The following is a 57671-nucleotide window of genomic DNA, read 5'->3' as shown; positions in this document are numbered from 1 at the left end:
CCTTTACGAGCACCCAGCAGAAGAACACCCGCTAACGCTGCTGAAGCACCAGCCATATGTACGATACCTGAACCAGCAAAGTCACTGAAGCCGGCTTCTGATAGGAAACCACCGCCCCAAGTCCAGTAACCTTCCATTGGGTAGATGAATGCTGTTAGCACGACAGAGAAGATAAGGAATGACCAAAGTTTCATTCGCTCAGCAACCGCGCCAGATACCACAGACATTGCTGTTGCAACGAAAACGACTTGGAAGAAGAAGTCTGATTCTAATGAGTGGTCTGCACCTTCACCTTGAGTACCAATCAGAGTACCAAATGACGGTAACCAGCCACCTTCGCCGTTATCGACATACATAATGTTGTAACCAACGACTAAGAAAGTCGTACAAGCAATCGCGTACAAACAAATGTTCTTAGTTAAAATTTCTGTGGTGTTCTTTGAACGAACTAGACCAGCTTCAAGCATTGCGAAGCCTGCAGCCATCCACATGACCAACGCACCTGAGATGAGGAAGAAAAAAGTGTCTAATGCGTAACGTAGTTCCGTTACTGTTGTTGTAAGTTCCATATTAAAGTCTCCAGTCCTTGTAATTCTTTAAAGTGCTTCAGCATCCATTTCACCAGTACGAATTCGTACGGCTTGGCTTAGGTCATACACAAAAATTTTGCCATCGCCGATTTTTCCGGTGTGCGCCGCTTGGCTAATCGCTTCAACAACTCGGTCAACATTTTCAGCTTGGGTTGCAATCTCTAGCTTTACCTTGGGTAGGAAGTCCACCTGGTACTCTGCACCACGATACAATTCAGTGTGCCCCTTCTGACGACCAAAGCCTTTCACTTCAGAAACCGTCATACCTTCAATACCCACATCAGAGAGCGCTTCGCGTACATCGTCTAATTTGAACGGCTTTACAATGGCATTTATTAATTTCATATTCTTTCCTTAAATTCTTCACTTAATCCGTTAATACTCTTATTACAATCCAAGTAGCGTGCCAGAAATTTAAGTTGTTGATTTTAAATAAAATAGAAACAATACCGTTTTGGAAACGAAAAAGGCCGCACCAATGTGGTGCGGCCTTTTCACTATCTTAATGCGTTGCACTGTCGTTGCTCTAGTTTTGGGCAACGAAACTTTCACGATGCAAAATCATTAGCAACTAGTAACCTAAAAAATCAATCCAACGTTCGATGAGCAACTCGAAATCGTCAATTCCGCAGCTTGCTTCGCTTTCACAATTATAGAAATCGAACTCACTGCCCTCTTCCATCTCTTGTTCGTGCCCTAGCACATTTTCTTGAATCGTTACGTCGTCTTCATTGATCGCTAGGCTGATCTCTTTGCCTAGTAGCGTCACTTCATTGCTCAGATCTTGTCGAGATTGCTCAATCAACGCCATCACATGATCCAGTTTCTGCTTATCTTTCCCGATCTCTTCTTGAAGCCAGCGGCCAACAATTTCATGACCCATGCTGCACTTTACATAGTACTCGCCCATTAAAGTGTTTCGTGTAAATTCAAATTCCATAAAGGCTCCGCGCACTAATGACAGATAGGGTAAAAAATGAGGCGAGAGTATATAGCGAAGTCATCAAGAGATCGAGTCGCTCGTAAACTAACATTCAGACATAAAAAAACGCCTACCGAAGTAGACGCTCTATCATTTGGGTTCCTCTAAATAGTTGGAGTTGCAGCTAGGCGACAAGTACGTTCATCCCTATGAGCATAGAAGCTCTATGTGATTAGGGTGAACGTACGCAGTCAACAACGCTGCAGCTACAAATATAACGAGGAACTAAGCTGGTTCTTGGAAGATAACCGTGTCTGCTTTTTCCGTGTACTGACCCATTTTATGGAAGTTCAGGTAACGGTATGTATCAGCAGCCGTTGCATTAATCTTCTCAGCGTACGCTAAGTACTCTTCTTTCGTTGGGATACGACCTAGAATCGCGCCAACAGCAGAAAGCTCAGCAGAAGCCAGATAAACGTTCGCGCCATTACCTAAACGGTTCGGGAAGTTACGAGTAGACGTAGACATAACCGTCGAAGCATCAGCAACACGAGCTTGGTTACCCATACATAATGAACAACCCGGAGTTTCAATACGAACCCCAGCACGACCGAAGATGCCGTAGTAGCCTTCTTCTGTCAGTTGGTCTTTATCCATCTTAGTTGGCGGAGCAACCCATAGGCGAGTATTTAAAGAGCCATTAAACTCTTCTAGCATCTTACCTGCAGCACGGAAGTGACCGATGTTGGTCATACAAGAACCGATGAACACTTCTTGAATCTCAGTGCCTTGAACGTCAGAAAGAAGACGAGCATCATCTGGATCGTTTGGTGCACATAGGATTGGTTGATCGATGTCAGCAAGATCAATCTCGATAACGTGTGCGTATTCCGCATCTGAATCAGCAGATAGCAACTCAGGGTTCACTAACCACTCTTCCATTGCGGTAATACGACGCTCAATCGTACGAACATCACCGTAACCTTCAGCGATCATCCACTTAAGCATGACGATATTCGAGTTCAGGTACTCATCGATAGACTCTTGAGATAGCTTAACCGTACAACCTGCCGCAGAACGCTCAGCTGATGCATCTGAAAGTTCAAATGCTTGCTCAACAGATAGGTGCTCAACACCTTCAATTTCTAGTACACGACCAGAGAACTCATTGATCTTTCCTGCTTTCTCTACCGTTAGTAAACCTTGCTTGATACCGTAAAGCGGAATTGCATGTACTAGGTCACGTAGTGTGATACCCGGTTGCATTTCGCCTTTAAAGCGAACCAAGATAGATTCAGGCATATCAAGAGGCATAACGCCTGTTGCCGCAGCAAATGCTACCAAACCAGAACCAGCAGGGAATGAAATACCTAGAGGGAAACGAGTATGCGAGTCACCACCTGTACCTACAGTATCAGGAAGAAGCATACGGTTTAACCATGAGTGGATAACACCATCACCCGGACGAAGTGAAACACCTGCACGGTTCATGATGAAATCAGGCAGTGTATGGTGAGTGTTTACATCAACTGGTTTCGGGTATGCTGATGTGTGACAGAAAGACTGCATCACAAGATCCGCAGAGAAGCCAAGACAAGCCAGATCTTTCAGCTCATCACGCGTCATAGGACCGGTAGTATCTTGAGAACCTACCGTTGTCATTTTAGGTTCGCAGTACTGACCCGCACGCACACCTTCAACGCCACACGCTTTACCTACCATCTTCTGAGCTAATGTGTAGCCTTTATCAGAAGCAGAAGGATCGATTGGTTTAGCAAACAGATCGGTTTCAGCTAGGCCTAGAGCATCACGAGCACGACCCGTTAGGCCACGACCAATGATCAGTGGAATACGGCCACCAGCACGCACTTCATCAAGAAGTACTTTGCTTAGCTCAAAGTTTGAAATCACAGAACCGTTCTTGTGAACAACACCTTCGTACGGGTAGATATCAATGACATCGCCCATGTTCATGTCTTGTACGTTCAGTTCAATGGGTAGTGCGCCTGAATCTTCCATTGTGTTGTAGAAGATTGGTGCAATTTTACCACCCAGACAAACACCGCCAGTACGCTTGTTTGGTACGAATGGGATATCTTCACCCATGAACCAAAGTACTGAGTTTGTTGCCGATTTACGTGAAGAACCTGTACCAACAACATCACCAACGTAAGCCAGTGGAATGCCGTCTTTTTGCATTTCTTCAATTTGATTGATTGGACCAACGCTACCCTGTTCATCAGGAGTAATGCCATCACGTTCCATCTTCAGCATCGCTTTCGCGTGCACTGGGATATCAGGACGTGACCATGCATCAGGCGCTGGTGATAAGTCATCAGTGTTAGTTTCACCGGTAACTTTAAATACTTTAACGGTGATCTTTTCCGCTACTTTGTTTTTCGCTGTAAACCATTCAGCATCAGCCCAAGATTGAAGTACTTGTTGTGCTGAAGCATTACCTGCTTTCGCTTTATCTTCTACATCGTAAAACGCATCGAACATCAGTAGAGTATGAGACAGGGCTTTAACTGCGATTGGAGCAAGCTCAGCATCGTCTAACAGAGACACTAGAGACTCGATGTTGTAACCACCTTGCATAGTACCAAGCAGTTGTGCAGCTTTTGCTTTGCTTACTAGTGGAGAAGCTACTTCACCTTTAGTGATAGCCGTAAGGAAGCCAGCTTTTACATAAGCAGCTTCATCTACACCCGGTGGAATGCGATTTTCTAGTAGGTCAAGAATGATTTCTTCTTCACCTTGAGGTGGATTCTTTAGAAGTTCAACTAGGCCAGCGACTTGCTCAGCATCTAGTGGTCTTGGGACAACTCCCTCGGCAGCACGTTCTTCGACGTGTTTACGGTAGGCTTCAAGCACGACTTTTTTCCTCTCATTGCGGTTCACTTCTTACCTTCATAATTATTAGTAAAATAAAGAAGCGAACATCCTTGGAAACTTGGCTCTCCATTGCCATTTTTGTCATTCAATTTGTATTGATGAGCGGCATCATAGAGGCCAAACTGTGGGCGGTAGAATAGCAAATTTAACGTTAAATTAAAATCTTATCATTTTGACCAACATAGCAAGTTAAGACGAAAGTCCCACTATTTTTGCCTATTTACGCAGTTAAACGGTGACTCTACGCATGATTATTTGTAGGAAGTACCGACAATCAGGTACACCGAATCAAAGTTATCTTCGGTTCGACCATAAGCTAATATGATCGGCCCGATGGGTGAGTCGACACCCGCAAAAACAGAGCCTGCAGTATACATTGGAGCTTCATCCAGTTTTAAGTCATTGTTCGACCAAACACCACCATGTTCAATAGAGGCGCCCACGTAGAACGGTGATTCAAAGAGGCCGAAGTCATTTTCAAACCACTTATAACGGTAGATCAAACTGGTGTAAGCTAAGTTCTGACCGATCAAACTATTTCTTGGAATACCGGATAGATTAAGGAACCCTCCTAGCTCTTTCGGATCAATCGGAAAGACTGAGTTTTTACTTTCTACGATGCCGTAATCAACCTTTGCGACTAAAGTGTGCTTTTCAATGCTTTGTGCTGCCATAAAATTGGCCGAAAGTTCAAAGACTGTATCACTCTCAGAAGAGAAATCTGAACCACCATTAGAGCTCTCATTCTCAAAATCGTCATGAGAGATAAGGTACTCTAAATCGACAAAATAACCTTCGGTAGGAAGACTGAAGTTATCCAAAGTATCCAATCTATAACTGGCAAAGGCACCAATACGTTTATAGCCACCACTTCCTAGTGAAGGTAATGATGCCACCTCAATACTGCCATCGGTATAACGTGCACCAAATTTCAGCTCTTGCCACAATGTCGGTTGATAGCCCAATGCAAATTCACTCAGATACTCTTGATAAGACATTGGTAAGTAGTCTTTGGTTGCATCCAGTGTAGGTTCTCCAATCTCGCCGATTCCTGCTGGCAGGTTTCGATTCTGGTTGCTGTAAGCAATAGACACAGATGTGAACAACTTTTGACTCGAAAAGAATGGTGAGAAGAGTTCCGCCTCAATGCGTTTGTCCGTTCCCATCTCGATATTAGTTCTTAGCTCTGCACCATGCTTATTAATATCGGTAAAGTTGGCAGAGACACCGAGCGAGTACTGGCTGGTTGTAGAGAAATCATCTTCAAGAAAGAATCGAAAATTGAGGTAGTTTGGACCCCAAAATTTTTCGTTCACATCGACCAGCAGTTGATCCTCACCATCAACATTTTCAAATTCATAAGTAACCAACTCGAACCGATCTAAGGCATAAAGATCTTTCACTTTAGATTCGATTTCACTGGTTTTAATAACCTGACCAGAATCGAGGTTTAAACGATTTTCGATCAACTTATCTGAATAGTGGGTGTTGTTGTTAATAACAACTCTATCAACGACAGTCTGGTCACCATGTTTTAGCTGCTTTCGAGCTTGCTGTTTCTGATCGATATACTTTTGATAGTCTGCGTTAGAGAGCGCCAACTTAGAAAGCTGATCCGTATACTGCCTTGTTGCTTCGTATCCAGCATGATAAGCCGTCGGCATTTTATCGAACTCGGTGGTCTCCATTTGCCCAACATCAGGACGTAGGAAAAAATCATCGTCTGTTAACGTCGCGGCTTGCTCTTGAGTGCTGCGTTGAACAAGGTAATTAGAGAGTTGGTCTGCTGCGGCTAAAAAGTTAGTGAAGTCTTCTTTGCTTTTGTAGTTAGTACTGATATCAATCGCAATAACTATGTCAGCCCCCATCGCTCTAGCAACATCAACAGGCATGTTATTGGTGACACCACCATCGACCAACATTCGCCCATCAACTTCATAAGGAGGAAGTGCTCCAGGTACTGACATACTCGCCATCATCGCATCAACAAGGTGACCATGATCGATGACGACTTCTTCAAGGTCGATAATATCGGTTGCGACAGAGCGATATGGAATAGCGAGGCTGTCGAAAGAATCGAGGGGAGATAAATTACCAGTGGTCTCGCGCAGAATACGCAACATATTCTGACCTTGAACCACACCTTTTCTGGCTTTGATTTCGCCCCAACCTAAACCGAGATCGGTATTCAGTTGATAACGGTCTTCATATTCTTTGTCTCGCACACGGCGATCACTACGGTTAACGCGATCGCGATAACCACGATTCCAATCAACCGTATAAATAAAGCTCTCGATCTCATCAGCGCTCATCCCTGTCGCATAAAGACCACCAACGTATGCGCCCATGCTGGTACCGGTAATGTAATCAACCGGAATTTGCATCTCTTCTAGGGCTTTAAGCACACCGATGTGAGCCGCACCTTTTGCCCCACCACCAGCAAGAACGACAGCAACGGTTGGCCTTTTATGAGCTTGTTTAAGTTCAACATGTTCTGATGAATCAACCTGTGCTGCAGTAGCGGCAAACAGTTGAAAACTGATCACAGTACCGACAATACCCAAGCTACTCACTAACCAACGATAAATCATTATCTAAACTATCCTTGTCATTCTTTTCTGTTATGACTTTACCACTGAAAAAGCTTCTTTAGCCACTGTTTTGGTTGACTTTCACAGCCCTTTTTAATGCTGCCACTTTCATCCCAGACCGGCAATTTGACTGTACCACCACAGTCAAACTCTAACGCCCCTTCAGAAGTTCGAGTAAAGCTCGCGGTCGCAATTCCTGTTGGCCAAGGCAGTAATAGTTGTTCAGGCATTCTTTGCTTCAGATAATCAGCATAGACACGCAACGCACCGCTAGAACCGGTTAGTTTAGTCGGTTTATTATCATCTCGGCCTAACCAAATCGTCGTGACTTCACGACCATCAACACCCACGAACCAACTGTCACGGCTGTCATTACTGGTACCCGTTTTACCGGCTAATCCCGCCCATGCAAACTGACCTTGTAGGAAACGCCCCGTACCTTCCGATACGCCACGTTTCATTGCATAGGTTGTTAGCCAAGCGGCTTGCTGGTCAACGCTTTGTGATGCACGAGGGATCGACTGATACAGAACCTCGCCATCGTTATCAACCACAGAGCGAAGTGCAGACAAAGGTGCGATACGGCCAGAGTTGGTGATAGTTTGATACATCTGCGCGACTTGGAATGGAGTCAGTGAGAACGACCCCAAAAACATCGACGGTACTGGGCGAATTTCATTTTTATCAACCCCCAGTTTTCCAATCGTATCCGAGACACTATCAATGCCTAATTGCATGCCTAAACGAACAGTAGGTACGTTGTAAGACTTAGAAAGCGCCACATACAAAGGCACATCGCCACGGAACTTACGATCGAAGTTTCTCGGGCTCCACACGCTACCTTTACTGCCTTTCAAGCTCAGTGGCGTGTCTTTCAATGTTGTCGCCAACGTGTACTTCTGAGGCTGCTCTAGTGCGGTTAAGTAAATTGCAGGCTTGACCAAAGAACCAATTGGGCGACTCGCGTTCAAGGCACGGTTAAAGCCATCGTAGCCAGTACGCTTACCACCGACCATCGCCCGGATTTCACCGGTATTTCTATCCACGGCAATAGCTGCTGCTTCCAGCTTGTTACCTGCGGTTTTCGATAAATCAGGCACCTTACGAGCAATCGACTTCTCTAACTTGTCTTGAGATACCGGATCCAGAGAGGTAAAGACTCGAATCCCTTTTTTCGCCTCAAATCGATCGCCGACATACTTCTTAAGCTCAATGTTTACTTGTTGGAAATAAGCGGGCTGACGGCTAGCAATGCGTGGGTTGTCTTGAATATCCAAATCACGACTCGCCGCCTCTTCGTATTGTCGCGGAGTTAAGATGTCTTGTTGCATCAATAAGCGAAGAACCAAATCGCGTCGAGTCTTAGCACGCTCAGGATAACGAACCGGATTGTAATACGACGGTCCTTTCACCATACCCACCAGCAGTGCTAGCTGATCGATACGGAGCTCTTGAATTGGCTGACCGAAGTACAAGCGAGACGCTAAGCCGAAGCCATGAATCGCTTGTCCACCATTTTGCCCAAGGTAAACCTCGTTTAAGTAAGCCTCTAGGATTCGGTCTTTGCTGTAACGATGGTCCAAAATAAGTGCAATGTAGGCTTCACGAACCTTACGCCACAATGTACGTTCACTGGACAAGAACAGGTTTTTTGCCAACTGTTGTGTCAGCGTACTACCACCTTGTACCGTTCGCCCAGCTTTGACGTTAACGACCATTGCACGAGCGATGGCCAGTGGCGACACTCCATCGTGTTGATAGAAATTTCGGTCTTCGGTTGCTAATAAGGCATCAACCATCACTTCTGGGAATTGATTACGTTTTAAGAACAGGCGCTGCTCATCGTTACTTTTCTCAAGCATGCCAAGCATTTTCGGTTCAACACGCAGATAACCCATGTCGCCTTTCTTCTCTAGCGACTGAATACGAGTTAACTCGTTACCGTTGAAATGCAGCATCACATGACGATCCGCTTCCGGTCCATCGACAAACTCGAACGGACGACGAATCATTTCAATCTTGGTTGAAGAAGAGGAGTATTCGCCCGGGTGACGAGGCGCGTTCACCTTACGATAATTAAGTACATCGAGCTCATTCTTAACCTGAACTAAACTCACCGGAGTTCCCGGAGACAGGTCTAGCACTCGCGCATAAACCACGGTTGGCAAATCAAACAGCTGACCTTCAAAGCGTTGCTTAACCACAGAATCGAGATAAATACCGACGAACAACAGTAATGCCGCAAGCGCTAAGCCTGCTTTCCAAGAAATGCCCCATAAGATCTTCAACCAACCTCTTTTGCCAGATTTCTTAGCCTTAGATTTGGTCTTTTTCGCAGCCGCTCTAGGTTTTCTTGGCTTGGCTTTGGTCGCTGGTGACTTCTTTGCTGGCGCTTTTTTAGGTGGTGCCTTTTTGGGCGTTAACATTTTGGTCATCATCGATTCAACTGTCGTTTGGTTTTAGTGGTTGCTACATGGTTAGCAGGGTCATCCGGCCAAGGATGTTTTGGGTAACGGCCTTTCATCTCTTTTTGTACTTCTTTGTACGCGCCAGCCCAAAAGCCGGCTAAATCTTGAGTAATTTGTAGTGGTCGCTGTGCTGGAGAAAGGAGCTCAAGCACTACTTTTTTACGCCCTTGCGCGATCAATGGCGAGTCTTGTTCGCCAAAGACTTCCTGCATTCGCACTGAGATCACGGGTTCAGATTGATATTGATAACGAATGGCCTTCTTGCTGCCTGTTGGCATCAGATAGTGTGTTGGCAGCCATTGGTCGATTTCTTGATTCAAAGGCCAGCCAAGATAAGTCGACAATGCTTGCTCAATCGAAACACTAGCCAGCCCTTTTGCCGACTTAATGCCATTCAAATACGGAGATAGCCACTCATCAAGGTGTTCAATCAAACTCACATCGTCCATTGCTGGCCAATCATGCTCAGGCATCCAAAGCTGTGCACAGCGTACACGCTCAACCAACTGCTTAGCCGAAGCTGTCCAATTTAAGCGATCCAACCCGCACCGAGCGACATAATTGAACAGCGCTTGGCTCGCCTGATTCGCATCGGGATCAGCTAAAGCTTTGGTGCTGATAATCAACTTGCCCAGAGACACTCGCTGCTCTGCAACTAAACGGCCACGTTTCTCATCCCAATCGGCGTAATCGGAACGCACAAACAGTTTTGGAAATTCAGCTTCTAGCTGCGCGATATCAACCGCAGTGGCTAAGAAAATTTGACTGGCTCGCCCTGTGCTGCGCATCAAATCAATCACTACGATATAGTCATTGTTCGCCAATGGGTCATCGTCACGAACCTCAGCGCCGTGGCCATTCGCCAGAAGGAAAGCACTGCTGGTTGCACTTCTCGCTTGTGCAATTCGGTCTGGGAATGCAAAACAAAGCACTAATGGTAGCAATGATTCGTCAACTTGTGACAAATCTAAGTGATGATTGAGTTTGCTGGCGAGACTTTTCGCTCGCTGCATCACAACACTGTTTTTCGAGTGCTTTCTTTGCTTAAGTCGATGTAGCGAGTGTTGGATATCCGTCACATTGCGTTCCGGATCTTCGAGTAAAGCGGCAGCGACAATCGCGACATTCAACAAGGCTGGACTGTTTTGCTGAGCTTTGATCAGCATACTAGCGATACGCGGCTCAATGCCTAGGCGCTGGGCTTGCTTACCGATCGAAGTGAACTGCCCATTAGCGTCTAACAGTTCCAGATTTTGTAAGAGTTGCTTACCTTGTTCTGTTGAAGCTTTTGGTGGAACGTCTAACCATTGCAGTTCCTCAGCACTCGCAGCGCCCCATTGCGTCAATTCAGACACCAACGAAGACAAATCAGAATGAAGAATTTCAGGTTCTGGTACAGCAGGTTGCTGCATAAGCTGTGTTTCGCTGTACAAGCGAACACACAAGCCCTCTTCGATTCGCCCTGCTCGACCCGCTCTTTGCTCAGCAGAAGACTGCGAAATTTTCACTTGTTCAAGCTTGGTAATACCGGTTTTCAAATCAAACTTTGCAACTCGTTCTAACCCCGAATCAACCACTAAACGAATCCCCTCAATCGTCAAAGAGGTTTCCGCAATGTTAGTGGCCAATACCACTTTTCGACGCCCTTTCACCGATGGCGCGATCGCTCTCTGCTGCTGTTCAAAACTCAATTGGCCATACAACGGACACACGTCAATATCACTGACAAGTTGCCCAAGTTGTGATTCCACTTGTTTTATCGCCGAGACACCCGGTAAGAAAGCCAAAAGTGAACCCGATTCTTTCTCCATCAGAGAACGAATCACGTTGGCCATCTTAGGTGCTAAATATTCATTCGAGCCTAATGGCTGATAGCGGAAGTCGACAGGGAAAGTTCGGCCTTGCGATTCAACATACTTGGCATCAGGTAACAAAGATTGCAGAGCGTGTTGATCTAAGGTTGCCGACATCACCACCACTTTTAGATCGTCACGCAGCGCATCTTGGATCTCCAAGCTAAACGCCAATGCAGTATCTGCGTGAATGCTGCGTTCATGAAATTCATCAAAGATCACCATATCAACCCCAGTCAATTCAGGGTCGGTTTGGATCATTCTCGTCATGATCCCTTCAGTCACGATTTCCAAGCGAGTCGCACTACTGGTTTTAGATTCACCACGAACCCTAAAACCTATGCTCTCTCCCACTTTCTCTCCTAGTTGGCTCGCTAAGTAAGTAGCAATATTCCTTGCAGCCAAACGCCTTGGTTCAAGCATAATGATTTTGCCTTGAACGGCATTAGTTTTAACCAACTGTAAAGGGAAGAATGTTGACTTACCGGCACCGGGAGCGGCCTTTAGAATAAGTTGAGTGTGTGTTTGTACGCCAGCGAGCAGATCTGGCATCACAGCTTCTATGGGCAGTTGTGGCAATGGGTGAACCTTGTGGTGTAATGTTGGCAACATTGTACATAAAAACCTACCTCTCTAAATAAGTAATATGCACTTCAATCCTCCATTAGAGCCAGCGACTCTTATTAAACGCTATAAACGCTTTCTCACTGACATCCAACTTCCAGACGGCAGCGAGCGTACTATCCACTGCGCTAACACCGGAGCGATGACAGGATGTGCGACTCCTGGCAATACGGTGTGGTACTCAACGTCAGACAATGCAAAAAGAAAGTACCCAAACAGCTGGGAGATCTCAGAAACAGACAAAGGTCACCGTATTTGTGTAAATACTGCGCGGGCAAACCAGCTAGCGGTGGAAGCAATTGAAAATGGGACTATAGTTGAACTCTTAGGTTATAACGCGTTACGAACCGAAGTGAAATATGGCAGTGAGAATAGTCGCATTGATATTCTGCTTGAAGATAACGAAAAGCCGCCTTGCTATATCGAAGTAAAAAGCGTCACTTTGCTCGACGAACAAGTGTCAACTAAGCGACAAATATCAACTAAACAACAAGCGTCGACCGAAGGACAAGGTTTTTTCCCTGATGCAGTGACAACTAGAGGCCAAAAACATCTGCGAGAACTCACAGAAATGGTCGAATCTGGAAGTAGAGCCGTACTTTTATTCACTGTTTTACATTCAGGCATTGAAAAAGTGTCTGCGGCACACCATATAGACGCCAAATATTCGTTATTACTAAAACAAGCACAAGACGCTGGAGTTGAAGTGCTTTGCTATAAAGCAGAGCTCAGCAGTACTCAAATACAACTAAAACAAGCCGTTGAATTTATCAATAGCTAAGCAAAAATGCTGAACTATTCACATTGATTGCAAGTTTTAACAAGAGTATTTGCCACCATTCGTTCTTTCTGCTATAGATACCCGCCTTAAAATTAGCTGCTTTGCAGTTGACTAGGTGTAAATAGGAGATGCTGTATGCCAGAATCTAAGAAAAAAGCGCTAGGCATCCTAGCCATCGCAGGTGTTGAACCGTACCAAGCAAAGACAGGTGAAGAGTACATGTCACCTGAGCAAACGGAACATTTTACAAAAATTTTATCAGCTTGGCGCAACCAGCTCAGGGAAGAAGTTGATCGTACTGTGCACCACATGCAGGACGAAGCAGCGAATTTTCCAGATCCTGTTGACCGAGCTTCTCAAGAAGAAGAATTCAGCCTAGAGTTACGTAACCGTGACCGTGAGCGCCGTCTTATCAAGAAAATTGAGAAGACACTAGATAAGATCGAAGAAGACGATTTCGGCTTCTGCGACTCTTGCGGTGTCGAGATTGGTATTCGTCGTCTTGAAGCTCGTCCAACTGCTGACCTTTGTATTGACTGTAAAACACTTGCAGAGATCAAAGAGAAACAGATGCAAGGTTAATTCTTGCGGATGTAAAGAAAGGGAGCTTTGGCTCCCTTTTTTGTTTGTTTTAAAAAGTGGTTTATATCGTTGTTGATAGCGATAAACTAATCACCAAACGTCTTAAGAATCGGCTACTGCGGTACCATCAAGATTAGGTTTCTCACTCATGAATTATATCGGACGCTTTGCACCATCACCGTCAGGTCCTCTTCATTTTGGCTCACTGGTTGCTGCTCTTGGTAGCTACTTTCAAGCGAAATCTAACCAAGGACAATGGTTAGTTCGTATGGAAGACCTCGATCCGCCAAGAGAAATGGCTGGCGCTGCAGACCTCATTCTTAAGACGCTTGAGGCTTACCACCTGTATTGGGACGGTGAAGTCGTTTATCAAAGCCAGCGTCATGACCTATATCAAGCTCAAATTGATCAATGGGTCACTGACAATCAGGCCTACTACTGTCAATGTACCCGTAAGCAAATAAAGTCCTTGGGTGGGTTTTATAGTGGCCACTGCCGAGACAAAGGTTTGGTTGATTCAGGCGAACAGGCGGTGCGCTTGTGTATGGACTTTCCCATCGAGTCCTTTGACGATGTTCGTCACGGCACGATTCAAATTCCCAAAGCATTGGCTGAAGAAGATTTTATTATCAAGCGCAGAGATGGGTTGTTTGCCTATAACTTGGCAGTTGTCCTTGATGACATCGAACAAGGGGTAACAGAAGTCGTTAGAGGTGCAGATCTGATAGAACCAACAGGTCGACAAATCAGTTTGTATAAGACGCTCAAGCAAAAAAACGTGAGCTACTTGCACTTACCATTGGCAACCGATGGCTTGGGGAATAAACTGTCAAAACAAAATCATGCCACCGCGATAGATCTCGACAACCCAAAACCGACGTTAATCAATGCGATGCGATTCTTAGGTTTTAATATCCCGAATGCTCTTTTCGAGGCGTCAATAGATGAAATTTTATTGTGGGGCTGCCAGCAATGGAACGTCTATCAGTTACCTGATAGTTTACAAAAAGAGCACAGCAATGAGTTCGAAACTAACGGCAAATCGCAATAACGATACATAAAAATACCGTAACAAATACCTGTGACTAAGCAGACGATGTTCTCAAATGGCTCGCGCTAAGCTATTATTAGCCGCAATTAAACTCTGCACTACCACTTTGGACTAAGAGAAAAACAAAGCTGGCGATACCTACTTTGTTATAAACTAATGAATACAAACGACAATACCCCAAGCGAACAACGCGGATTCCACGAATTAGCTCTGAATATTTATACTCGTCAAGAGCACAATATTTCACGCAAGCAGATCAGCGACAATGCACTTAAAGTGTTATATCGCCTGAATGGTGCGGGTTTTGACGCATTTCTAGTCGGTGGTGGTGTACGCGACATCTTATTGGGCTCTCAGCCAAAAGATTTTGATATCGCGACCAACGCAACGCCAGAGCAAATCAAGCACCTATTCAGAAACTGTCGCCTTATCGGTCGACGTTTTCGCTTGGCACATATCATGTTTGGTCGTGACATCATTGAAGTAGCAACTTTCCGTGGCCACCACCAAGAGCCATCGAAAAACGTTTCTGCGCAATCTGAAGAAGGTATGTTGCTACGCGATAACGTGTACGGCAATGTTGATGAAGATGCAGAACGTCGTGACTTCACAATCAATGCGATGTACTACAACATTGCAGACTATAGCATCCACGATTACGCGGGTGGTGTAGAAGATTTAGAAGATAAGCTGATCCGCCTGATTGGCGATCCAGAAACGCGTTACCGCGAAGACCCAGTACGCATGCTACGTGCAATGCGCTTCGCCGCTAAACTGGATTTTGATATTGAGGAAGATACAGCCGACCCAATTGAAGAGTTAGCACACCTTCTAAAAGATATCCCAGCAGCGCGCCTTTACGAAGAGTCTCTAAAATTACTGCAATCAGGTCACGGTTTAGAAACCTACCACTTGATGCGTGAGTACAACCTGTTCCAGCAGATGTTCCCTTCAGTAGCGGAACACTTCACAGAAGGCTACGACTCACATACCGAGCAGATGCTTGATTTGGTACTCGACTCGACTGACCTTCGCATCGAAGATGGCAAGCGAGTAAACCCCGCGTTTATGTTTGCTGCAATGCTTTGGTACCCAATGAACAAGTTGGCAGACAAGCTTGTCGCTGAACAGGGTATGGCGCACTACGATGCGATCATGGAAGCAAGTAACATCATTCTTGATCGACAAGTAAAATCAATTGCGATTCCTCGTCGCCATACCGCAACCATTCGCGAAGTTTGGCAACTGCAACTACGACTGCCTCGCCGCAACGGTAAACGTGCCGTTCGCCTGATGGAACTCAATAAGTTCCGTGCTGGCTACGATTTCCTAGAAATGCGTGGCGAAATTGAAGGTGGCGAAACCAAAGAACTAGCAAAATGGTGGGAGCGTTATCAGACAGCAGGACGCAATATGCGTCAAGCGATGGCTAATGACGTAGCAGCACCATCAAAGTCGGGTCATCGCCGCCGTAAGACTTACAGGAACAAAAAGAGTAAGCAATCAGAATGATAACGGCTTACATTGCGGTCGGCAGTAATCTTGCCGACCCTGTTAGCCAAGCAAACTTGGCTATCGAAACGCTAAAGAATCTTCCGCGAACAACGTTTGTTGCGACCTCACAGCTATATAGTAGCACTCCAATGGGGCCGCAAAACCAACCCGACTACATCAACGCGGTAGTAGCAATTAAAACAGAATTAACGCCAATTGAACTGCTTGATTGCACTCAAAAGATCGAGCAAGAGCAAGGGCGCGTCCGTAAAGACGAGCGTTGGGGTCCAAGAACCTTGGATCTCGATATCGTGTTATACGGCAATGAGGTGATCGATTCAGAGCGCTTAACCGTTCCTCATTACGGAATGAAAGAAAGAGAGTTTGTGCTCTACCCGCTTGCTGAAATCGCACCAAGTTTACAACTCCCTGATGGGACTGAGCTGACAGAACTACTAAAAATAGTAGATAAGAACGGGCTCAATGTTTGGCAGCAATAGCCAAGCGCATTAAGGAAAATCAATGAAAAAAGTAACCATTAACGACCTAATCAAGTGCAAACAAGAAGGCCGTAAATTCGCGACGTCGACAGCTTATGATGCGAGTTTTGCTCAATTATTCGAAAGCCAAGATATGCCAGTTCTACTTGTCGGTGACTCACTTGGCATGGTTCTACAAGGTCGTAACGATACATTACCAGTAACCGTTGAAGATATTGCTTACCATACTCGCTCAGTGCGTGCCGGTAGCCCAAACTGTCTTCTTATGGCTGACATGCCATTCATGAGTTACGCCACACCAGAGCAAGCCTGTGAGAACGCAGCAACCTTAATGCGCGCTGGTGCGAATATGGTGAAAATCGAAGGCGGAAGCTGGTTGATTGAAACTGTGAAGATGCTAACAGAACGTGCTGTACCAGTATGTGCACACTTAGGCTTAACGCCTCAATCGGTAAACATTTTTGGTGGTTACAAAGTTCAAGGTCGTGACAACGAGCAAGCCGATAAAATGGTTGCTGATGCGCTAGCACTACAAAATGCAGGTGCTCAAATCGTTCTTCTTGAATGTGTACCAGCTTCATTAGCAAAAAGAATTACAGAAGCTTGTGACGTACCGGTTATCGGCATCGGCGCAGGTAATGTTACCGATGGTCAGATCTTGGTTATGCATGACATGTTCGGTATTTCTGCGAACTACATGCCGAAATTCTCTAAGAATTTCCTAGCTGAAACAGGTGATATGCGTAAAGCCGTCGCTCTATACAAAGAAGAAGTAGAGAGCGCACGTTTCCCTGATGATGCTCATACAATCGCTTAGGAGTAACTATGCAAACTTTTGCTGAAATAGCGGCTCTTCGTGAGCAGATTAAACAGTTTAAGCGTGATGGACGTACGGTTGCTTTTGTCCCAACAATGGGAAACCTACATGAAGGTCACCTAACTCTGGTCAAGAAAGCTCGTGAACTGGCTGACATTGTTGTTGTAAGCATTTTTGTTAACCCAATGCAGTTTGATCGCGCCGACGACCTAAATAACTACCCTCGTACGTTAGAAGCCGATTTAAACAAACTAACAGGCGAAGGTGTTGAGTTAGTCTTTACGCCAACACCAGAGGTTATGTACCCAGATGGATTGGACAAACAGACGTTTGTTGAAGTCCCTGGTATATCTCATATGCTTGAAGGTGCCTCTCGCCCAGGTCATTTCCGCGGTGTATCAACAATTGTCACGAAACTGTTTAATATCGTTCAGCCAGACTTTGCATGCTTCGGTGAGAAAGATTTCCAACAACTTGCTGTGATTCGCCAGATGACAACTGACTTAGCGCTAGACATTGAAGTTGTGGGCGTAGCGACTGTTCGTGAAATGGATGGTTTAGCCATGAGCTCTCGCAATAGCAACCTAACGATTGATGAACGTCAGCGAGCTCCAGTTCTAGCGCGCACTATGCGTTGGATCAGCAGTGCTATTCGTGGTGGTCGTGATGATTACGCGTCTGTCATTGAAGATGCAACAGACCAACTACGCGCAGCAGACCTACAACCGGATGAAATATTCATTTGTGATGTAAAAACGTTACAAGCGATCACTTCAGAATCGACTCAAGCAGTGATTCTAATGTCGGCTTTCCTAGGTAAGACTCGTCTTATCGACAACCAAGTTTTAGATTTGGTCACGGAAACGAAAGAAGAAGTGAAAGAAGAAACTGCTGAGTAATCGCTTTCTTCTCTTTACGTAAACCAGGTTATACCGCAAAGCACAAATGAAAAACATAAAAAAGGTCGATGTAATATCGACCTTTTTCTTTGCCTGCGATTCAGGATAATTAATAGCTCCTAGATAACTAATAGATCCTGGATAACTAATAGATCCTGGATAACTAATAGCTCTTGGATAACTAATAGATCCTGGATAACTAATAGCTCTTGGATAACTAAAAGTTAACTACGTAAGCCGATCCCCTTTGTAACTAAGTAATGTGCAATGCCATACAGCACGACAATAAACACACCTAGTACGCCAAACGACGTCACAATACCCACATCAGACACACCCAAAAAGCCATATCTGAACGCGTTTACCATATACACGATAGGGTTCAACTTCGATACACCTTGCCAGAATTCAGGCAATAGACTGATCGAGTAGAAAACACCACCGAGATACGTCAGCGGCGTTAAAATGAAGGTTGGGATAATAGAAATATCATCAAACGTACGTGCGAATACCGCGTTGATCAAACCACCCAGAGCAAACACAACCGACGTGAGAAATACCGTCGCAATGATCACGCCCCAGTGGTCGACTTGAAGGTCAACAAAGAACAGCGATACAAAGGTGACGATAGTGCCCACTAACAAGCCACGCACCACGCCGCCCATTACGAAGCCGGCGATAATCACGTAGTTAGGAACAGGTGCTACAAGCAGCTCTTCAATGTTCTTCTGGAATTTGGCACTAAAGAACGATGAAGCAACGTTGGAATATGAGTTGGTGATCACCGACATCATGATCAGACCGGGCACAATGTATTCCATGTAGCTAAAGCCGTTCATTTCACCAATACGCGCACCAATCAGGTTACCGAAGATGATGAAGTAAAGCGTCATGGTAATCGCTGGCGGTACCAGAGTTTGCACCCAGATACGCGTGAAGCGATTGATCTCTTTGGTCAACAAGCTGCAGAAAGCGGTCCAATATAGGCTGTACATATTATTTATTCCCCTCACGGACGATACTCACAAATAGCTCTTCTAGGCGGTTTGCTTTGTTACGCATAGAGAGAACTTTTACCTGCTGCTCACTCAATTGATCAAAGATGGTATTCAAACCTCGATTCTTGTCGATTTCGATTTCTAGCGAGCCATTAACCATCACTTGGCTATTCACACCTTCAAGTTTAGGTTCAGTCGCACCCTCTTCAAGATCAAGAATAAAGGTCTCGGCACTCAACTTACCCAACAGCGACTTCATTGTGGTGTTCTCAATCAACTCACCACGATTGATGATACCAATGTTACGACACAGCATTTCCGCTTCTTCTAGATAGTGCGTAGTTAAAATAATGGTGATGCCCTGCTTCTCGTTGATCTCCTTGAGGAATTCCCACATTGAACGACGCAATTCAATATCAACACCCGCCGTTGGTTCATCAAGAATCAACAAATGAGGCTCATGCATCAGTGCACGCGCGATCATCAAACGACGCTTCATACCGCCAGATAAGTTACGCGCACGTTCGCCACGCTTTTCCCACAAATCGAGCTGAGATAAGTACTTTTTAGCGCGTTCTTTAGCAAGAGCTTTCGGTACACCGTAGTAACCGGCTTGTTGTAGCACGATCTGCTCAACCGTTTCGAACGGGTTAAAGTTAAACTCTTGCGGGACTAAACCTAAGTTCAACTTCGCTAGCTCCAGATCGGTATCAATGTCGTAGCCAAACACTTTCACCTTGCCTGACGTTTTATTAACCAGTGAAGAGATAACACCAATGGTGGTGGATTTACCCGCACCATTTGGGCCAAGTAGTGCGTAAAAGTCGCCTTTTTCTACTTGTAAACTCACGCCCTTAAGAGCCTCAAAGCCCCCTGCATAAGTTTTTCTTAGTTGCTCAATTTCTAATGCATACATAGAGATAGACTGCCATTTGCTATAGATAAGATGTTGATGGCCGAATTTGAGGAAGAGAGTAATGCTTAATACGAGCTAGCAGAAAACTAACTCAAACTTGTTTACTCGGCCATTTTGCAAACAAGTTTATCGTTGATTAACGATTAATACAAATACCGAGTGAGGCTTTCTTTCGAAAGCGAACAAGAATATTAGGTACGTAAAGAGCAATTCAGTGTTCAGTAAACATAAAAAATGCCGTTAAGTTATTAACTTAACGGCATTAATCACCAATACTATATTTGGCGTCTATAACTGATTCATGTGAAATTATTGCTGAAGATTAAACCGAGTCAAATTGATGTTCATCTCTATCAACATAGCTTGTTGCAGCTGTCAGGGCTTCATATCTGAATCGATAAGTATTGGATTCAGGTACAAGGTCAATCACATGGAATTTTTCTAATTGCTGACGAGTATTCTCATTAGGACACAATAAGTACACTTCACACTGCGCATCTAGGGCATCTTTAATCGCATTTTCTAGCGCTAAGCCAACGGTAACATCAATCATAGGCACATCAGTTAGGTCTAAGATCATCGCTTCATAATCAGAAATGCTCGAGTGTTGACGTGAAATCGCTTTTGAAACACTGAATATCATCGGCCCAGAAAGGTAGAAGAACAGCACTTTACCATTGGCACTATCCAGTAACTGACGTTCACTGTCAGTCAATGGGATATCGTCTTCATCATCGCCATCACTGATCGCCTTAACTTGTCTAGCTTGCTCTCGACTTAGCCTTTCAATGATCAGAATGTTTGAGATAAAAACGCCCAGCCCGACCGCAATAATTAGATCAACGAATACGGTTAATAACATCACACCGTACATGACACCCATGCCGGCATAACTCACCTTGTGTGCGCGCTGAATAAAACTCCAATCAAGGATGTTGAAACCGACATACATCGCGATACCAGCCAACACAGCCATAGGGATCGGTTCTGTTAAGCCTCCCGCAACCAATACCACTAGCGCAAGCACCAAAGCACGAATAACACCAGAAAGCGGAGAACGAGCCCCTACCTGAATGTTGGTCACGGTGCCCATGGTTGCGCCCGCACCGGGTAGCGCACCAAACAGACCAGAAATCATATTCGCAATGCCTTGGCCACGAAGTTCTTTGTCTGAATCATGCTCTTTACGAGTCAATGAATCTCCGATAACCGCAGTCAAAAGCGTATCAATACAACCAAGAGTACCTAGCACCAAAGCATCGATAACCATTGTGGTGAATTGCTCAGAGCTGATAGTCGGAATAACAAGAGAAGGTAAGCCTGCGGGAATTTCACCAATACGGCGAATAGAATCGGTATCAAAGATAATAACGGATAAGAGCGTTACAGCCACTAAAGCGACCAATTGAGCGGGCACATACTTACGATATTTAGCAGGAAAACCGAAAAGGATACCAAGCGTTAACACCCCCAAAAACAGCTCACTGACTTTCAGATTTGCTAGCGTATCAGGAAGTGCCGAAAGTGTGCCCATCACTCCGCCAGAAGGGGCTGCGTGCCCTAGCAAAGGAGAAAGCTGCAGAATGACAAGAATCACGCCGATACCGGACATAAAGCCAGATATCACGCTATATGGCATCAAAGTGACGTACTTTCCTAGCTTTAATGTACCGAGTAATATCTGAAAAGCACCCGCCATCATTACCACGGTAAAGGTCATTGCCATCCCGGTTTCAGGGTACTTGGCCACCATGCTGGTCATTACTGCCGTCATGATCACTGTCATCGGCCCGGTAGGCTCTGATATCAAGCTGCTTGAGCCACCAAACAATGCCGCAAATAGGCCCACCATGATGGCGCCCCAAAGGCCAGCTTCCGCGCCCGCACCAGAAGCGACACCAAATGCCAACGCTAAAGGCAATGAGATGATGGCTGTAGTTACACCGCCAAACATATCTCCTTTGAGATTGATATCCGTAAAACGACTTCCAAACAAAACACACCTTCCTGATGATGAAATGACAAACCTTATCACTTTAACAAATGTATCAACGGTTCAGAAAGTGTTAATTTAATCACACTATTCGTCTCTTATATTCGGATTATGCCTTTTACGCTAAGTTAATGATTTTAACGACTAGTACACGTCAGATGAGTACTATTTGACACAGTTTTTACAAGATTGAATTTGTAACATTGTGTATAGTTAGAGTTCTTAATTAAGGGATGTAAGACGCAAAATGCCAGAGATTAAACAGCTTTTTGAAAACAACTCTAAATGGTCAGAAGAAATTCGCTCTCAACGACCAGAGTATTTTACAACGCTTGAAGAGGGTCAAAGCCCTGGTTTTCTATGGATAGGCTGCTCAGATAGCCGCGTTCCGGCCGAGCGTCTCACTGGTTTGTATTCTGGCGAACTGTTTGTTCACCGAAATGTCGCTAATCAAGTAGTTCATACCGACCTAAACTGCTTATCAGTAGTGCAATACGCTGTCGATGTACTCAAAGTGAAACACGTTATTGTTTGTGGTCACTACGGCTGTGGCGGTGTTAACGCAGCGATAGATAACCCTAAACTGGGTCTTATCAACAACTGGCTACTCCACATACGCGATAACTATCTTAAGTACCGTAAGCAAATTGAATCTCTGCCTCGTGAACAATGGGGTGACAAGTTATGCGAAATTAACGTTGCAGAACAAGTCTACAATCTTGGTAACTCGACCATCATGCAAAGCGCATGGGAACGTGGACAAGATATTGAAATCCACGGTGTGGTTTATGGTATTGGTAATGGCAAGCTGCAAGATCTTGGTGTTCGTTGCTCAAGTAATGATACTTTAGAAAACAGCCACTTAGCGGCACTTGATAAAATCCTATCGTCTCCAATCCTAGGTTAATTCTTAACGTCTAACCAATAGATATAAGAAAGAATAGATATAAGAAAGGCTCGCGTTTTGCGAGCCTTTTTTGTTTGTGTTCAACAGAGTCGTTATTACTCTTGAGGTACAACTTTACCGATATACGGTAGGTGACGATATTTTTGTGCGTAGTCGATACCCACACCAACAACGAATTCATCTGGGATTTCAAAACCAATCCACTTTGTGTCTACAATAACTTCACGACGAGAAGGCTTGTCTAATAACGTACAAATTTCGATAGATTTAGGACCACGCAGGCTCAGAATTTCTTTTACTTTAGTCAGCGTGTTACCAGTATCGATAATGTCTTCTACAAGTAGAACATCTTTACCTTGGATGTCATCATCAAGGTCTTTCAAAATACGAACATCACGTGAGCTTTCCATGCCGTTGCCGTAGCTAGAGGCTGTCATGAAATCCACTTGGTGAGTTAAATCGATAGCACGAGCAAGATCCGCCATAAAGACAAAAGATCCGCGCAATAAGCCAACTAAAACTAGATCTTCGCTACCTTGGTAGTGCTCCGTGATCTGCTTGCCTAGTTCGTTCACTCGATCCTGAACTTCTTGCTCAGAGATCATGACTTCAACTGTATGCTTCATACTGCTCTCATTTTATTTGGTGATTGCGACGAATGTTGACACTTTCGTCAGTTGTGTCGCTCAATTTTGTGCGTAAGTCTAGCACTGCTCAAATACCCACACCACCTTATGGTTCGAATTTACTGTTAGATTCTCAATGAAATGTGCATTGGTGCGTTATCCAATACTCGCATCCTTTCACATCAACACTGATCACGCTTTATGTATCAAGTTTGATGTAACTGTCTATAAAACAAGCACAAGGGATTGACCATTCACATATGCACCATTACACTCATCTTGGCTTAAATAATAATAAAATCATTAATATAAAAATTCGTTGGCAAGGAAAAACAATATGGACTCAATAACGAAGAGACCTAGAACTAGGCTTTCACCCTTAAAAAGAAAACTTCAATTGATGGAAATCGCACTTGAAGTATTCTCTCGCCGTGGCATTGGCCGCGGTGGACACGCTGATATTGCCGACATCGCTCAGGTGTCAGTAGCAACAGTATTTAACTACTTCCCTACCCGTGAAGATCTGGTTGATGAAGTACTTAACCACGTTGTTCGTCAATTCTCGAACTTCCTTTCAGACAACATTGACCTAGATATTCACGCAAAAGAAAATCTACATAATATTGCGACTGAAATGGTGACGTTAGTGGCTCAAGATAGCAATTGGTTAAATGTATGGTTCGAATGGAGTGCATCAACTCGCGATGAAGTGTGGCCTCTGTTTGTAACCACTAACCGCACTAACCAGATGTTAGTACAAAACATGTTTAGCAAGGCGATTGAACGCGGCGAAGTCTGTGACGATCACGATCCTAAACATCTAGCAAATCTATTCCACGGCATTTGCTACTCGCTATTCATCCAAGCGAAACGTGTAGATACGCAAGAAGAACTTTCGACCTTGACGGATAGCTACTTGAACATGCTGTGCATTTATAAGTAGATTCGATCTTCGAACAAAACTAAAGGGTTGGCTTTTACGCTAACCCTTTTTTATTTCCTCTCACCTAATCAGATTCCCTATTCCTTCCTTCGTCATCCTAAAGAGCGAGGGACGAGCGAGTTGGGGATCTCTTACAAGCATGACGACCATCTTTTCTTCAGACATAAAAAAGCCGCTGACGAATCAGCGGCTTTTAAAAACATTAGCGAGTGGCTAAAAAAGAATTACTTCTTCTTTTTCACTGCTTTCTTATTTGGAAGGTCAGTGATTGAACCTTCGAATACTTCCGCAGCAAGACCAACAGACTCGTGTAGAGTTGGGTGAGCGTGGATAGTCAGTGCGATATCTTCTGCATCACAACCCATTTCGATTGCTAGGCCGATTTCGCCAAGAAGTTCACCACCGTTAGTACCAACAACAGCACCACCGATTACGCGATGAGTCTCTTTATCGAAGATCATCTTAGTCATACCGTCAGCACAGTCTGAAGCGATTGCACGACCAGAAGCAGCCCAAGGGAAAGTAGCAACTTCGTAGTTCAGGCCTTCCGCTTTCGCTTCTTTCTCAGTCTTACCTACCCAAGCTACTTCTGGCTCAGTGTACGCAATTGATGGGATTACTTTAGGATCGAAGTAGTGCTTCTTACCAGAGATAACTTCAGCAGCTACGTGACCTTCATGCACACCTTTGTGAGCAAGCATTGGTTGACCAACAACATCACCGATCGCGTGGATGTGAGGAACGTTAGTACGCATTTGCTTATCAACATTGATGAAACCGCGCTCATCAACTTCGATACCTGCTTTTTCAGCATCGATAAGTGCACCGTTTGGAACACGACCGATAGCAACAAGAACTGCATCGTAGCGCTCAGCTTCTGCTGGTGCTTTCTTGCCTTCCATTGAAACGTAGATACCGTCTTCTTTCGCTTCAACCGCTGTCACTTTAGTTTCAAGCATTAGCTTGAACTTATCTTTAATGCGCTTAGTGAAGACTTTAACGATGTCTTTATCCGCAGCAGGGATAACTTGATCGAACATCTCAACAACTTCAACTTTAGAACCTAGAGAGTGGTAAACCGTACCCATCTCAAGACCGATGATACCACCGCCCATGATAAGCAGTTTTTCTGGTACTTCGTTTAGTTCTAGTGCATCCGTAGAATCCCAAATACGTGGGTCTTCATGTGGGATGAAAGGAAGTTTGATTGGGCGAGAACCCGCAGCAATGATTGCGTTGTCGAAGTTAACTGTCGTTGCTTCGCCTTCGCCTTCAACAAGAATGCTGTTAGGACCAGTAAACTTACCAAAACCGTTAACAACTGTAACGTTACGCATCTTAGCCATACCGCCAAGACCGCCAGTCAGTTGATCAACTACTTTTTCTTTCCAGATACGGATCTTGTTGATGTCCGTCTGTGGCTCGCCGAATACAACGCCGTGCTCTGCCATCGCTTTTGCTTCTTCAATTACTTTAGATACGTGAAGAAGTGCTTTTGATGGAATACAACCAACGTTTAGACATACACCACCAAGAGTGCTGTAACGTTCAACTAGTACTGTTTCTAGACCTAAATCCGCACAACGGAATGCCGCTGAGTAACCAGCAGGACCTGAACCAAGTACAACAACTTGGGCTTTAATTTCTTTGCTCATTGTGACCTCTTGTAGTCATTATCCCTAACAGGCTGAGTAGATGTTCTTAAAATTATTGGGCTTTCAAACAGGAAACATTTTACAGAGATGTTAACAGTGTGAAAGTAGCTTTAAGTTAGCCTGTGAGCTAGACAACAATTCCCCCGCAGTTTATGAGAAATGCCGGAAACTGTTCTCTAAAAATAGTCTTTATATAAAGAATTAAGGTGACCCGAAAGTCACCTTAATAATTACTTTCTCAATTACAGTACTAGACGACGAATGTCAGATAGTGCGCTGTTTAGGAAAGTAATGAAGCGTGCACCTTCAGCACCATCGATCACACGGTGATCGTATGATAGAGACAGTGGAAGCTGTAGACGTGGTTGGAACTCTTTACCATTCCAAACTGGCTTAATTTCAGACTTAGATACACCTAGGATACCTACTTCTGGAGCATTTACGATTGGAGTAAATGCAGTACCGCCAATACCACCAAGGCTAGAGATTGTGAAACAACCGCCTTGCATGTCTGCCGCTGTTAGCTTACCAGAACGTGCTTTCTTAGAAACAGCCATTAGCTCTTCAGATAGCTCGTAAATGCCTTTCTTGTTCACGTCTTTGAAGACAGGAACAACTAGACCGTTTGGTGTATCAACAGCGATACCCACGTTTACGTACTTCTTAAGAATGATGCTTTCGCCATCTTCAGAAAGAGAAGAGTTAAACGCTGGGAATGCTTCTAGCGCTTTAGCAACAGCTTTCATGATGAACACAAGTGGAGTGATCTTCATGCCAGTGTCTTTCTTCGCTTCGATTGCGTTCTGTTCTTTACGGAATGCTTCTAGCTCAGTGATGTCTGCGTTGTCCCACTGTGTAACGTGAGGGATCATTACCCAGTTACGGTGCAGGTTAGCGCCAGAGATCTTCTTAATCTTAGAAAGCTTCTGAACTTCCGTTTCGCCGAACTTGCTGAAGTCAACTTTTGGCCATGGTAGTAGACCAAGAGCAGAACCATCGCCGCCTTTGCCAGATGCTGCTGCACCAGACTCAAGACGCTTAAGTGCATCTTTAACGTAAGACTGAACGTCTTCTTTAAGTACGCGACTCTTACGACCAGTACCTTTAACTTTCGCTAGGTTCACACCGAATTCACGAGCTAGACGACGAACAACTGGAGATGCGTGAGCGTACTCGCCGTTCTCTTGGAAGTCGCCAGCTGCTGGAGCTACTGCTTCAGCTTTAGGTGCAGGTGCTGCTGCCGGAGCTGCTGCTTGTGCTGGAGCTGGAGCCGCTACTGCTACTGGAGCTGCGCCTTCAACAACGAAAGTCATGATTGAAGAGCCTGTTGACACTTTGTCGCCAGCTGCAATCTTGATTTCTTTTACTGTACCAGCGAATGGTGCAGGCACTTCCATTGAAGCTTTGTCGCCTTCAACAGTAATTAGAGATTGCTCTTCTTCTACTGTATCGCCAACCGCTACCATGATCTCAGTAACTTCTACTTCGTCACCACCGATATCAGGAACGTTCACTTCTTTCTCAGCAGATGCTGCTGGAGCCGCTGCAACTGGTGCCGCCGCTGGAGCAGGAGCTGCTGCAACTGGAGCACCAGAACCCGCTACTTCAAATACCATCACTAGAGAACCAGTAGATACTGAATCACCAGAAGCGATCTTGATTTCTTTAACGATACCAGCGAATGGTGCAGGAACTTCCATTGAAGCCTTGTCACCTTCAACAGTAAGAAGAGATTGCTCTTCTTCTACTGCGTCACCGATAGCAACCATGATTTCTGTTACTTCAACTTCATCACCGCCGATATCAGGAACGTGAACTTCTTTAAGCTCAGCAACTGATGCCGCAGCAGGAGCAGCTACAGGAGCCGCTTCAACTGCTGGAGCAGCCGGTGTTGCTGCACCTTCCGCTTCAAAGATCATGATAAGAGAACCAGTAGAAACAGAATCACCTTCTGCTATTTTGATTTCTTTAACGATACCCGCTTGAGACGCAGGAACTTCCATTGAAGCTTTGTCGCCTTCAACAGTGATCAGTGACTGCTCTTCTTCAACCTTGTCGCCAACGTTTACAAGAATCTCAGTTACTTCAACCTCGTCAGCACCGATGTCTGGTACATTAATTTCGATTGTCATTGTATTTACCTACCTTAATGCCAGTCTTATGCGTATTGCGGGTTAATTTTGTCTGCGTCGATGCCGAATTTAGCAATTGCTTCAGCAACTACTGATTTCTCAACATCACCACGTTTAGCCAGTTCAGTAAGCGCAGCAACTACAACGTAGCCTGCATTTACTTCGAAGTGACGACGTAGATTTTCACGGCTGTCTGAACGACCGAAACCGTCAGTACCAAGTACTTTGTAAGACTCAGAAGGCATGAATGCACGTACTTGCTCAGCGTAGTTCTTCATGTAATCCGTAACTGCGATTGCAGGTTCGTTACCAAGAACAGTTGTGATGTACGGTACTTTCTCTTCAGCTTCTGGGTGAAGCATGTTGTCACGCTCTACCGCTTGACCGTCACGAGTCAGTTCGTTGAACGACGTTACAGAGAATACATCAGATGCTACGCCGTACTCTTCGCTCAGGATCTTAGCTGCTTTACGCGCTTCGTTCATGATAGTACCAGAGCTCATTAATTGAACCTTAGACTTAGAACCTGCGTAAGACTCAAGCTTGTAAATACCCTTACGGATGCCTTCTTCAGCGCCTTCTGGCATTGCTGGCATTGCGTAGTTCTCGTTCATTACTGTTAGGTAGTAGTAAACGTTCTCTTGGTTCTCACCGTACATGCGACGGATACCGTCTTGCATGATTACCGCTAGCTCGTAAGCAAACGTTGGGTCGTAAGAGATACAGTTAGGTACAGTGTTCGCCATGATGTGCGAGTGGCCATCTTCGTGCTGTAGACCTTCGCCGTTTAGCGTTGTACGGCCTGCAGTTGCACCTAGTAGGAAACCACGAGCTTGTTGGTCACCTGCTAACCAAGCCATGTCACCAATACGTTGGAAACCGAACATTGAGTAGTAGATGTAGAACGGAATCATCGGTAGATCGTTTGTGCTGTATGAAGTTGCAGCTGCAACCCATGAAGCCATAGAACCTAGTTCGTTGATACCTTCTTGAAGAACTTGACCAGACGTTGCTTCTTTGTAGTAAGAAACGATGCCTTTATCTTCAGGCGTGTAGTCTTGACCGTGTGGGTTGTAGATACCAACCTGACGGAATAGACCTTCCATACCGAATGTACGAGCTTCATCACAGATGATAGGAACAATGTTCTTACCAATGTTCTTATCTTTAAGAAGGATGTTAAGCGTACGTACATAAGCCATCGTTGTAGAGATATCACGCTTCTGTTCACCCAGTAGAGGTGCGAATGCGTCTAGCTCAGGAACTTTGAACTCTTGAGTGAATTTTGGCAGACGCTGAGGAGTGTAACCTTGTAGTGCTTTACGACGAGCATGTAGGTATTCGTACTCAGCTGAACCTTCTTTCAGTGTTAGGTAAGGAAGCTCAGATACTTTCTCATCAGAAAGGATGTCTTGTAGGCCTAGACGGTCACGTAGGTATTGTACGTGAGTCATGTCCATCTTCTTAACACCGTGAGCGATGTTCTTACCTTCTGCAGCTTCACCCATACCGTAACCTTTAACTGTCTTAGCTAGGATTACTGTTGGTTTACCACCTGTCTCTTTTGCATTGTTGAATGCAGCGAACAGTTTAGAAGAATCGTGACCACCACGTTTCAGTTCGAAGATTTGGTCGTCAGTCATGTCTGCAACTAGTGCAGCTGTTTCTGGGTACTTACCAAAGAAGTGCTCACGTACGTATGCGCCATCTTTAGATTTGAATGTTTGGTAGTCACCATCGATAGTTTCATTCATTAGTTGAAGAAGCTTACCAGTCGTGTCTTTAGCTAGTAGAGAATCCCAGTTGCTACCCCAGATAACTTTAACAACGTTCCAACCTGCGCCTTTAAATAGGCCTTCAAGTTCTTGGATGATGCTACCGTTACCCATTACAGGGCCGTCTAGACGCTGTAGGTTACAGTTGATTAGGAAACATAGGTTGTCTAGCTTCTCACGCGCAGCGAAAGAGATAGCACCACGTGATTCTGGCTCATCCATCTCACCGTCACCTAGGAACGCGTATACACGCTGACCTGAAGTATCTTTCATGCCACGACCTTCAAGGTACTTAAGGAAGCGCGCTTGGTAGATAGCAGAGATAGGGCCTAGACCCATAGATACTGTTGGGAACTGCCAGAATTCAGGCATTAGTTTAGGGTGCGGGTATGAAGGGATACCTTTACCATCAACTTCTTGACGGAAGTTATCTAGCTGTTCTTCAGTTAGACGACCTTCAACGAATGCACGAGAGTAGATACCAGGAGAGATGTGACCTTGGTAGTAAACTAGATCGCCACCGTCGGTCTCGTTTGGAGCACGGAAGAAGTGGTTAAAACATACTTCGTAGAACGCAGCAGCTGACTGGTAAGAAGCCATGTGACCACCAAGGTCTAGGTCTTTCTTAGAAGCACGCAATACAATCATGATTGCGTTCCAGCGAATAATCGAACGAATACGACGCTCAAGAGTTACGTCACCAGGGTAAGCTGGCTCTTGTGCTGCTGGAATTGTGTTGATGTAGTTCGTGTTGATGCCTGTAGCCATATCAACACCATCTAAACGCGCTTTATCTAGAACTTGTTCTAGTAAAAACTGTGCACGTTCTACACCTTCTTCACGTACTACTGACTCAAGAGCTTCTAACCAATCTTGAGTTTCCAGAGCATCAACGTCATGCTTCATGTCAGACATGGCGATCTATCCTTTTTGTTAGTTGGATTCTACTAAACACGTAAAAAGCCGAAGTATTACGACTATTTACCCTGTTGGATTCGACGTAAAGAACGTTCGCGGCGCGACTCTTCTTTAGTCAAATCCATCAATGTTTCTTCGATGTAAGCTAAATGAGAGTGTGACATTTCACGCGCCTGTTCTGGCTGTCCTGAAACGATCGCATCTACAATGTTAGCTCGATGTATACTCACTTTCTCCACAACGTCTTTACGACGATGCAACAGTTTTAAATTTTCTAAGACGTTTTGTTCGAGTAACGGAGCCAAACTACGAACAATGTGCAATAACACCACATTGTGCGCTGCCTCTGTTAAAGCAATAAGAAAAGCCATCACAGCTGCAGACTCGGCTTCAATATCACCCTTATCTTGCGCACCGCGAATTTTTTCTTGGCATGCTTGAATTCGAGCAAAGTCTTCATCAGTACCACGTAATGCCGCGAAGTAAGCCGAAATCCCTTCCATCGCATGACGCGATTCCAACAAGTCTAGTTGGGTTTCAGAATGGGAGGACAACAAATTAAGCAAAGGATCTGAAAAGCTTTTCCAGATATTTTCGCTAACAAACGTACCTCCACCTTGACGGCGAGTAAGCAAGCGTTTTGCTTCTAAACGTTGTATCGCTTCTCGGATTGAAGGACGAGACACATCGAACTGTTTCGCCAGTTCACGCTCAGGCGGCAGCTGCTGCCCTGGAGCCAGTGTTCCTTCCACTATCAACCTTTCTAACTCTTGTTCGATAACGTCCGAGAGTTTTGGCTGACGAATCCTTTGATAAGCCATAGTTTGTTGTTCTTCTTTTTCTTCGCTGACAATTGGTATTACCAATTTTAAGTTGGGCAGAAATTAACATAATTAAAACGCCACTGTCCAGACTAAAATTGACCTGAATCATAGAACACAGCACGAATTAACCCTGATTTAACAAATGAAATTTAAAACAGCAACCAATTTGGTCTTACCATTTACAGGGGTAATACTTTTGGGGAGTATCCGTGCTAGAAAGTTTCAGGATAAAAATGGATTGTTTCAGAAAGATGAGTGCCACTTGATTAAAAATCAAACCAAGCGCACATTAGAGGTAGAAATCCTGTTCATAAGTTTTAATATTAGATCGTTTGATAAGCTCGTCACACTCTCGATTTATTGACGCCCTCCCCCTAACCACTTTATTTACATCGCAACAACAAAAATTCACAAGTCATTATGCTAGGCGTTGACTATTCAACCACCAGCAACAATAAGAGCATCTTCGATAATGAGGCTTAAACCTTGAGTTCGCCTTTAAACTTCTGCCAGTCGAAAACCAAACCAGGGTCAGTTTTGCGTAGCGGGGCTATATATTGATGACCAGTGATACGCTCGGTGGTTATTTGAGGGAAAGTCGATACGATCGTTTCTGTTAATCGAGAAAGCGCTTGGTACTGCTGCTCTGTATAAGCGATAAAGTCGCTTCCTTCCAGCTCAATACCAATCGAGTAATCATTACACCTTTTACGCCCCGAAAAGCTCGACTGGCCTGCGTGCCAAGCTCGGTCAAGAAATGACACAAACTGTACCACCTCACCATCACGGCGAATCAAGCAATGTGCCGAAACGCCCATTTGATGAATCACTTTAAAAAATGGATGATCTGCCGGATCAAGTTTGCCCGTGAAAAACTGTTCAATGTAAGGGCCGCCAAATTGGCCCGGTGGTAAACTAATGTTATGAACCACCAGCAGAGAGATATCGTCGGTGCTGGGTCTAGCATCAAAATACGGAGAAGGAACATGCCGAGCATTGTCGTACCATCCGTTGGAGCTCATCGTCATCTTAGTCTCGCTTTCTTTTCTACTAGCGCAATAAGATTGTGACTTTGCCCATAGAGCAGTCGCGCTAGCCTCTTTAATTTGAAGTTAAGCAAGAGTATCATTCCATTCCCACTCCCTTTCAAGATTAGATTTGCGATGAAAAACACACATAACAGCCACCAACGCCTTGATTACTTAAAAGAGCAACTGCCGCTAGAGATCACTCGCGCAGTCGCTGAGACCATCAAAGAAGATCTAGGTGGAACGTTAGATCCAGCGGCTGATATTACGGCAAGTCTAATCCCTGCAGACGCAATCAACAGCGCAACCATCATTACCCGTGAGCGCGGTGTGTTCTGTGGTAAAGCTTGGGCTGATGAAGTGTTTAAGCAATTGGGCGGTGAAGTCACTGTCGAGTGGAACGTAGAAGACGGTGACAAAGTTGAACCAAACCAAACACTTTGCACGCTAACAGGACCTGCTCGCGCACTTTTAACCGGTGAGCGTAACGCAATGAACTTCATTCAAACACTATCTGGTTGTGCGACGGCGACAGCAATCTACGCTGACAAAATCAAACACACAGAATGCCGCCTATTAGACACGCGTAAAACAATTCCAGGCCTTCGCAGCGCACTAAAATACGCTGTGGCTTGTGGTGGTGGCTTCAACCACCGTATTGGTGTTTTCGATGCCTACCTAATCAAAGAAAACCATATCATCGCATGTGGTGGCATTGAGAAAGCGATCTCGACAGCAAAAGAGCTGAACCCGGGTAAGCCAGTGGAAGTGGAAACAGAAAGCCTAGCAGAGCTTGAGCAAGCGATCAGCGCCGGTGCAGACATCATCATGCTAGACAACTTCACCACAGACATGATGCGTGAAGCCGTTAAAATTAACGCAGGTCGTGCAGCACTAGAAAACTCAGGTAACGTGACTTTAGATACGATTGCAGAATTCGCTGAAACGGGTGTCGATTACATCTCTGTGGGAGCACTGACTAAGCATCTAAAAGCAATGGACCTTTCAATGCGATTCAAAGCTTAATCTCATCGTTCTATCAATCACTTAACTTCAAGGCATGGCAATCAGCCATGCCTTTTTATTGCTTTTATTATCAGTATATCAATCAGTTAACTAAGCTGATCGCATAATTTTGCGCTCCATATGAAACAACACACCAATAAATACAAAACCACTCGCGCCTGCATCTGAACACCATTCCACTTCTAAATCTCAACTTCTATTCTTTCCATCAACGGGTGCTTGCACTGAAACAAACTAACGAATGGAATAGAACTATGAAAAACAAAAGAAAAAACCAGAAAGGCTTTACGCTGATTGAATTGATGATTGTGGTTGCGATCATTGGTGTGCTGTCTGCAATTGCAATTCCGGCTTATAAAGATTATGTATCTAAAAGTGAACTATCCTCTGGTTTAGCCACAATGAGAGCACTAATTACACCAGCAGAATTAATCCATCAAGAAAAGGGCGTGATCGTTCAAGCTACCGCTTTGGGCGATCTAGGAACAGCTACAGATGCAAATTCACTTGGTAAAATAACAGTTTCAGCTGACGACACACTGTTATTCACTTTTGGAGCAACTAGCTCAATAAGTGCAGCAACCTTAACATTTGCTAGAGGTAACTCTGGGTGGGTTTGTACTAACAGTAAACAAGCAACGATCCCTCTAGATGGCTGTGTGTAGTGCTAACCAACCTCCCAACAGTTCTCCGTCAGGCTAACTTACTTAGCCTGACTCAAGAACAAGCCGTTGCGGAACATGTACAAGCTTCAGGTATTTCTACACCTGAAGCTTTGCTCACTCTGGGCTTATTCACCGGCGAGAGCCTCGCTAATAACATCAAAACCATTTTCGGTTTGCCGTTAGTGCAACTGGCCAATACTGACTATGAAATCTTGTGTGACCAATTGGGACTTCGAGAATTGATCACTAAGTATCGTGCTATCCCAGTTGTTCTCACTAACTCTACTCTCACGCTCGCCTCTGCCGATCCAACCGACTTGCAAGCTGAAGACGATTTTAGATTCGCGACTGGATTGCAGATAGAACTCGTTGTCGCTAACTATTCAGAATTAGAAGGCGCCATACGAAAGCTGTATGGTCGCTCTATTTCCGGGCAAGACTCTAAGCGCAAAGAGATCACCCAAGATGAGCTCGCCAATCTTGTTGAAGTCTCTGACGATGAAATGAGTTCAATTGAAGATCTCAGTCAAGACGATTCCCCTGTCAGTCGATTTATCAATCAGATACTGGTTGATGCGGTGCGTAAAGGCGCATCAGACATCCACTTCGAACCTTATGAAGAAAACTACCGAGTGCGTCTGCGTTGCGATGGCATTCTTGTTGAGGTCCAACAGCCCGCGTCTCATTTAAGCCGTCGGTTATCCGCTCGTTTAAAGATTCTCGCCAAACTTGATATCGCTGAACGTCGCTTACCTCAAGACGGCCGTATTAAGCTGCGTTTGAACGACGAGCTGGCGATCGATATGCGTGTGTCGACTCTACCGACATTGTGGGGAGAAAAGATCGTACTGCGTCTTCTAGACAGCAGCGCAGCCAATTTAGATATCGATAAATTAGGTTACAGCGAGGATCAAAAAGCGCTCTATCTCAATGCCCTAAAACGCCCGCAAGGGATGATCTTAATGACTGGGCCCACAGGCAGTGGCAAAACGGTCTCTCTTTACACTGGACTTCGCATGCTTAACACCTCTGAGCGTAATATCTCAACAGCTGAAGATCCGGTGGAGATCAACCTGTGTGGTATCAATCAGGTACAGGTGACGCCAAAGATCGGTTTTGGGTTTGCCGAAGCACTACGATCGTTCTTGCGACAAGATCCTGATGTAGTGATGGTCGGTGAGATCCGTGATTTAGAAACCGCAGAGATCGCGATCAAAGCGTCGCAAACGGGTCACTTAGTCCTCTCGACACTCCATACTAACTCAGCTTCGGAAACCGTGACTCGGCTCGCCCATATGGGGATAGAACCCTTTAACCTCGCTTCGTCATTGAGCCTGATTATCGCGCAGCGACTGGCAAGGCGGCTGTGTAACCACTGTAAAGCAGCTGACAACTCGCCGGACATATTTCTACGTCACTCTATTCCTAACAATCAAACACTCTACAAAGCCACCCCACAAGGGTGCAATGAGTGTAATCAGGGCTATTCCGGTCGAGTAGGTATCTACGAAGTAATGCCGTTCACCGACAAACTAAAAAATAGTCTGATCAATAAACCTAACGCGTTAGAGATTGAAGATCTCGCGCGTAGAGAAGGAATGAGAACACTGCAAGAATCCGGTATCGATAAGTTGCTTGAAGGCACCACCAGCTATCAAGAACTGCAACGTGTTCTGTATCTATAATCCATCGGAGCACTCATGAGCACTAAACTGCAGTCACAATTAAAAAACTACCACTGGAAAGGCATAAACAGCTCAGGCAAAAAGGTGTCCGGTCAAACCTTGGCACTCGCCGAATTAGAAGTACGAGAAAAGCTCAAAGAGCAGCATATTCAGATTAAGAAAATCAAAAAGAAAAGCATCTCAGCAGTCACTCGTTTAACACACCGAGTAAAAGCCAAAGACATCACCATTTTGACTCGACAACTTGCGACCATGCTTGCCACTGGCGTGCCTATCGTTCAGGCCATTAAGCTAGTATCAGACAATCACCGTAAAGCTGAAATGAAATCAATTCTATTGCATATCTGTCGAGGTGTCGAAGCGGGAACCCCTATATCAAAAGCGATGCGGACGGCAAGCACTCACTTTGACGACCTGTACACCGATTTGGTCGCTACTGGCGAGCTTTCCGGAAACCTAGCGCAAGTCTTTGAACGCTTGGCAACCTATAGAGAAAAGAGTGAGCAGCTAAAGTCTAAGGTCATAAAAGCACTGATTTACCCCACAATGGTGGTCGCTGTCGCGCTGACTGTCTCTTACTTAATGCTCACCATGGTCATTCCTGAATTTGAATCGATGTTTTCAAGCTTCGGGGCAGACCTCCCTTGGTTTACTCAACAAGTACTCTCCCTTTCACATTGGGTACAGGCTTACAGTCTTTATGCTGCCGTTGGCATAGGGTTAGTCACATTATTTACCTACCAACTGCGTCAACGGTCTTATTCCATTCGTTTATCATTCAGCCGTCTAGGTTTGCGATTCCCTATTCTTGGCGGAGTATTGGCCAAAGCCTCAATCGCCAAATTCAGCCGAACCTTATCAACCAGTTTTAGTTCAGGGATTCCTATTTTAACCAGCCTGAAGACCACAGCCAAAACCGCAGGTAACCTGCATTATGAATCGGCCATCATCGAGGTTCACCGTGAAACTGCCGCTGGCATGCCGATGTATATCGCGATGCGCAATACCGATGCTTTTCCTGAGATGGTTTTACAGATGGTCATGATAGGAGAAGAGTCTGGCAACCTTGATGACATGCTCAATAAAATCGCATCTATTTATGAATTTGAAGTCGACAACACCGTCGATAATTTAGGTAAGATTTTAGAACCTCTTATCATCGTATTTTTAGGCACCGCTATTGGTGGACTGGTTGTCGCGATGTACTTACCGATCTTTAATCTTATGAGTGTGTTAGGATAGCTAAAAGCAACCAAACACCCCTCAAGCAGAGAACCACTGCTTGTATTGATTAAGTGGTAAAGGACACTATGGAAGTATTTCACTACTATCCTTGGCTATTCCCCGTATTAGCTTTCATTTTTAGCCTTCTTATTGGCAGTTTCCTCAACGTAGTCATACACCGTTTACCGATTATGATGGAACGAGAGTGGCAACAAGAGTGCTCGGAGTATTTCTCTCAATATAAAATTCCAGCGCCAGAGGGGAAGTTCAATCTCAGTATCCCTCGTTCGGCTTGCCCGAAATGTAAAACCCAATTAAGAATCGTCGACAATGTTCCAGTATTAAGCTGGTTGTTCTTGAAAGGTAAGTGTCATAGCTGTGCTAACCCAATCAGTGCTCGCTATCCATTGGTCGAACTGCTGACTGCAATACTATGCACCGTAGTGGCTAGCCACTTTGGTTTCAGTTACTACGCCATTGCTTTGATTTTTTTCACCTTTGCATTGATTGCCGCAACCTTTATCGACCTAGATACCATGCTGTTACCTGATCAAATCACCTTACCTTTGGTTTGGTCTGGTATCGCTTTGGCACTGTTTAACATCAGTCCTGTATCGCTTCAAGATTCCGTCGTTGGCGCAATGGCTGGCTATCTAGCTTTGTGGTCTGTTTATTGGTTGTTCAAGCTGTTAACAGGCAAAGAAGGCATGGGTTACGGTGATTTCAAGTTACTAGCTGCGCTTGGCGCCTGGCTTGGTTGGCAACACCTCCCAATGATCATTCTTCTATCCTCACTTGTCGGCTTAGTTTTCGGCTTGATTCAACTTCGCTTGAAACAACAAGGCATAGATAAAGCCTTTCCCTTTGGACCTTACCTTGCAATTGCGGGTTGGGTGAGTTTGATGTGGGGCAACGACATCATGGGCTGGTATTTCACTTCTGTACTAGGGGTTTAATCATGGCAATCATTATCGGATTAAGCGGTGGGATCGCCAGTGGTAAAACGACGGTAGCTAATCTCTTCAGCGAACATTTTCACATTGATATTGTCGATGCTGATATCGTGGCACGTGAAGTGGTGGCGTTGGGCAGTGAAGGTCTAAAACAGATTGCGACTCATTTTGGTGAAGAGGTATTGCTCGAAGATGGAGCGCTAAACCGAGCTAAACTGCGCGAAGTGATCTTTTCTGATCCCACAGAGAAACAATGGCTCAATGAACTGCTTCACCCTATGATCCGCGACAAAATTGACAGTGACCTGTCTAAAATCACATCCCCATATGGTTTATTAGTCGCACCGCTATTGGTTGAAAACCAAATGCAAGGCATGACCGATCGCGTATTAATCGTTGATGTGCCGGTAGAAGTGCAAATAGAACGTACGATGAGTCGCGATAATGTTTCTAGGGAACAAGTTAAATCAATTTTAAAATCACAGGCATCAAGAGAACAGCGCTTAGCAGTTGCAGATGACGTGATTAAAAACCATACTAAAAACCAAGAACTTTTGCCTCAAATCACAGATTTACATCAAAAGTATCTGGCAATCAGTGCAGTAGATGGGTCAGAATAGAACAATGTTGAATGAAGGTTTGCTCGATGATCACCCATAAATTTGAACATCCTCTAAATGAGAAAACACGCATCTACTTAAGAGTTGAATCACTCTTGAGGCAGTTACACTTGTCTTCTGCATTTTCCGATGCTCAACAGTATCAACTCTTTTTCCGTTCTATCTTTGCTCTGATTGAAATATTCGAACAGATACAACTTAAGAGCGAACTCGCAAAAGATATTGAGAAACAGCGTGTAACCTATAAAAGTTGGTTAGATGTTGAAGGTGTCGATCAAGAGATGCTGACATCATTGCTCAATGATATTAGTCATATCTATCGTGAACTGATGCAGGCGGAACGTTTTGGGCAATCATTAAAAGAGGACCGCTTCCTTAGCGCCATTCGTCAACGCTTTAACTTGCCAGGTGGCTCATGTTGCTTTGATTTACCGGCTCTACATTATTGGCTTCATCTTCCTCTTGATAAGAGAGTTAGAGATGCTGAGACATGGATGGATAGCCTACAGCCTCTGTATGAAGCACTAACACTATGGTTGAAGCTCACCAGAGAGACTGGTCACTTTAAGGATCAGATCGCTCGTACAGGTTTCTTCCAAAGCGATGCTGATGAAGCGAATATCCTTCGCCTTTCAATTCCAATGCAGTACGGTGCCTACCCGATGATCTCGGGACATAAAAACCGTTTCGCTATTAAATTTATGAGCTTTGAAACTGGGCAAGCCTGTACTCAAGATATTGAATTTGAGTTGGCTATCTGCAGCTAATTCATTTCCTTTATTGTTTGGCTTGAGTCCTCACTCGAGCCTAAACTCACTATTATTACACCTTCAAATTAAGAATCACTATGTCGAAGAAAATCACCATCGTTAAATGCCCTCAATGTAACACTGACGTTGAATGGGGCGAACAAAGCCCGCACCGCCCGTTTTGCAGCAAGCAATGTCAGATGATTGATTTCGGGGAATGGGCTGACGAAGAGAACAGCATCGCTGGTGCTCCAGACATGTCGGATAGCGATGGTTGGTCGGAAGACCCACACTAGGCGCGAGTAGCGAGTAGCGAGTAGCGAGTAAATTTTGAAGGGTTGGCGTTTTACGGCAATCCTTTTTTATTGCCTATAACACGGCACTAATGGGGATTCCCTACTCCTTCCTTCGTCAGTCTAGGGAATGACAGCTCTGGTTGATTCAAAAACTCCCTCAGCGGTTCGACAGCCTATCACGGTATCAAGGCTTGTCATTCGTCATCCTCAGAGTGAGGAACGAGCAAGTTGGGGATCTCTTACCTGTGAGACTCTAAATAGCAGACACAAAAAAGCGGAGCCAAATGGCTCCGCTTTTATCGATAGAATGCAAAAAGAATTACTTCTTAGTAAGCTTCTCTTTAATACGAGCTGACTTACCAGAACGCTCACGTAGGTAGTACAACTTGGCACGACGTACTGCACCACGGCGTTTAACTTCGATGCTATCAACCATTGGAGAGTGAGTTTGGAACGCACGCTCTACGCCTTCACCGTTCGAGATCTTACGAACTGTGAATGCAGAGTGTAGACCACGGTTACGAATAGCGATTACAACGCCTTCGAAAGCCTGTAGACGCTCACGGTCACCTTCTTTTACCTTAACCTTAACTACAACAGTGTCACCTGGTGCGAATTTAGGAAGGTCTGATTTTAGTTGCTCTTCTTCAAGAGCCTTGATGATGTTGCTCATTTGTATAAATTCCTAGAATAAACTGATACTAAATTTAATAGGTTACTGCTTGCTTTTCGTTAAGAGCGTTGCTCTTTAATGAATTCAGCCAGTAATTGTTCCTGTTCGTCAGTCAGAGCTAGGTTTTCCAGGAGTTCTGGTCTTCTTAGCCAAGTTCGGCCCAACGATTGTTTCAATCGCCAGCGACGAATGTCCTTATGGTTTCCAGACTTGAGTACCGATGGCACATCTTTATCGTCTAGCACCTCAGGGCGCGTATAATGGGGACAATCTAGCAAACCATTTGCAAAAGAATCTTCTTCTGCTGATGCGAAATCTCCAAGTACACCCGGAACAAACCGAGAGACTGAATCAATCAACGTCATGGCTGGCAGTTCGCCACCCGTCATCACAAAATCGCCAATCGACCATTCTTCGTCGACTTCAGATTGAATAATGCGCTCATCTACCCCTTCATAGCGACCACAAATAAGAAGCAAGTTCTCGTTTGTTGCCAACTCTTCAACACCTTTCTGGTCGAGTTTACGACCTTGAGGTGAAAGATAGATTACTTTCGTCTTTCCCGGTGCTGCTTGCTTGGCAGTTTGGATAGCATCGCGCAAAGGCTGAACCATCATTAACATGCCAGGACCACCACCGTAAGGTCTATCATCAACAGTGCGATGTTTATCATGAGTGAAATCGCGAGGATTCCATGTCTCAATAGATAAAAGACCTTTTTTAACCGCTTGACCTGTTACTCCAAAATCAGTAACAGAACGGAACATTTCAGGAAACAGGCTAATAATGCCAACCCACATGTGTTCTCTCGCTCTGTAATTTGGAGTTAGAATCCAGGATCCCAGTCAACTTCGATCCGGCGAGCTTCGCGATCAACTTTCTTGATCACTTGCTCTTCAAGGTACGGTACTAACCGTTCCTTTTGGCCAAAAGCATCTTTAAGATTTGCTTTAATTACTAGAACATCGTTCGAACCAGTTTCTAATAGGTCAGTGACCTCACCAAGGTCGTAACCTTTAGTGGTAAAAACTTGCATACCGAACAATTCGCGCCAGTAGAATTCATCTTCTGACAATTCAGGTAACGAAGCAGGGTCAATAGCAATTTCAAAGTTAGTCATCAGTTGCGCGTCTTCACGAACATCTAATCCCGCTAGCTTACATACATAACCTTGGCCATGACGTTTCCAGCTCTCAACTTTGTACTCAACCCACTTACCCTTTTGGTTTAAATACCAAGGGCTGTAATCAAATATGCTTTCAGCATTGTCTGTGTAGGAGAACACTTTAAGCCAGCCACGAATACCATAGGTAGACCCAAGTTTACCCATGACAATTCTATTATTTTGCTCGCTCATCGTTTCTTTACCCTTCATCGACATAAGCTATTTCTCTTTAAAAAAGAATTAAGCCGCTTTTTGAGCGTCTTTAACTAGCTTAGCTACACGATCAGATAGAGATGCGCCTTGACCAACCCAGTGGTTAACACGATCTAGGTCTAGACGTAGACCTTCTTCTTGACCTTGAGCAGTAGGGTTAAAGAAACCTACTTTCTCGATGAAACGGCCAGTTACAGAGTTACGGCTATCCGCAACTACGATTTGATAAAATGGGCGCTTCTTTGCACCGTGACGTGCCAAACGAATGGTTACCATGTCGTCCTCTTTGCTTTCTTAATAAAATAATTAACCCCAAGTATAAGTAAATAGCTTGGGGTCTCGTGCCAAATTAAAGCCCCGGAATTTTACTCTTATTCCGGTGCAATGCAAGGGCTTTAGCTATTTTTTCACCAACATAGCAACCGTTCACTTTCTGTGACACGGCTAACACTATGAAAAGTAACGTAGCTAAAGCTTACATTTGTAGATTATCGACCAAACGGGTTAAAACCACCACCCATTCCGCCCATACCTCCACCGCCGCCCATCATGCCTTGCATGTTGCGCATCATGCCTTTCATTCCACCTTTCTGCATTTTCTTCATCATCTTCTGCATTTGAGTGAACTGTTTAAGCATACGGTTTACATCTTGTACCTGCGTACCAGAACCTGCAGCAATACGCTTTTTACGTGAGCCTTTGATTAGGTCTGGACGCTGACGTTCTTTCATTGTCATAGAGTTGATGATCGCTTCCATTTGCTTGAACATCTTGTCATCAACTTTATCTTTAACGTTGTCTGGTAGCTGAGACATACCTGGAAGCTTATCCATCATGCCCATCATGCCGCCCATGTTTTTCATCTGACCAAGCTGCTCACGGAAGTCTTCAAGGTCAAAGCCTTTCTTCTCTTTGAACTTCTTAGCCAGTTTCTCTGCTTTCTCGGTATCAACGTTTTTCTGTAGGTCTTCAATAAGAGACAGTACGTCGCCCATACCTAAGATACGAGAAGCAACACGATCTGGGTGGAATGGTTCTAGTGCGTCAGTCTTTTCACCAACACCTAAGAATTTAATCGGCTTGCCAGTGATATGACGAACAGACAGTGCAGCACCACCTCGCGCATCACCATCAACTTTCGTCAAGATAACACCGGTTAGTGGTAGCGTATCACCAAAAGCTTTTGCAGTGTTCGCAGCATCTTGACCAGTCATTGCATCAACAACGAACAGAGTCTCTACTGGTTTAATGGCAGTATGAAGCTCTTTGATCTCGCCCATCATCTCTTCATCGATAGCCAAACGACCAGCAGTATCGACAATTAACACGTCGTAGAATTTCTTCTTCGCATGGTCGATTGCAGCGTTTGCAATATCAAGAGGCTTTTGATCAGCTGAAGATGGGAAGAAGTCGACGCCAACATCGCTTGCTAACGTTTCAAGCTGTTTGATTGCCGCTGGACGGTAAACGTCGGCAGACACAACCAAAACTTTCTTCTTGTCACGCTCAGTCAGGAGCTTAGATAGCTTACCTACCGATGTGGTTTTACCCGCACCTTGTAGACCTGCCATTAAAATAACGGCTGGCGGCTGTGCTGCTAGGTCAAGAGCCTCGTTAGACTCACCCATCACAGCTTCAAGCTCAGCTTGAACGATCTTAATGAATTCTTGACCAGGTGTTAGAGATTTAGAAACCTCAACACCCACAGCGCCTTCTTTTACGCGCTTAACAAAATCGCGGACAACGGGCAGTGCAACGTCGGCTTCAAGTAGCGCCATACGTACTTCACGCAGCGTCTCTTTTATATTGTCTTCGGTCAGACGACCTTTACCGCTGATGTTCTTCAGCGTTTTGGATAGACGGTCCGTTAAATTATCAAACATAGTTTTCTCTTCGCTCAAAACTGCGACTATTACTGTGAGTATACATTAGCGCGGATTAGAGTCATACCCGTTGTAGAGCGTTAATCATCCACGCTTGTGATGTGAGACATTATTCACTTGGAATTGAATGAGGTTCACCATAGCCCCAAAGAGCGATGCGAGGTATAATTCGCCAATTAGTAATCATTTAAATGGATACCATGGACAGTCTTATTGCGATCGCAGCGGCCTTTCTTTATACAATGGCGATTTCCACGATCATTCCAGGTCTCGTGCACCAAACAGGAATCCGCGTAAAAACGGTGTTTATCAGCGCATTACTTGCTCTAGCTTTCCATGCTTGGTTGCTTGGCGATTTAATTTTTAATGCCAGTGGCCAAAACCTCAGTATCTTGAACGTTGCTTCATTGATCAGTTTAATCATCTCTTTGGTCATGAGCGGTGCGATGCTCAAAACCCGTTTGTGGTTCATCTTGCCGGTTGTTTATAGCTTCGCTGCTCTAAATCTAATGGCTGCCACTTTTCTTTCAAGCACGTTCATTAAACATCTAGAGAATGATCCAAAGCTGCTACTGCACATCTCTTTGGCTTTGTTCTCATACGCGACGTTGACTATTGGTGCGCTATACGCCCTGCAACTTGCGTGGCTAGATCACAAACTTAAAAAGAAAAAAGCGTTAGTGATAAACCCTAACCTACCTCCTTTAATGATGGTGGAAAGACAGCTTTTCAAGATCATTCTGATCGGTAATGGCTTATTAACAGGTACTTTATTGACTGGCCTTATCTTCGTACAAGATATGTTTGCTCAAGGAAAAGCACACAAGGCTGTATTGTCTTTTATTGCTTGGGTTATCTACTCCATCCTTCTATGGGGTCACTATCAGAAAGGTTGGCGTGGACAAAAAGTCACTTGGTTCGCACTTGCCGGTGCCAGCATGCTCACATTAGCCTACTTCGGTAGCCGCTTCGTTCAGGAAATCATCCTGAATTAGTCTGTAATATGAAGGCAAGGTCTCACACACCTTGCCTTTAAAATATTGAGTCCGTTAGATTCAATTGACATCTCGACCATGTTCGGTCATAAATTAATCAAGATACACAAATAGGAAAAGAATAGTTTTGGACGACATATCAACGGGTATCTTATTTGCGCTACTCGCGTGTCTCATTGTAATTTCTGGTTATTTCTCTGGTTCCGAAACGGGCATGATGTCCTTGAACCGCTACCGTTTAAAGCACTTGGCCAATACGGGTCATAAAGGTGCCAAACGCGTAGAAAAACTTCTGAACCGCCCAGACAGATTGATCGGCCTCATTCTCATCGGCAACAATCTCGTCAACATTCTTGCGTCTGCGATCGCGACTATTCTTGGTATGCGCATCTACGGGGATATCGGCGTTGCGATTGCGACCGGTGTCCTGACTCTCGTGATCCTCGTGTTTGCCGAGGTAACCCCAAAAACCATAGCTTCTCTGTTTCCAGAGCGTGTCTCTTACGCCAGTAGTATCCTTTTGATGATACTGATGAAGGTATTGTCACCATTGGTGATATTGGTGAACTTCATTACCAACGGTTTTATTCGTATCTTAGGCGTCAAAGCCCGCCATGATGCGACCGACCACTTAAGCTCTGAAGAGCTGAGAACCGTGGTAAATGAAGCGGGAAGCCTGATACCTCAGCGCCACCAAGATATGTTGGTGTCTATTTTAGATTTAGAACACGTAACCGTGAACGACATCATGGTGCCTCGAAATGAAATCACTGGCATCGACATCAATGATGATTGGAAATCTATCGTTCGCCAATTAACTCACTCGCCTCATGGTCGTATTGTGTTATATCGTGACCAGATAGATGAAGTGGTTGGCATGCTTAGGTTACGAGAAGCTTACCGCTTGATGCTTGAAAAGAACGAATTCAATAAAGAGACACTGCTGCGTGCTGCGGATGAGATCTACTTTATTCCTGAAGCGACACCACTCAACATTCAGCTGCTTAAATTTCAGCGCAATAAACAGCGCATCGGTTTGATTGTGGATGAGTATGGCGATATCAACGGCTTGGTTACCCTTGAAGATATTCTAGAAGAAATCGTTGGTGAGTTTACGACCTCAATTGCACCAAGCTTATCTGAAGAGATCACACCGCAAAGCGATGGCAGCTTCTTGATTGAAGGCAGCGCCAATATCCGTGACATAAACAAAGGCTTGCAGTGGACACTACCTACAAACGGCCCAAGAACACTTAATGGTTTAATACTGGAACACCTTGAAGACATTCCAGAAAGTCACCTGAGTGTTCAGGTTGCGAGTCATCCAATGGAAATTGTTGAACTCGAAGAGAACCGTATCAAGCTCGTTCGCGTGTTCCCGCAGATCGTTAACGGATAAAAGTGGTTTGCTGGACTGGGATAACTAAGTGAGTAATCACAAGCTCACATGCGATAACTGCCTAGCTCTAAAATATGTCTCGTCCTAAAATACGTTGACGAAAAAGGCCCGGTTCATTGAACCGGGCCTTTTAGTATCTAACTCGCTCTGTCTCTAGAGTGAAATGTATCTAGAGTGGAGCGTATTCAAGGTGAACTAACAATGACTAGTCGATCTTAAGCTCTTGCAGCATCGACTCTGGCAATGCCAGTTCATCATTTTTGTTTACAGAGATACCGGCAGAGATGATCGCATTAGCGATATCTTTAGCTTCATCCAAAGAGTGCATTGCCGCAGTACCACATTGGTACTCGTTCAGCTCAGGGATCTTATTTTGATTCTCAACTTTCAGCACATCTTGCATTGCAGCCAACCAACCGTCTGCCACTTGCTGCTCTGAAGGCGTACCAATTAGGCTCATGTAGAAACCAGTACGACAGCCCATTGGTGAAATATCGATGATCTCTACATCTGAACCGTTCAATTGATTGCGCATAAATCCTGCGTATAGGTGCTCTAGAGTATGGATACCTTTCTCAGATAGAATGTCTTTGTTTGGCGCAGTAAAACGCAGGTCAAACACAGTGATGGTATCCCCTTTTGGGGTTTGCATTGTTTTAGCAACACGAACTGCAGGTGCGTTCATGCGCGTGTGATCAACAGTAAAACTATCTAATAAAGGCATTGCTATTCTCCATGACGATTGGCTTTAAAAAAACCAACTTCGATTGTCTTCTAGTTCTTTTCGGCACTGTTTAAGTTGCCATCCATAATCTTTTGCTTGCTGTTCGACTTTGCGAGCCACCTTAATCAACGATGGTTTGCTATTGTATGACTTACGCTTATAACCACCACGACCTTCATGATAAGCCAGGTATTGGTTATACGGGTCCCATAGTGAGATACCAAGCTGACGACGCGTCTCGCTGGTGTACCAACCGATGAACATCAATGCATCATCAAAATTGGTTCTTGAGCCACCGTTATTGGTCGCCTTTTGGAAATCTTCCCAAGCAGGGTCTTGAGCTTGTGCATAACCGTAAGCACTACTCACGCGTCCCCACGGAATAAAGCCAAGAATGTAATCTTTAGGCGGGCGCGCATCATGACGATAGCTACTCTCTTGTTTCACAAAAGCCATCGCTACGTTGATCGGCGTGCCCCACTCTTCTTGCATATCGAGAGCATCTTCATACCACGACGGGTGTTCTCTGAAGATGCTACACAAGTTATCTTGCTGCTTTGGCGGTGGCGTTGCACATCCAACCAATAGGCTAGAGACAATACCAACAGTCACTACTGGCAACCATTTTCCACTTACGCGTTTAGGCTGGCCTAATAAGGCTTGCTTCCTTTCCACCAAAGTCTCGCTATGCTTTTAAATACGAAAAATAATCCGTTAAGAAGCTGTCAAAATCTTGAGTGCTTGCTTCTTCACTTTGTTGCTGAGCAATCACAGAGCGTTGAACTTCCGCTTCCATCAACTCAGCTGAGTAAACTTTATATTGGTGTGCTTTGTGTTGCTGAGCGTACGTTTTTCCTAACGCACAGCCCACTTTACCCAAGCCACCTAATTTTTTGGTCTCTTCTAGCAACTGGCCAGAAATGGTCAGCTCTGGGTTATCAATCCAAGTTTCAAGCGTATCGCACGTTTCTTGGTATGCACGGCCACCTTGCTCAGCATCCATCAACTCAGCGATAACACGAAGATCTTTGAATACGCGTTTAGCCCAATCTTGCAGAGACAGTCTCTCGCCATCACAACCAATCTTGAGTTCTAAACCAACCTGACGACCTTCTAAGATCACCTTGTTCCAGTTATCGCGCCAGCATTCAAGTTCGCAGTTATCCATCTCAGCAGAGTCAGATAGAACACTCCAAGTTAAGAATAGATCGAGGAAGCGAACTTGTTGCTCATTGATACCAATTGAGCTGAATGGGTTTACGTCCAAAGAACGAACCTCGATGTACTCAACACCAGCACGAGCCAGCGCTTCCGATGGTTTTTCACCACTTTTCGCCACGCGCTTAGGGCGAATTGGCGCATAAAGCTCGTTCTCGATTTGAAGAACGTTACTATTCAATTGACGGTATTCACCATCAACCTTAGTGCCTATCTCAGCAAACTCTTCTGATGGCGTGCGAATCGCTTGGTTCAAACCTTCAAGGTACTGGTCTAGGCTGTTGAAGCCAATCTTTAATACGCTTTGAGCACTATTGGTGTAGCCAAGATCACTCAGGCGAAGTGCCGTTGCTTTTGGCAGATACAGTGTCTCGCCAACCTTCTCAAAAGGTAGCTTTGTCTCTCTTCCTTTGATGAAAGAAGGACATAGTGCAGGTGAAGCACCGAAGAAATATGGGATTAACCAACCAAAACGGTAATAATTACGAATCAAACCAAAGTACGCATCTGACTTAGCTTCACAACGCGCTTCTTCTGTTTGCTCTCCAAACAGGCTATCCCAAAAACTTTCTGGGAAAGAGAAGTTGAAGTGAACACCAGAAATAATCTGCATCAGGCTACCGTAACGGCGCTTTAGGCCTTCACGATATAGCGTCTTCATTTTGCCGTTGTTAGAGGTGCCGTATTGCGCTAGCTGAATGTAATCTTCACTGCCTACGTAACAAGGCATAGAAAGCGGCCACATCTTTTCGCCATCTAACTTGGTTTGTGTGAAGTGATGGATATCAGACAACTGATTCAAAAGAGTCGGAACGTCGTTAGAAACAGGCGTAATAAACTCCAGTAGCGACTCGGAAAAATCGGTCGTTACCCATCCGTTCATCAACGCAGATCCCAAAGCCTTTGGGTGCGGCCCAGTAGCAAGATGCCCCTCTTCCGTGTAGCGTAACGTTTCCCTTTCAACACCACGACCAAATTGAGAGAAGGTCTTAGGGTTGGTTGCAACTTGCTTTAGTCGCGCAGCAAAATCAGTCAAAATTCAGTTCACTTATCTTATATCGTTCTGATTAGAACTATCATAAATTAGGTTGGAGGAGAAAAATAGAGTCTTTTCCCTCCCCCTTTAATGTGTACTCTAACGAATGATTTCAAGCTCTTCTATTGGAATATCTAACTTTTCTAGTTGAGGACGAAGCGAAGTCGCGTCGCCAACAACAATTATTTGATAATCATTCGGGTCAAACCATTTCTTCGATAGCTCGTTTAAGGTCTCTTTTGAAACCGTTTCAACTATCTGATTACGCTGTTGTAGGTAATATTCATCAAGGCTCAATGCAACAATATTACTCAACAATCCAGCCTTTTGACTTGGCGTTTCGTATTTAAGCGCATCTTGTTGACCGACGGCAAGGCGCATAAATTTCACCTCTTCGTCAGTTAATCCACTCTGACTAAATTCATTTAGCTCGGCGATAAACTCTTGAATCGATGGAACCGTCGCATTGGCTCTCACTTGAGCACTAAATACTACCGCACCAGTTTCACGAGTACTCGCGAAGTAACCGCTCGCACCGTAAGTGTAGGCTTTGTCCTCACGTAGATTCTGGTTGATACGGCTATTGAAGTTACCGGCTAAGTTAAAGTTGGCTAGCTGGCTCAAATACAACTCACCAGTCGCGTCGAAAGGTAAACCTTTACGCACTAAACGAACAATACTTTGCGGTGCACCCGGTTTATCAACTAAATACAGGTGCTGTCCTGAAAGCTCTTTGATGATCTGAGGACGCGTTAGTGGTGCCGCATCGCCTTGCCACTGTTCAAAGAATTGTAGCTGTTTCCCTATCTCTTTCTTCGATATGTCTCCCACAACAACAATATTGGCACCTTCCGGTGTGTAGTGTTGTGCATAGAATTTTTTCACATCATCTAAGGTTAGATCCGATAGAGACGCCTTGGTGCCATCGCTTGCTCGAGCAAAAATACTGTCACCAAATAGCACTTCACGGGTTGCTTGAGAAGCCATCCAGCTTGGTTGTTGATGCTGATAGACAACACCTTCAAGCATCTGCTTCTTAACACGTTCAAAGTCTTGCTCATCAAACTTAGGCTCAAACAGAACCTCTTGTACGATCGCTAAGGTTTGAGGCAGGTTTTTCTCTAGCGTTGAAACCGAGATATCCGTGGTATAACTGCCTGCGCCAATGCTAACGCTACTGCCAAGCTTATCTAAGGTCGCCTGTAGTTCTTCAACCGTTCGTTTAGTCGACCCCTCTTCCATCATCGAAGCCGTTAGGTTCGCTAAGCCTTCTTGACCTTTACGAACATAGCGTTCGCCTGCAGGCAGTTGAATTTGCAGCTGTACTGTCGGCGTTTCACTGGTCACGGTACCAATCAAGTCAGTGCCGTTCGCAAAGTGCATGCGGTACAACTCAGGCATGGTCGCTTCAACACCAAAGTTCACTTCTGGCATCACGCTGCGATCAAATGTGTTTGGCGCCTTTCTGAAATCCAGTTGGTCTTCCGTCACCTTGCTGTATTCAGGAAGGGTACGTGCAGGTGTGGTAAAGGTAGCCTCACGAACCGCTAAGTCGAGTTTTTTCTTAGGAACCACACTCAACGTAACCTTGTGCTTGCCTTCGATGAAATCTTGGTATGCCTTGCTTACGCTTTCTGGAGTAACCGCTCGAATTTGATCGAGTTGCGATTCAATGCGATCCGGCTGACCATAGAAGGTTTGGTTAGACGCAAGCTGTGAAACCTTACCTTTAACACTTTGTAGTGCAAAAACTGCATCCGCTTCTGCCATACCAGTGATCTGATCTAAACGCTCTTGTTCAACGCCCTCTTTCGAGAATTGATCTAAGGTATCCATCAGCTCTTTGTTTAGAACCGTCAAATCGCCTTTTTCACCTGAATTACCCATCGCATACACATACATGGTACATGCAAGCTCAGCACAATCATGGAAAGATCCTGCGCTCACCGCTTTTTGCGTTTTTACGAGGTTTTGATACAAGTAACTGTTGGTGCCAGAACCTAACACATTGGACAGTGCATTCAATGAAGCCTGCGTCTCTTCACCACGATACGTTGTTGGCCAACCAACAAGCACCATCGGCTGACGAATATTATCTTTTAAGGTGATGTACTTGTCTTCAGTCAGCACTGCAGGTTGCTTCTCTGCCGCCTTAACTTCAGGTCCTTGAGGGATAGGGCCAAAGTACTTGTTAACCCACTCTAGCGTGTCATCAACGTCGATATCACCACCGATCGTTAACACGGCATTGTTTGGGCCATACCAACGTAAGAAAAATGCCTTAAGGTCATTCACATCAACACGATCTAAGTCTTCAACATAACCGATTGGTTGCCACGAGTAAGGGTGACCTTCTGGATACAGTGCTTCTCCCATGCGCTCCCACATCAAACCGTAAGGGCGGTTTTCATAGCTTTGCGCTCGCTCATTCTTAACCGTGCCTCTTTGCACCTCAAATTTCTTTTGAGAAACCGCATCTAACAAGAAACCCATTCTGTCCGATTCTAACCACAACATTTTTTCGAGTTGGTTAGAAGGAACGGTTTCAAAGTAATTAGTGCGGTCACGGTTGGTGGTGCCATTTAACGAACCACCCGCTTCGGTGATGATCTTAAAGTGCTGTTGATCACCGACGTTCTCTGAGCCTTGGAACATCATGTGTTCAAAGAAGTGAGCAAAGCCTGATTTGCCAATCTGTTCACGCGCAGAACCCACATGATAGGTCACATCAACATGAACAAGTGGATCAGAATCATCAGGAGAAAGAATAACGGTCAAGCCGTTTTCAAGCTGATACTTCGCATAAGGAATCACGACTTTATCTTTAGAAGGCTTAACCTCTTCTAACAGAGTGACGCCTTCCGGTAACGAGGAAAAGAAGGGTGTTGAGCTAGGTACATTGTAAGAACAGCCAGCAATGGCGATAAGAGAAAATGTACCAAGTAAAACCTTTTTCATAGGTTCTCCTTAGAAAAAACCGAAGTAGATAGCAGCAAGTAAGCTGTAGCGAGCGGCTTTGCCAATCGCTATCAAAATAACGCTAGGGATAAATTTCATTCTCAGCCAACCGGCAGCCAGACACAAAGGATCACCAATGATGGGTAACCAACTGAATAACAGTGTCCAGTAACCATAACGGCTCAGCCAAGCCATAGCCTTATGACCATGCTTTTCAGATTGAGTTCGATTAGGCAACCATAAACCAATCCAATAGTTGGTCAGGCCCCCCAAAGTATTACCGAGTGTCGCCAGAAGAATGATCGATGATGTTGAGAACTGCTCTAAGCTCAAGGCTGCCACAAGGCTCGCTTCTGATCCCCCGGGCAATAATGTGGCACTCAAAAAGCCACTAATAAAGAGTACCCACAGCGCCGAGTCAGAGAACCACAGCGCTATGTTTTCAAACAGAGAATTAAAAAACTCTAGCACTGCCTATCAACCTTCTTGCATTTTAAGTAGTACCTTGCCTCTGGTATGTCCAGTTTCAACCTGTAGATGAGCAGACTGCGCTTCGTCTAACTGGTAGATACCTTGAATTTCTGTTTTGAGCAATCCGACACTGACCATGTACAGCATAGTGTCCATTTGCTCTGGGTTTGGCTCAACCAGCATGCCTGATGCAGTAAAGCCTAATAATGTTGCTTTTTCGCAGATCAATTCTGCAGATAAAGTTGGGACTGTCACCACTCTTGCGCCATCTTTTAGACACTTCAATGCATCGAGAGCGGTATCGCCACCGACCAAATCAATCAGCACATCAACATCAGAGACTCTTTCCGATGCCGGCGCAAACTTATAGTTAATCGCATGAGCGCCTAGCGTTGCTAAGTAATCAAGATTCGCTTCGCTACAAGTTGTATAAACCTCGGCTTTCACTGCCACGGCGATTTGAACCGCTAGATGACCAACGCCGCCAGCACCCGCTAAGATAAGTACGCGATCGCCCTCTTTCACTTCAGCTTTGTTGAGCGCTTGGGCTGCTGTTTGACTGGCTAACGGTAATGCTGCGGCCGCTTCTAGAGTCACCGAATCAGGAACCATGCTTAATGCCGCTTCTGGGACACACACATATTGGCTGTAACCGCCACCTTGCAGTGGGAAACCAATAAAGCCAGCAACGTTATCACCAACAGTAAAACGCTCTGCCTGTTCGCCTAGCGAGACAATTTGCCCTGAAATGTCATAACCAGGTACCCAAGGCAGGTTATCTTTGTTCTGTGCTGCAGCCCAACCTAGACCAGCACGGGTTTTAACATCAATTGGATTAATGCCCGAAAAGGAAACTTTAACCACGACTTCTCCAGCCTTAGGCTCTGGAATAGCACGGGTTTGAATACTGAGGTTTTCGACGCCGCCGAATTGAGTAATCGCTATCTGTTTATTTTCCATTTCCACATTTCCTTGATTGATAAAAGCCCTAGTGAGCAAACACCCTAATTGATAAAAAGAAAGGGATGCGAAAGCATCCCTTTGACTATAAACCATTTAATAAGGCGAAGTTAACCGCTCATTCGTAAATTGACGACCAATTAACGTAACGACACATGACCCAGCAGTTCATTAGCCCACGAGAGCTAATAGAATACCTGCGGCAACCGCACTACCAAGTACACCTGCCACGTTCGGGCCCATCGCATGCATTAACAAGAAGTTTTGAGGATTTGCCTCAAGACCAACCTTGTTTACAACACGAGCCGCCATCGGAACCGCTGATACACCAGCTGCGCCAATCAGTGGGTTGATGTCTTCTTTAGAGAAGCGATTAAGTAGCTTAGCCATTAATACGCCGCCCGCTGTACCTATACTGAACGCCACCGCACCTAAACCTAGAATACCTAGTGTCTCTAAGTTCAAGAACGTATCCGCTTGAAGCTTAGAACCAACACCTAGGCCTAGGAAAATAGTTACGACGTTAATCAGTTCGTTTTGAGCTGTTTTTGAAAGGCGATCAACCACACCCGCTTCACGCATTAAGTTACCCAAGCAGAACATACCCACTAGAGGTGTTGCTGAAGGTAGGAACAGAATCGTCATCAGTAGTACAGCAAGCGGGAAAAGGATCTTCTCGGCTTTACCGACGTGACGTAACTGCGCCATTTTAATCTTGCGTTCTTCAGGCGTCGTTAGCGCTTTCATAATTGGCGGCTGAATAATAGGAACCAACGCCATGTAGCTATAAGCCGCTACCGCAATGGCACCTAATAGGTCAGGAGATAACTTACTCGCCAAGAAGATCGCGGTTGGACCATCGGCACCACCAATGATCGCAATTGACGAAGCATCGGCCATTGAGAATTCCATTCCTGGAACATAGTTCAGCAAGATCGCACCAAATAGCGTTGCGAAGATACCAAACTGAGCTGCAGCCCCTAGCCATAACGTTTTAGGGTTAGCAATCAACGCACCGAAGTCCGTCATTGCACCAACACCCATAAAGATCAGCAGTGGGAAAATACCCGTTTCAATACCAATGTAGTAAACGTAGTAAAGCAAACCACCTGGATCAGTAAACCCAGCATTTGGAATGTTTGCTAATACGGCACCAAAACCAATCGGCAGTAGAAGTAACGGTTCAAATCCTTTGCGAATTGCCAAAAACAACAGTAAGCAACCGACCAACATCATACAGATCTGGCCGAACTCAAAGTTAGCAATACCTGTTTCAGACCATAAGGTCATCAATCCTTCCATGGGACTCCCTTACGCTAAGCTTAGTAGTGGAGCGCCTACAGTAACTGCATCGCCTTCTTTAACATTCAACTCTTGAACGATACCACCACGAGCAGCACGAACTTCGGTTTCCATCTTCATCGCTTCCAAGATCAGTAGCACATCACCTTCAGCCACTTCAGCACCCGGCTGAACGATAACTTTGAAGATGTTGCCCGCTAACGGAGCTGGAACGGCTTCTGCATCAGAAGCCGCAGCAGGTGCTGCTTGAGCCGCTTGTGCAGGTTTCGCTGATGGAGATACCGATGTCAGTTCACCTTGAGGGCCAACTTCAACATCATAAACTTGACCATCAACCTTCACGCTGTAGCTTTCAATGCCGCCAGCAACAGGTTGTGGTGCAGCCGCAGCAGGAGCTGTCGTTTCTGCAGTCGGTGCAGGTTCAAAGGCTTCAGGATTACGACGGTTCTTAAGGAACTTAAGACCTACTTGTGGGAAGAGTGCGTATGTCAGCACATCATCAACGGTATCTTCAGCGAGTGAAATGCCATCTGATTTCGCTTTTTCTAAAAGGTCAGTCGTTAACGTATCCATTTCAGACTTAAGTAAATCAGCAGGACGACACGTGATTGGCTCAGCACCATCTAACACTTTCGCTTGCAGTTCAGCATCAACCTCAGCAGGCGCTTGACCGTATTCGCCTTTCAGTAGACCTGCAGTCTCTTTAGTGATGCTCTTATAGCGCTCACCGGTTAAGACGTTGATAACTGCTTGAGTGCCCACGATTTGAGAAGTAGGTGTTACCAAAGGAATGTAACCCAATTCTTTACGTACGCGCGGGATCTCTTCAAGCACTTCGTCCATACGATCGGCTGCGCCTTGCTCTTTAAGCTGACCTTCCATGTTGGTTAACATGCCGCCAGGAACTTGAGCAATCAAGATGCGAGAATCGACACCTTTTAGCTGACCTTCCCATTTCGCGTACTTTTTACGTACGTCACGGAAGTAAGCCGCGATGGGTTCGATCTGATCAAGCTTAAGATTGGTGTCGCGCGCTGTGCCTTCCAACATAGCAACAACCGTTTCGGTTGGTGTATGGCCGTAAGTACAGCTCATAGAAGAGATTGCGGTGTCTAGAATGTCAATGCCAGCTTCAACAGCTTTAACGGCTGTAGCGGTTGATAGACCCGTTGTCGCGTGGCTATGCAGCGCTAGAGGTACATCACAAGACGCTTTGATGCGAGTGATTAGTTCTTCCGCTTCATAAGGCTTTAATAAACCTGACATATCTTTGATGCATAGTGAATGACAACCTAGATCCTCTAGGCGCTTAGCCAAATCAACCCACGTATCTGAGTTGTGAACCGGACTGGTTGTGTAAGACAACGTACCTTGAGCGTGGCCGCCAACATCAATCGTTGCTTTCACTGCGGTTTCAAAGTTACGTACGTCATTCATTGCATCAAAAATACGGAATACGTCCATGCCGTTACTATGGGCACGTTCAACAAACTTTTCTACTACATCATCCGCGTAGTGACGGTAACCTAATAAATTTTGACCACGCAGTAGCATCTGCATTGGTGTGTTGGGCATCGCTTTTTTCAGCTCTCGTAAACGTTCCCACGGATCTTCTCCAAGAAAACGGATACACGAATCAAACGTTGCGCCGCCCCAAGTCTCAAGTGACCAGTAACCGACTTTATCCAGTTCTGCCGCAATTGGCAGCATATCTTCGATACGCATACGAGTAGCAAATAGTGACTGGTGCGCGTCACGAAGTACCACATCTGTGATAGCTAGTGGTTTAGACATGCTCATAAACTCCTTTTTAATCCTTTAAATGCTACTTAGCAGTAGACGCACGGTATTGATGAACCGCGGCCGAAATTGCTGCCACTACCTGTGGACTAACAGCTGAAGGGTTTGATTGTGATTTTTGAATTTTTTTAGGTGCTGCGATCGGCTCCGGTACTTCTTCTGGTACCAGTTTTGACATCAACCGAACGAGGTAAACTAGAATAGTTAAGAAAATAAAGACAACGGACATCCCCGTTATCATTAGAGTCGCCGCATCTCCTAGCAGGCTTCCAATATTAGTCATGTTGCTTCCTTTCTTCGTCATCCTGACATACGTACAGGATTTCAGCGAATAGTGATCCCGACCCATGGATTATCTCGATTGGTAAAAGTTTGTCAATTTTGTTTAAGGTTCTGTTACGGATAACGCACACATAAGGTTAATTATTCGCCTATCAGATCACATAAATCTGTCAAATGAGTCATTTTTAGATATTTAAACTGTGACTTAAACGGGGCTTTTCTGAGAATTGATATGAGAAAGGTAGAATAACAAAGAAGCAATCAAGAATTACTTTAAATACAACAAGTTAAAAACATCACAAATTTAACATTGTTGCAACAGATTTATAGCGGACATAAAAAAAGCCTCGTAAAAACGAGGCTTTCTCTAATAATGTGGTGCGCCCTGGAGGATTCGAACCTCCGACCGCCTGGTTCGTAGCCAGGTACTCTATCCAGCTGAGCTAAGGGCGCAACGGTTTTGATATTGAGCTGTTAGTTAAGGCAATAAAGCAAAACTAAACATTCAACATCAGGATTAATGAAAACCCTAAATAGTGGTGCGCCCTGGAGGATTCGAACCTCCGACCGCCTGGTTCGTAGCCAGGTACTC

General features: G+C 44.9%; 48 protein-coding genes, 1 tRNA gene and 1 pseudogene (1 of these 50 running past the window's edge). 19 read left to right on the top strand and 31 right to left on the bottom strand.

Annotated features, from left to right (window positions below; genetic code table 11):
• The 7 genes from ACED59_RS02060 to hrpB form a co-directional block, all read right to left on the bottom strand.
• Nucleotides 1-569 carry the beginning of an ammonium transporter gene (locus ACED59_RS02060; RefSeq protein WP_017097325.1) on the bottom strand. It extends 661 nt beyond the left edge of the window, so only the first 569 of its 1230 coding nucleotides appear in the window; its start codon is at nucleotides 567-569; its stop codon lies beyond the left edge, outside the window.
• A 27-nt stretch (nucleotides 570-596) separates the two neighbouring features.
• The gene (gene glnK / locus ACED59_RS02055; RefSeq protein WP_004738200.1) at nucleotides 597-935 is read right to left on the bottom strand and encodes a P-II family nitrogen regulator; all 339 of its coding nucleotides are present in this window, start codon (nucleotides 933-935) and stop codon (nucleotides 597-599) included.
• A gap of 226 nt (nucleotides 936-1161) precedes the next feature.
• Nucleotides 1162-1530: a YacL family protein gene (locus tag ACED59_RS02050; RefSeq protein ID WP_029223087.1), complete on the bottom strand. Its 369-nt coding sequence runs from the start codon at nucleotides 1528-1530 to the stop codon at nucleotides 1162-1164.
• A gap of 267 nt (nucleotides 1531-1797) precedes the next feature.
• Nucleotides 1798-4386 carry a bifunctional aconitate hydratase 2/2-methylisocitrate dehydratase gene (gene acnB / locus ACED59_RS02045; RefSeq protein ID WP_029223851.1) on the bottom strand — a complete coding sequence of 863 codons (2589 nt, stop codon included), beginning with the start codon at nucleotides 4384-4386 and terminating at the stop codon, nucleotides 1798-1800.
• Nucleotides 4387-4658: 272 nt separating this feature from the next.
• Nucleotides 4659-6998, bottom strand: a complete 2340-nt coding sequence (locus ACED59_RS02040; RefSeq protein ID WP_017097328.1) for a patatin-like phospholipase family protein — start codon at nucleotides 6996-6998, stop codon at nucleotides 4659-4661.
• 38 nt (nucleotides 6999-7036) lie between these two features.
• Nucleotides 7037-9436 carry a penicillin-binding protein 1B gene (gene mrcB / locus ACED59_RS02035; protein WP_017097329.1) on the bottom strand — a complete coding sequence of 800 codons (2400 nt, stop codon included), beginning with the start codon at nucleotides 9434-9436 and terminating at the stop codon, nucleotides 7037-7039.
• A complete protein-coding gene (gene hrpB / locus ACED59_RS02030) occupies nucleotides 9433-11931 on the bottom strand; it encodes an ATP-dependent helicase HrpB (protein ID WP_017097330.1) in 2499 nt (832 codons plus the stop codon). Before hrpB ends, mrcB begins: the two co-directional genes overlap by 4 nt.
• Before the next feature lie 34 nt (nucleotides 11932-11965).
• On the opposite strand from hrpB, the gene sfsA reads away from it, so the two are divergent.
• From sfsA to panC, 7 genes are all read left to right on the top strand, one after another.
• Nucleotides 11966-12724: a DNA/RNA nuclease SfsA gene (gene sfsA, locus ACED59_RS02025; protein WP_017097331.1), complete on the top strand. Its 759-nt coding sequence runs from the start codon at nucleotides 11966-11968 to the stop codon at nucleotides 12722-12724.
• A 135-nt stretch (nucleotides 12725-12859) separates the two neighbouring features.
• The gene (dksA, locus tag ACED59_RS02020; protein ID WP_009847581.1) at nucleotides 12860-13306 is read left to right on the top strand and encodes an RNA polymerase-binding protein DksA; all 447 of its coding nucleotides are present in this window, start codon (nucleotides 12860-12862) and stop codon (nucleotides 13304-13306) included.
• Nucleotides 13307-13454: 148 nt separating this feature from the next.
• Nucleotides 13455-14357 (top strand): tRNA glutamyl-Q(34) synthetase GluQRS, encoded by a 903-nt coding sequence (gene gluQRS / locus ACED59_RS02015; protein ID WP_009847582.1) that lies wholly within the window; start codon nucleotides 13455-13457, stop codon nucleotides 14355-14357.
• A gap of 156 nt (nucleotides 14358-14513) precedes the next feature.
• Nucleotides 14514-15869, top strand: coding sequence for a polynucleotide adenylyltransferase PcnB (pcnB, locus tag ACED59_RS02010; RefSeq protein ID WP_009847583.1), 1356 nt, complete (start codon nucleotides 14514-14516; stop codon nucleotides 15867-15869).
• The gene (folK, locus tag ACED59_RS02005; protein WP_009847584.1) at nucleotides 15866-16351 is read left to right on the top strand and encodes a 2-amino-4-hydroxy-6-hydroxymethyldihydropteridine diphosphokinase; all 486 of its coding nucleotides are present in this window, start codon (nucleotides 15866-15868) and stop codon (nucleotides 16349-16351) included. The genes pcnB and folK overlap by 4 nt, the downstream gene beginning before the upstream one ends.
• 22 nt (nucleotides 16352-16373) lie before the next feature.
• Nucleotides 16374-17168: a 3-methyl-2-oxobutanoate hydroxymethyltransferase gene (gene panB / locus ACED59_RS02000; RefSeq protein WP_009847585.1), complete on the top strand. Its 795-nt coding sequence runs from the start codon at nucleotides 16374-16376 to the stop codon at nucleotides 17166-17168.
• Nucleotides 17169-17176: 8 nt separating this feature from the next.
• A complete protein-coding gene (gene panC / locus ACED59_RS01995; protein WP_009847586.1) occupies nucleotides 17177-18067 on the top strand; it encodes a pantoate--beta-alanine ligase in 891 nt (296 codons plus the stop codon).
• Between the two features lie 224 nt (nucleotides 18068-18291).
• Here the strand turns inward: panC and ACED59_RS01990 are convergent, their stop codons facing one another.
• From ACED59_RS01990 to ACED59_RS01980, 3 genes are all read right to left on the bottom strand, one after another.
• Nucleotides 18292-19062 (bottom strand): ABC transporter permease, encoded by a 771-nt coding sequence (locus tag ACED59_RS01990; protein ID WP_009847587.1) that lies wholly within the window; start codon nucleotides 19060-19062, stop codon nucleotides 18292-18294.
• Between the two features lies 1 nt (nucleotide 19063).
• On the bottom strand, nucleotides 19064-19981 hold the full coding sequence (locus tag ACED59_RS01985; protein WP_009847588.1) for an ABC transporter ATP-binding protein: 918 nt from the start codon (nucleotides 19979-19981) through the stop codon (nucleotides 19064-19066).
• A 322-nt stretch (nucleotides 19982-20303) separates the two neighbouring features.
• Nucleotides 20304-21935 carry a SulP family inorganic anion transporter gene (locus ACED59_RS01980; protein ID WP_029223085.1) on the bottom strand — a complete coding sequence of 544 codons (1632 nt, stop codon included), beginning with the start codon at nucleotides 21933-21935 and terminating at the stop codon, nucleotides 20304-20306.
• A 286-nt stretch (nucleotides 21936-22221) separates the two neighbouring features.
• Here ACED59_RS01980 and can point away from each other — a divergent pair, with 286 nt between their 5' ends.
• Nucleotides 22222-22881, top strand: a complete 660-nt coding sequence (gene can / locus ACED59_RS01975) for a carbonate dehydratase (protein WP_009847590.1) — start codon at nucleotides 22222-22224, stop codon at nucleotides 22879-22881.
• Between the two features lie 95 nt (nucleotides 22882-22976).
• On the opposite strand, the gene hpt is transcribed toward can, so the two are convergent.
• A complete protein-coding gene (hpt, locus tag ACED59_RS01970) occupies nucleotides 22977-23507 on the bottom strand; it encodes a hypoxanthine phosphoribosyltransferase (protein ID WP_009847591.1) in 531 nt (176 codons plus the stop codon).
• 337 nt (nucleotides 23508-23844) lie between these two features.
• Here hpt and ACED59_RS01965 point away from each other — a divergent pair, with 337 nt between their 5' ends.
• Nucleotides 23845-24450, top strand: coding sequence for a LuxR/HapR/OpaR family quorum-sensing transcriptional regulator (locus ACED59_RS01965; protein WP_012604737.1), 606 nt, complete (start codon nucleotides 23845-23847; stop codon nucleotides 24448-24450).
• Nucleotides 24451-24674: 224 nt separating this feature from the next.
• On the opposite strand, the gene lpdA is transcribed toward ACED59_RS01965, so the two are convergent.
• The 5 genes and pseudogenes from lpdA to ampD all read right to left on the bottom strand — a co-directional run bounded on the left by lpdA (nucleotide 24675) and on the right by ampD (nucleotide 32834).
• On the bottom strand, nucleotides 24675-26105 hold the full coding sequence (lpdA, locus tag ACED59_RS01960) for a dihydrolipoyl dehydrogenase (protein WP_012604738.1): 1431 nt from the start codon (nucleotides 26103-26105) through the stop codon (nucleotides 24675-24677).
• A gap of 242 nt (nucleotides 26106-26347) precedes the next feature.
• The gene (gene aceF / locus ACED59_RS01955; protein ID WP_017097333.1) at nucleotides 26348-28237 is read right to left on the bottom strand and encodes a pyruvate dehydrogenase complex dihydrolipoyllysine-residue acetyltransferase; all 1890 of its coding nucleotides are present in this window, start codon (nucleotides 28235-28237) and stop codon (nucleotides 26348-26350) included.
• Between the two features lie 26 nt (nucleotides 28238-28263).
• On the bottom strand, nucleotides 28264-30927 hold the full coding sequence (gene aceE, locus ACED59_RS01950) for a pyruvate dehydrogenase (acetyl-transferring), homodimeric type (protein ID WP_017097334.1): 2664 nt from the start codon (nucleotides 30925-30927) through the stop codon (nucleotides 28264-28266).
• A gap of 62 nt (nucleotides 30928-30989) precedes the next feature.
• A complete protein-coding gene (gene pdhR, locus ACED59_RS01945; protein ID WP_009847596.1) occupies nucleotides 30990-31751 on the bottom strand; it encodes a pyruvate dehydrogenase complex transcriptional repressor PdhR in 762 nt (253 codons plus the stop codon).
• Between the two features lie 482 nt (nucleotides 31752-32233).
• Nucleotides 32234-32834: pseudogene (gene ampD / locus ACED59_RS01940) on the bottom strand (1,6-anhydro-N-acetylmuramyl-L-alanine amidase AmpD).
• An 83-nt stretch (nucleotides 32835-32917) separates the two neighbouring features.
• Between ampD and nadC the strand changes: the two are divergent.
• The 8 genes from nadC (at nucleotide 32918) to yacG (ending at nucleotide 40000) form a co-directional block, all read left to right on the top strand.
• The gene (gene nadC / locus ACED59_RS01935) at nucleotides 32918-33808 is read left to right on the top strand and encodes a carboxylating nicotinate-nucleotide diphosphorylase (RefSeq protein WP_009847600.1); all 891 of its coding nucleotides are present in this window, start codon (nucleotides 32918-32920) and stop codon (nucleotides 33806-33808) included.
• A gap of 254 nt (nucleotides 33809-34062) precedes the next feature.
• Complete coding sequence (locus tag ACED59_RS01930; protein ID WP_009847601.1) at nucleotides 34063-34473, top strand: prepilin-type N-terminal cleavage/methylation domain-containing protein; 411 nt, start codon at nucleotides 34063-34065, stop codon at nucleotides 34471-34473.
• Nucleotides 34473-36158, top strand: a complete 1686-nt coding sequence (gene pilB, locus ACED59_RS01925) for a type IV-A pilus assembly ATPase PilB (protein WP_017097336.1) — start codon at nucleotides 34473-34475, stop codon at nucleotides 36156-36158. Before ACED59_RS01930 ends, pilB begins: the two co-directional genes overlap by 1 nt.
• A gap of 15 nt (nucleotides 36159-36173) precedes the next feature.
• Nucleotides 36174-37400: a type II secretion system F family protein gene (locus ACED59_RS01920; RefSeq protein ID WP_017097337.1), complete on the top strand. Its 1227-nt coding sequence runs from the start codon at nucleotides 36174-36176 to the stop codon at nucleotides 37398-37400.
• Nucleotides 37401-37468: 68 nt separating this feature from the next.
• Entirely contained in the window at nucleotides 37469-38338 is an 870-nt protein-coding gene (locus ACED59_RS01915) for an A24 family peptidase (RefSeq protein ID WP_017097338.1), read from the top strand.
• A 2-nt stretch (nucleotides 38339-38340) separates the two neighbouring features.
• Nucleotides 38341-38955, top strand: a complete 615-nt coding sequence (coaE, locus tag ACED59_RS01910) for a dephospho-CoA kinase (RefSeq protein WP_017097339.1) — start codon at nucleotides 38341-38343, stop codon at nucleotides 38953-38955.
• Nucleotides 38956-38981: 26 nt separating this feature from the next.
• A complete protein-coding gene (zapD, locus tag ACED59_RS01905) occupies nucleotides 38982-39722 on the top strand; it encodes a cell division protein ZapD (protein ID WP_371704759.1) in 741 nt (246 codons plus the stop codon).
• An 80-nt stretch (nucleotides 39723-39802) separates the two neighbouring features.
• Nucleotides 39803-40000: a DNA gyrase inhibitor YacG gene (gene yacG, locus ACED59_RS01900; protein WP_017056605.1), complete on the top strand. Its 198-nt coding sequence runs from the start codon at nucleotides 39803-39805 to the stop codon at nucleotides 39998-40000.
• A gap of 319 nt (nucleotides 40001-40319) precedes the next feature.
• On the opposite strand, the gene rplS is transcribed toward yacG, so the two are convergent.
• The 5 genes from rplS to ffh all read right to left on the bottom strand — a co-directional run bounded on the left by rplS (nucleotide 40320) and on the right by ffh (nucleotide 43934).
• On the bottom strand, nucleotides 40320-40673 hold the full coding sequence (rplS, locus tag ACED59_RS01895) for a 50S ribosomal protein L19 (protein ID WP_009847607.1): 354 nt from the start codon (nucleotides 40671-40673) through the stop codon (nucleotides 40320-40322).
• 59 nt (nucleotides 40674-40732) lie between these two features.
• Nucleotides 40733-41473: a tRNA (guanosine(37)-N1)-methyltransferase TrmD gene (trmD, locus tag ACED59_RS01890; RefSeq protein WP_004735512.1), complete on the bottom strand. Its 741-nt coding sequence runs from the start codon at nucleotides 41471-41473 to the stop codon at nucleotides 40733-40735.
• A gap of 26 nt (nucleotides 41474-41499) precedes the next feature.
• On the bottom strand, nucleotides 41500-42054 hold the full coding sequence (gene rimM, locus ACED59_RS01885) for a ribosome maturation factor RimM (RefSeq protein WP_004735510.1): 555 nt from the start codon (nucleotides 42052-42054) through the stop codon (nucleotides 41500-41502).
• Nucleotides 42055-42078: 24 nt separating this feature from the next.
• A complete protein-coding gene (gene rpsP, locus ACED59_RS01880) occupies nucleotides 42079-42327 on the bottom strand; it encodes a 30S ribosomal protein S16 (protein WP_004735508.1) in 249 nt (82 codons plus the stop codon).
• Between the two features lie 212 nt (nucleotides 42328-42539).
• Nucleotides 42540-43934 (bottom strand): signal recognition particle protein, encoded by a 1395-nt coding sequence (gene ffh, locus ACED59_RS01875; protein WP_004735506.1) that lies wholly within the window; start codon nucleotides 43932-43934, stop codon nucleotides 42540-42542.
• Nucleotides 43935-44134: 200 nt separating this feature from the next.
• Between ffh and ACED59_RS01870 the strand changes: the two genes are divergently transcribed.
• The gene (locus ACED59_RS01870; protein ID WP_017079954.1) at nucleotides 44135-44929 is read left to right on the top strand and encodes an inner membrane protein YpjD; all 795 of its coding nucleotides are present in this window, start codon (nucleotides 44135-44137) and stop codon (nucleotides 44927-44929) included.
• A gap of 127 nt (nucleotides 44930-45056) precedes the next feature.
• Nucleotides 45057-46328: an HlyC/CorC family transporter gene (locus ACED59_RS01865; RefSeq protein WP_004735502.1), complete on the top strand. Its 1272-nt coding sequence runs from the start codon at nucleotides 45057-45059 to the stop codon at nucleotides 46326-46328.
• Nucleotides 46329-46533: 205 nt separating this feature from the next.
• Here the strand turns inward: ACED59_RS01865 and luxS are convergent, their stop codons facing one another.
• The 10 genes from luxS to ACED59_RS01815 all read right to left on the bottom strand — a co-directional run bounded on the left by luxS (nucleotide 46534) and on the right by ACED59_RS01815 (nucleotide 57532).
• A complete protein-coding gene (gene luxS / locus ACED59_RS01860; RefSeq protein WP_017080767.1) occupies nucleotides 46534-47052 on the bottom strand; it encodes an S-ribosylhomocysteine lyase in 519 nt (172 codons plus the stop codon).
• Between the two features lie 24 nt (nucleotides 47053-47076).
• Nucleotides 47077-47727, bottom strand: coding sequence for a hypothetical protein (locus ACED59_RS01855; RefSeq protein WP_029222727.1), 651 nt, complete (start codon nucleotides 47725-47727; stop codon nucleotides 47077-47079).
• A gap of 10 nt (nucleotides 47728-47737) precedes the next feature.
• Nucleotides 47738-49306: a glutamate--cysteine ligase gene (gene gshA / locus ACED59_RS01850; protein ID WP_029223853.1), complete on the bottom strand. Its 1569-nt coding sequence runs from the start codon at nucleotides 49304-49306 to the stop codon at nucleotides 47738-47740.
• Between the two features lie 99 nt (nucleotides 49307-49405).
• Nucleotides 49406-52264: a pitrilysin family protein gene (locus ACED59_RS01845; RefSeq protein WP_017097356.1), complete on the bottom strand. Its 2859-nt coding sequence runs from the start codon at nucleotides 52262-52264 to the stop codon at nucleotides 49406-49408.
• 9 nt (nucleotides 52265-52273) lie between these two features.
• A complete protein-coding gene (locus ACED59_RS01840; RefSeq protein ID WP_017097357.1) occupies nucleotides 52274-52735 on the bottom strand; it encodes a YqaA family protein in 462 nt (153 codons plus the stop codon).
• 6 nt (nucleotides 52736-52741) lie between these two features.
• Nucleotides 52742-53695: an NADP-dependent oxidoreductase gene (locus tag ACED59_RS01835; protein ID WP_371704761.1), complete on the bottom strand. Its 954-nt coding sequence runs from the start codon at nucleotides 53693-53695 to the stop codon at nucleotides 52742-52744.
• Between the two features lie 171 nt (nucleotides 53696-53866).
• Complete coding sequence (locus ACED59_RS01830) at nucleotides 53867-54997, bottom strand: sodium ion-translocating decarboxylase subunit beta (RefSeq protein ID WP_004735495.1); 1131 nt, start codon at nucleotides 54995-54997, stop codon at nucleotides 53867-53869.
• Nucleotides 54998-55006: 9 nt separating this feature from the next.
• A complete protein-coding gene (gene oadA / locus ACED59_RS01825; protein ID WP_029223942.1) occupies nucleotides 55007-56791 on the bottom strand; it encodes a sodium-extruding oxaloacetate decarboxylase subunit alpha in 1785 nt (594 codons plus the stop codon).
• 31 nt (nucleotides 56792-56822) lie between these two features.
• Nucleotides 56823-57080 (bottom strand): oxaloacetate decarboxylase subunit gamma, encoded by a 258-nt coding sequence (locus tag ACED59_RS01820; RefSeq protein ID WP_004741884.1) that lies wholly within the window; start codon nucleotides 57078-57080, stop codon nucleotides 56823-56825.
• A 375-nt stretch (nucleotides 57081-57455) separates the two neighbouring features.
• Nucleotides 57456-57532, bottom strand: a tRNA-Arg gene (locus tag ACED59_RS01815).
• Nucleotides 57533-57671: the final 139 nt, after the last annotated feature.

The organism is Vibrio sp. FF266, assembly GCF_041439695.1.
In the GTDB taxonomy this organism is placed as follows: Bacteria; Pseudomonadota; Gammaproteobacteria; order Enterobacterales; family Vibrionaceae; genus Vibrio; species Vibrio tasmaniensis_A.
Note: the sequence above shows the minus strand (reverse complement) of the source record. Positions and strands in the feature narration are given on the sequence as shown.

What these genes read in the sequence shown, in the direction of transcription:
- glnK (WP_004738200.1), bottom strand. Translation starts at nt 935, where the DNA reads ATGAAATTAATAAATGCCATTGTAAAGCCGTTCAAATTAGACGATGTA.
- ACED59_RS02050 (WP_029223087.1), bottom strand. Translation starts at nt 1,530, where the DNA reads ATGGAATTTGAATTTACACGAAACACTTTAATGGGCGAGTACTATGTA.
- ACED59_RS02040 (WP_017097328.1), bottom strand. Translation starts at nt 6,998, where the DNA reads ATGATTTATCGTTGGTTAGTGAGTAGCTTGGGTATTGTCGGTACTGTG.
- mrcB (WP_017097329.1), bottom strand. Translation starts at nt 9,436, where the DNA reads ATGATGACCAAAATGTTAACGCCCAAAAAGGCACCACCTAAAAAAGCG.
- hrpB (WP_017097330.1), bottom strand. Translation starts at nt 11,931, where the DNA reads ATGTTGCCAACATTACACCACAAGGTTCACCCATTGCCACAACTGCCC.
- sfsA (WP_017097331.1), top strand. Translation starts at nt 11,966, where the DNA reads ATGCACTTCAATCCTCCATTAGAGCCAGCGACTCTTATTAAACGCTAT.
- dksA (WP_009847581.1), top strand. Translation starts at nt 12,860, where the DNA reads ATGCCAGAATCTAAGAAAAAAGCGCTAGGCATCCTAGCCATCGCAGGT.
- gluQRS (WP_009847582.1), top strand. Translation starts at nt 13,455, where the DNA reads ATGAATTATATCGGACGCTTTGCACCATCACCGTCAGGTCCTCTTCAT.
- pcnB (WP_009847583.1), top strand. Translation starts at nt 14,514, where the DNA reads ATGAATACAAACGACAATACCCCAAGCGAACAACGCGGATTCCACGAA.
- folK (WP_009847584.1), top strand. Translation starts at nt 15,866, where the DNA reads ATGATAACGGCTTACATTGCGGTCGGCAGTAATCTTGCCGACCCTGTT.
- panB (WP_009847585.1), top strand. Translation starts at nt 16,374, where the DNA reads ATGAAAAAAGTAACCATTAACGACCTAATCAAGTGCAAACAAGAAGGC.
- panC (WP_009847586.1), top strand. Translation starts at nt 17,177, where the DNA reads ATGCAAACTTTTGCTGAAATAGCGGCTCTTCGTGAGCAGATTAAACAG.
- ACED59_RS01990 (WP_009847587.1), bottom strand. Translation starts at nt 19,062, where the DNA reads ATGTACAGCCTATATTGGACCGCTTTCTGCAGCTTGTTGACCAAAGAG.
- ACED59_RS01985 (WP_009847588.1), bottom strand. Translation starts at nt 19,981, where the DNA reads ATGTATGCATTAGAAATTGAGCAACTAAGAAAAACTTATGCAGGGGGC.
- ACED59_RS01980 (WP_029223085.1), bottom strand. Translation starts at nt 21,935, where the DNA reads ATGTTTGGCGGTGTAACTACAGCCATCATCTCATTGCCTTTAGCGTTG.
- can (WP_009847590.1), top strand. Translation starts at nt 22,222, where the DNA reads ATGCCAGAGATTAAACAGCTTTTTGAAAACAACTCTAAATGGTCAGAA.
- hpt (WP_009847591.1), bottom strand. Translation starts at nt 23,507, where the DNA reads ATGAAGCATACAGTTGAAGTCATGATCTCTGAGCAAGAAGTTCAGGAT.
- ACED59_RS01965 (WP_012604737.1), top strand. Translation starts at nt 23,845, where the DNA reads ATGGACTCAATAACGAAGAGACCTAGAACTAGGCTTTCACCCTTAAAA.
- lpdA (WP_012604738.1), bottom strand. Translation starts at nt 26,105, where the DNA reads ATGAGCAAAGAAATTAAAGCCCAAGTTGTTGTACTTGGTTCAGGTCCT.
- aceF (WP_017097333.1), bottom strand. Translation starts at nt 28,237, where the DNA reads ATGACAATCGAAATTAATGTACCAGACATCGGTGCTGACGAGGTTGAA.
- aceE (WP_017097334.1), bottom strand. Translation starts at nt 30,927, where the DNA reads ATGTCTGACATGAAGCATGACGTTGATGCTCTGGAAACTCAAGATTGG.
- pdhR (WP_009847596.1), bottom strand. Translation starts at nt 31,751, where the DNA reads ATGGCTTATCAAAGGATTCGTCAGCCAAAACTCTCGGACGTTATCGAA.
- nadC (WP_009847600.1), top strand. Translation starts at nt 32,918, where the DNA reads ATGAAAAACACACATAACAGCCACCAACGCCTTGATTACTTAAAAGAG.
- ACED59_RS01930 (WP_009847601.1), top strand. Translation starts at nt 34,063, where the DNA reads ATGAAAAACAAAAGAAAAAACCAGAAAGGCTTTACGCTGATTGAATTG.
- ACED59_RS01920 (WP_017097337.1), top strand. Translation starts at nt 36,174, where the DNA reads ATGAGCACTAAACTGCAGTCACAATTAAAAAACTACCACTGGAAAGGC.
- ACED59_RS01915 (WP_017097338.1), top strand. Translation starts at nt 37,469, where the DNA reads ATGGAAGTATTTCACTACTATCCTTGGCTATTCCCCGTATTAGCTTTC.
- coaE (WP_017097339.1), top strand. Translation starts at nt 38,341, where the DNA reads ATGGCAATCATTATCGGATTAAGCGGTGGGATCGCCAGTGGTAAAACG.
- zapD (WP_371704759.1), top strand. Translation starts at nt 38,982, where the DNA reads ATGATCACCCATAAATTTGAACATCCTCTAAATGAGAAAACACGCATC.
- yacG (WP_017056605.1), top strand. Translation starts at nt 39,803, where the DNA reads ATGTCGAAGAAAATCACCATCGTTAAATGCCCTCAATGTAACACTGAC.
- rplS (WP_009847607.1), bottom strand. Translation starts at nt 40,673, where the DNA reads ATGAGCAACATCATCAAGGCTCTTGAAGAAGAGCAACTAAAATCAGAC.
- trmD (WP_004735512.1), bottom strand. Translation starts at nt 41,473, where the DNA reads ATGTGGGTTGGCATTATTAGCCTGTTTCCTGAAATGTTCCGTTCTGTT.
- rimM (WP_004735510.1), bottom strand. Translation starts at nt 42,054, where the DNA reads ATGTCGATGAAGGGTAAAGAAACGATGAGCGAGCAAAATAATAGAATT.
- rpsP (WP_004735508.1), bottom strand. Translation starts at nt 42,327, where the DNA reads ATGGTAACCATTCGTTTGGCACGTCACGGTGCAAAGAAGCGCCCATTT.
- ffh (WP_004735506.1), bottom strand. Translation starts at nt 43,934, where the DNA reads ATGTTTGATAATTTAACGGACCGTCTATCCAAAACGCTGAAGAACATC.
- ACED59_RS01870 (WP_017079954.1), top strand. Translation starts at nt 44,135, where the DNA reads ATGGACAGTCTTATTGCGATCGCAGCGGCCTTTCTTTATACAATGGCG.
- luxS (WP_017080767.1), bottom strand. Translation starts at nt 47,052, where the DNA reads ATGCCTTTATTAGATAGTTTTACTGTTGATCACACGCGCATGAACGCA.
- ACED59_RS01845 (WP_017097356.1), bottom strand. Translation starts at nt 52,264, where the DNA reads ATGAAAAAGGTTTTACTTGGTACATTTTCTCTTATCGCCATTGCTGGC.
- ACED59_RS01835 (WP_371704761.1), bottom strand. Translation starts at nt 53,695, where the DNA reads ATGGAAAATAAACAGATAGCGATTACTCAATTCGGCGGCGTCGAAAAC.
- ACED59_RS01830 (WP_004735495.1), bottom strand. Translation starts at nt 54,997, where the DNA reads ATGGAAGGATTGATGACCTTATGGTCTGAAACAGGTATTGCTAACTTT.
- oadA (WP_029223942.1), bottom strand. Translation starts at nt 56,791, where the DNA reads ATGTCTAAACCACTAGCTATCACAGATGTGGTACTTCGTGACGCGCAC.
- ACED59_RS01820 (WP_004741884.1), bottom strand. Translation starts at nt 57,080, where the DNA reads ATGACTAATATTGGAAGCCTGCTAGGAGATGCGGCGACTCTAATGATA.